Annotated in this window: 55 protein-coding genes and 11 pseudogenes (1 of these 66 running past the window's edge); 28 read left to right on the forward strand and 38 right to left on the reverse strand. The window is 68.5% G+C overall.

Annotated elements, in window-relative coordinates; all coding sequences use genetic code 11:
• Positions 1-506 (reverse strand): FAD-dependent oxidoreductase (locus ACIBN2_RS44165; protein ID WP_399143439.1); only part of this gene is annotated, 506 nt, incomplete at its 3' end.
• 873 nt (positions 507-1,379) lie between these two features.
• On the opposite strand from ACIBN2_RS44165, the gene ACIBN2_RS44170 reads away from it, so the two are divergent.
• Complete coding sequence (locus tag ACIBN2_RS44170) at positions 1,380-1,865, forward strand: sigma-70 family RNA polymerase sigma factor (protein ID WP_399143517.1); 486 nt, start codon at positions 1,380-1,382, stop codon at positions 1,863-1,865.
• A 55-nt stretch (positions 1,866-1,920) separates the two neighbouring features.
• Entirely contained in the window at positions 1,921-2,280 is a 360-nt protein-coding gene (locus tag ACIBN2_RS44175) for a GNAT family N-acetyltransferase (RefSeq protein WP_399143440.1), read from the forward strand.
• Positions 2,281-2,519: 239 nt separating this feature from the next.
• On the opposite strand, the pseudogene ACIBN2_RS44180 reads toward ACIBN2_RS44175, so the two are convergent.
• From ACIBN2_RS44180 to ACIBN2_RS44200, 5 genes and pseudogenes are all read right to left on the reverse strand, one after another.
• Positions 2,520-3,322: pseudogene (locus tag ACIBN2_RS44180) on the reverse strand (NADP-dependent oxidoreductase); the annotation flags it as partial.
• Positions 3,323-3,874: 552 nt separating this feature from the next.
• Complete coding sequence (locus ACIBN2_RS44185) at positions 3,875-5,269, reverse strand: NAD(P)/FAD-dependent oxidoreductase (RefSeq protein ID WP_399143441.1); 1,395 nt, start codon at positions 5,267-5,269, stop codon at positions 3,875-3,877.
• A gap of 179 nt (positions 5,270-5,448) precedes the next feature.
• The gene (locus tag ACIBN2_RS44190) at positions 5,449-5,928 is read right to left on the reverse strand and encodes a peroxiredoxin family protein (protein WP_399143442.1); all 480 of its coding nucleotides are present in this window, start codon (positions 5,926-5,928) and stop codon (positions 5,449-5,451) included.
• A 677-nt stretch (positions 5,929-6,605) separates the two neighbouring features.
• Positions 6,606-6,911: a DUF427 domain-containing protein gene (locus ACIBN2_RS44195; RefSeq protein WP_399143443.1), complete on the reverse strand. Its 306-nt coding sequence runs from the start codon at positions 6,909-6,911 to the stop codon at positions 6,606-6,608.
• Between the two features lie 359 nt (positions 6,912-7,270).
• Complete coding sequence (locus ACIBN2_RS44200) at positions 7,271-7,639, reverse strand: GNAT family N-acetyltransferase (RefSeq protein ID WP_399143444.1); 369 nt, start codon at positions 7,637-7,639, stop codon at positions 7,271-7,273.
• Between the two features lie 195 nt (positions 7,640-7,834).
• Here ACIBN2_RS44200 and ACIBN2_RS44205 point away from each other — a divergent pair, with 195 nt between their 5' ends.
• Both ACIBN2_RS44205 and ACIBN2_RS44210 read left to right on the forward strand, forming a co-directional pair.
• Complete coding sequence (locus ACIBN2_RS44205) at positions 7,835-8,191, forward strand: GNAT family N-acetyltransferase (protein WP_399143445.1); 357 nt, start codon at positions 7,835-7,837, stop codon at positions 8,189-8,191.
• A 105-nt stretch (positions 8,192-8,296) separates the two neighbouring features.
• Complete coding sequence (locus ACIBN2_RS44210; protein ID WP_399143446.1) at positions 8,297-8,527, forward strand: hypothetical protein; 231 nt, start codon at positions 8,297-8,299, stop codon at positions 8,525-8,527.
• Between the two features lie 816 nt (positions 8,528-9,343).
• Here ACIBN2_RS44210 and ACIBN2_RS44215 read toward each other — a convergent pair.
• On the reverse strand, positions 9,344-9,970 hold the full coding sequence (locus ACIBN2_RS44215; RefSeq protein ID WP_399143518.1) for a TetR/AcrR family transcriptional regulator: 627 nt from the start codon (positions 9,968-9,970) through the stop codon (positions 9,344-9,346).
• A gap of 16 nt (positions 9,971-9,986) precedes the next feature.
• Positions 9,987-10,439 carry a hypothetical protein gene (locus tag ACIBN2_RS44220; protein ID WP_399143447.1) on the reverse strand — a complete coding sequence of 151 codons (453 nt, stop codon included), beginning with the start codon at positions 10,437-10,439 and terminating at the stop codon, positions 9,987-9,989.
• Positions 10,440-10,705: 266 nt separating this feature from the next.
• Here ACIBN2_RS44220 and ACIBN2_RS44225 point away from each other — a divergent pair, with 266 nt between their 5' ends.
• The 4 genes from ACIBN2_RS44225 (at position 10,706) to ACIBN2_RS44240 (ending at position 13,439) form a co-directional block, all read left to right on the forward strand.
• Positions 10,706-11,623, forward strand: coding sequence for an NADP-dependent oxidoreductase (locus ACIBN2_RS44225; protein WP_399143519.1), 918 nt, complete (start codon positions 10,706-10,708; stop codon positions 11,621-11,623).
• Between the two features lie 252 nt (positions 11,624-11,875).
• Entirely contained in the window at positions 11,876-12,196 is a 321-nt protein-coding gene (locus tag ACIBN2_RS44230; protein WP_399143520.1) for a hypothetical protein, read from the forward strand.
• Positions 12,139-12,807, forward strand: a complete 669-nt coding sequence (locus tag ACIBN2_RS44235) for a substrate-binding domain-containing protein (protein ID WP_399143521.1) — start codon at positions 12,139-12,141, stop codon at positions 12,805-12,807. The genes ACIBN2_RS44230 and ACIBN2_RS44235 overlap by 58 nt, the downstream gene beginning before the upstream one ends.
• 20 nt (positions 12,808-12,827) lie before the next feature.
• Positions 12,828-13,439: a YceI family protein gene (locus tag ACIBN2_RS44240; RefSeq protein ID WP_399143522.1), complete on the forward strand. Its 612-nt coding sequence runs from the start codon at positions 12,828-12,830 to the stop codon at positions 13,437-13,439.
• Positions 13,440-13,654: 215 nt separating this feature from the next.
• On the opposite strand, the gene ACIBN2_RS44245 is transcribed toward ACIBN2_RS44240, so the two are convergent.
• From ACIBN2_RS44245 to ctaD, 5 genes and pseudogenes are all read right to left on the reverse strand, one after another.
• Positions 13,655-13,951, reverse strand: a complete 297-nt coding sequence (locus tag ACIBN2_RS44245; RefSeq protein ID WP_399143448.1) for a DUF6510 family protein — start codon at positions 13,949-13,951, stop codon at positions 13,655-13,657.
• A 10-nt stretch (positions 13,952-13,961) separates the two neighbouring features.
• Positions 13,962-14,708 (reverse strand): ferredoxin reductase, encoded by a 747-nt coding sequence (locus ACIBN2_RS44250; RefSeq protein WP_399143449.1) that lies wholly within the window; start codon positions 14,706-14,708, stop codon positions 13,962-13,964.
• 154 nt (positions 14,709-14,862) lie between these two features.
• Positions 14,863-15,189, reverse strand: a pseudogene (locus tag ACIBN2_RS44255) (sulfite oxidase-like oxidoreductase); the annotation flags it as partial.
• A 455-nt stretch (positions 15,190-15,644) separates the two neighbouring features.
• Positions 15,645-16,097 (reverse strand): DUF5709 domain-containing protein, encoded by a 453-nt coding sequence (locus ACIBN2_RS44260; protein WP_399143450.1) that lies wholly within the window; start codon positions 16,095-16,097, stop codon positions 15,645-15,647.
• 252 nt (positions 16,098-16,349) lie between these two features.
• Positions 16,350-18,002, reverse strand: a complete 1,653-nt coding sequence (ctaD, locus tag ACIBN2_RS44265) for a cytochrome c oxidase subunit I (protein WP_399143451.1) — start codon at positions 18,000-18,002, stop codon at positions 16,350-16,352.
• 531 nt (positions 18,003-18,533) lie between these two features.
• Between ctaD and ACIBN2_RS44270 the strand changes: the two genes are divergently transcribed.
• Together ACIBN2_RS44270 and ACIBN2_RS44275 are read left to right on the forward strand one after the other, a co-directional pair.
• On the forward strand, positions 18,534-19,214 hold the full coding sequence (locus tag ACIBN2_RS44270; protein ID WP_399143452.1) for a DNA-3-methyladenine glycosylase family protein: 681 nt from the start codon (positions 18,534-18,536) through the stop codon (positions 19,212-19,214).
• Between the two features lie 127 nt (positions 19,215-19,341).
• Positions 19,342-21,261 carry a Na+/H+ antiporter NhaA gene (locus ACIBN2_RS44275; protein ID WP_399143453.1) on the forward strand — a complete coding sequence of 640 codons (1,920 nt, stop codon included), beginning with the start codon at positions 19,342-19,344 and terminating at the stop codon, positions 21,259-21,261.
• Between the two features lie 260 nt (positions 21,262-21,521).
• Here the strand turns inward: ACIBN2_RS44275 and ACIBN2_RS44280 are convergent.
• Positions 21,522-21,818 (reverse strand): annotated as a pseudogene (locus ACIBN2_RS44280) (LLM class flavin-dependent oxidoreductase); the annotation flags it as partial.
• Positions 21,819-21,930: 112 nt separating this feature from the next.
• Here ACIBN2_RS44280 and ACIBN2_RS44285 point away from each other — a divergent pair.
• The 3 genes and pseudogenes from ACIBN2_RS44285 to ACIBN2_RS44295 all read left to right on the forward strand — a co-directional run.
• Positions 21,931-22,452 (forward strand): annotated as a pseudogene (locus ACIBN2_RS44285) (transposase); the annotation flags it as partial.
• 278 nt (positions 22,453-22,730) lie between these two features.
• Positions 22,731-23,168 (forward strand): annotated as a pseudogene (locus tag ACIBN2_RS44290) (GNAT family N-acetyltransferase); the annotation flags it as partial.
• 464 nt (positions 23,169-23,632) lie between these two features.
• Positions 23,633-23,995: a DUF6479 family protein gene (locus tag ACIBN2_RS44295; protein WP_399143523.1), complete on the forward strand. Its 363-nt coding sequence runs from the start codon at positions 23,633-23,635 to the stop codon at positions 23,993-23,995.
• 652 nt (positions 23,996-24,647) lie between these two features.
• Here the strand turns inward: ACIBN2_RS44295 and ACIBN2_RS44300 are convergent.
• Entirely contained in the window at positions 24,648-24,818 is a 171-nt protein-coding gene (locus ACIBN2_RS44300) for a hypothetical protein (RefSeq protein WP_399143454.1), read from the reverse strand.
• A 3-nt stretch (positions 24,819-24,821) separates the two neighbouring features.
• Between ACIBN2_RS44300 and ACIBN2_RS44305 the strand changes: the two genes are divergently transcribed.
• A complete protein-coding gene (locus tag ACIBN2_RS44305) occupies positions 24,822-25,103 on the forward strand; it encodes a transposase (protein ID WP_399143455.1) in 282 nt (93 codons plus the stop codon).
• Here ACIBN2_RS44305 and ACIBN2_RS44310 read toward each other — a convergent pair.
• The 6 genes and pseudogenes from ACIBN2_RS44310 to ACIBN2_RS44335 all read right to left on the reverse strand — a co-directional run.
• Complete coding sequence (locus tag ACIBN2_RS44310) at positions 25,045-25,485, reverse strand: hypothetical protein (RefSeq protein ID WP_399143456.1); 441 nt, start codon at positions 25,483-25,485, stop codon at positions 25,045-25,047. The two genes, ACIBN2_RS44305 and ACIBN2_RS44310, sit on opposite strands and share 59 nt — an antisense overlap.
• Positions 25,486-25,636: 151 nt before the next feature.
• Positions 25,637-26,029, reverse strand: coding sequence for an EamA family transporter (locus tag ACIBN2_RS44315; RefSeq protein ID WP_399143457.1), 393 nt, complete (start codon positions 26,027-26,029; stop codon positions 25,637-25,639).
• Entirely contained in the window at positions 26,022-26,384 is a 363-nt protein-coding gene (locus ACIBN2_RS44320; protein WP_399143458.1) for a BadF/BadG/BcrA/BcrD ATPase family protein, read from the reverse strand. Before ACIBN2_RS44320 ends, ACIBN2_RS44315 begins: the two co-directional genes overlap by 8 nt.
• Positions 26,385-26,538: 154 nt before the next feature.
• Positions 26,539-26,736: pseudogene (locus ACIBN2_RS44325) on the reverse strand (BadF/BadG/BcrA/BcrD ATPase family protein); the annotation flags it as partial.
• A gap of 54 nt (positions 26,737-26,790) precedes the next feature.
• Positions 26,791-26,937, reverse strand: coding sequence for a glycosyl hydrolase family 65 protein (locus tag ACIBN2_RS44330; protein ID WP_399143459.1), 147 nt, complete (start codon positions 26,935-26,937; stop codon positions 26,791-26,793).
• A 44-nt stretch (positions 26,938-26,981) separates the two neighbouring features.
• Positions 26,982-27,293 (reverse strand): annotated as a pseudogene (locus ACIBN2_RS44335) (MGH1-like glycoside hydrolase domain-containing protein); the annotation flags it as partial.
• Between the two features lie 23 nt (positions 27,294-27,316).
• Between ACIBN2_RS44335 and ACIBN2_RS44340 the strand changes: the two are divergent.
• Positions 27,317-27,526 (forward strand): hypothetical protein, encoded by a 210-nt coding sequence (locus tag ACIBN2_RS44340; protein ID WP_399143460.1) that lies wholly within the window; start codon positions 27,317-27,319, stop codon positions 27,524-27,526.
• Here the strand turns inward: ACIBN2_RS44340 and fxsT are convergent.
• Positions 27,500-29,773, reverse strand: coding sequence for an FxSxx-COOH system tetratricopeptide repeat protein (gene fxsT / locus ACIBN2_RS44345; protein ID WP_399143461.1), 2,274 nt, complete (start codon positions 29,771-29,773; stop codon positions 27,500-27,502). The genes ACIBN2_RS44340 and fxsT overlap by 27 nt on opposite strands.
• A gap of 290 nt (positions 29,774-30,063) precedes the next feature.
• On the opposite strand from fxsT, the gene ACIBN2_RS44350 reads away from it, so the two are divergent.
• The 3 genes from ACIBN2_RS44350 (at position 30,064) to ACIBN2_RS44360 (ending at position 32,009) form a co-directional block, all read left to right on the forward strand.
• Entirely contained in the window at positions 30,064-30,213 is a 150-nt protein-coding gene (locus ACIBN2_RS44350; RefSeq protein ID WP_399143462.1) for a hypothetical protein, read from the forward strand.
• 170 nt (positions 30,214-30,383) lie between these two features.
• Positions 30,384-30,839 (forward strand): hypothetical protein, encoded by a 456-nt coding sequence (locus ACIBN2_RS44355; protein WP_399143463.1) that lies wholly within the window; start codon positions 30,384-30,386, stop codon positions 30,837-30,839.
• Between the two features lie 435 nt (positions 30,840-31,274).
• Positions 31,275-32,009, forward strand: a complete 735-nt coding sequence (locus tag ACIBN2_RS44360; RefSeq protein ID WP_399143464.1) for a hypothetical protein — start codon at positions 31,275-31,277, stop codon at positions 32,007-32,009.
• 1,493 nt (positions 32,010-33,502) lie between these two features.
• Here the strand turns inward: ACIBN2_RS44360 and ACIBN2_RS44365 are convergent.
• The 4 genes from ACIBN2_RS44365 to ACIBN2_RS44380 form a co-directional block, all read right to left on the reverse strand.
• Positions 33,503-35,989, reverse strand: a complete 2,487-nt coding sequence (locus ACIBN2_RS44365; protein ID WP_399143465.1) for a transglycosylase domain-containing protein — start codon at positions 35,987-35,989, stop codon at positions 33,503-33,505.
• Positions 35,949-36,500 carry an MFS transporter gene (locus ACIBN2_RS44370; protein ID WP_399143524.1) on the reverse strand — a complete coding sequence of 184 codons (552 nt, stop codon included), beginning with the start codon at positions 36,498-36,500 and terminating at the stop codon, positions 35,949-35,951. Before ACIBN2_RS44370 ends, ACIBN2_RS44365 begins: the two co-directional genes overlap by 41 nt.
• Positions 36,497-36,676, reverse strand: coding sequence for a hypothetical protein (locus tag ACIBN2_RS44375; protein WP_399143527.1), 180 nt, complete (start codon positions 36,674-36,676; stop codon positions 36,497-36,499). The genes ACIBN2_RS44370 and ACIBN2_RS44375 overlap by 4 nt, the downstream gene beginning before the upstream one ends.
• A gap of 262 nt (positions 36,677-36,938) precedes the next feature.
• A complete protein-coding gene (locus ACIBN2_RS44380; RefSeq protein ID WP_399143466.1) occupies positions 36,939-37,667 on the reverse strand; it encodes a nitroreductase in 729 nt (242 codons plus the stop codon).
• Positions 37,668-38,068: 401 nt separating this feature from the next.
• On the opposite strand from ACIBN2_RS44380, the gene ACIBN2_RS44385 reads away from it, so the two are divergent.
• Positions 38,069-38,755 carry a TetR/AcrR family transcriptional regulator gene (locus ACIBN2_RS44385; RefSeq protein ID WP_399143467.1) on the forward strand — a complete coding sequence of 229 codons (687 nt, stop codon included), beginning with the start codon at positions 38,069-38,071 and terminating at the stop codon, positions 38,753-38,755.
• Positions 38,756-38,879: 124 nt separating this feature from the next.
• Complete coding sequence (locus ACIBN2_RS44390) at positions 38,880-39,413, forward strand: DUF4863 family protein (RefSeq protein WP_399143468.1); 534 nt, start codon at positions 38,880-38,882, stop codon at positions 39,411-39,413.
• 247 nt (positions 39,414-39,660) lie between these two features.
• On the opposite strand, the pseudogene ACIBN2_RS44395 reads toward ACIBN2_RS44390, so the two are convergent.
• The 4 genes and pseudogenes from ACIBN2_RS44395 to ACIBN2_RS44410 all read right to left on the reverse strand — a co-directional run.
• Positions 39,661-40,109, reverse strand: a pseudogene (locus ACIBN2_RS44395) (ATP-binding protein); the annotation flags it as partial.
• A gap of 467 nt (positions 40,110-40,576) precedes the next feature.
• Positions 40,577-40,981, reverse strand: a pseudogene (locus ACIBN2_RS44400) (integrase core domain-containing protein); the annotation flags it as partial.
• Positions 40,982-41,241: 260 nt separating this feature from the next.
• Complete coding sequence (locus tag ACIBN2_RS44405) at positions 41,242-42,201, reverse strand: zinc-binding alcohol dehydrogenase family protein (RefSeq protein ID WP_399143469.1); 960 nt, start codon at positions 42,199-42,201, stop codon at positions 41,242-41,244.
• A 176-nt stretch (positions 42,202-42,377) separates the two neighbouring features.
• Positions 42,378-42,836 carry a MarR family winged helix-turn-helix transcriptional regulator gene (locus ACIBN2_RS44410; protein ID WP_399143470.1) on the reverse strand — a complete coding sequence of 153 codons (459 nt, stop codon included), beginning with the start codon at positions 42,834-42,836 and terminating at the stop codon, positions 42,378-42,380.
• A gap of 146 nt (positions 42,837-42,982) precedes the next feature.
• Between ACIBN2_RS44410 and ACIBN2_RS44415 the strand changes: the two are divergent.
• Positions 42,983-43,477: pseudogene (locus ACIBN2_RS44415) on the forward strand (site-specific integrase); the annotation flags it as partial.
• Between the two features lie 153 nt (positions 43,478-43,630).
• Here the strand turns inward: ACIBN2_RS44415 and ACIBN2_RS44420 are convergent.
• From ACIBN2_RS44420 to ACIBN2_RS44440, 5 genes are all read right to left on the reverse strand, one after another.
• Positions 43,631-44,596: an alpha/beta hydrolase gene (locus ACIBN2_RS44420; RefSeq protein WP_399143471.1), complete on the reverse strand. Its 966-nt coding sequence runs from the start codon at positions 44,594-44,596 to the stop codon at positions 43,631-43,633.
• 186 nt (positions 44,597-44,782) lie between these two features.
• The gene (locus ACIBN2_RS44425; protein ID WP_399143472.1) at positions 44,783-45,133 is read right to left on the reverse strand and encodes a hypothetical protein; all 351 of its coding nucleotides are present in this window, start codon (positions 45,131-45,133) and stop codon (positions 44,783-44,785) included.
• Positions 45,130-45,528 (reverse strand): hypothetical protein, encoded by a 399-nt coding sequence (locus tag ACIBN2_RS44430; protein WP_399143473.1) that lies wholly within the window; start codon positions 45,526-45,528, stop codon positions 45,130-45,132. The genes ACIBN2_RS44425 and ACIBN2_RS44430 overlap by 4 nt, the downstream gene beginning before the upstream one ends.
• A 745-nt stretch (positions 45,529-46,273) precedes the next feature.
• On the reverse strand, positions 46,274-46,648 hold the full coding sequence (locus ACIBN2_RS44435) for a fic family toxin-antitoxin system, toxin component (protein WP_399143474.1): 375 nt from the start codon (positions 46,646-46,648) through the stop codon (positions 46,274-46,276).
• Positions 46,648-46,869 (reverse strand): hypothetical protein, encoded by a 222-nt coding sequence (locus ACIBN2_RS44440; RefSeq protein WP_399143475.1) that lies wholly within the window; start codon positions 46,867-46,869, stop codon positions 46,648-46,650. Before ACIBN2_RS44440 ends, ACIBN2_RS44435 begins: the two co-directional genes overlap by 1 nt.
• A gap of 54 nt (positions 46,870-46,923) precedes the next feature.
• Here ACIBN2_RS44440 and ACIBN2_RS44445 point away from each other — a divergent pair, with 54 nt between their 5' ends.
• The 5 genes and pseudogenes from ACIBN2_RS44445 (at position 46,924) to ACIBN2_RS44465 (ending at position 49,194) form a co-directional block, all read left to right on the forward strand.
• Entirely contained in the window at positions 46,924-47,289 is a 366-nt protein-coding gene (locus ACIBN2_RS44445) for a DUF4158 domain-containing protein (RefSeq protein WP_399143476.1), read from the forward strand.
• Positions 47,290-47,314: 25 nt separating this feature from the next.
• Entirely contained in the window at positions 47,315-48,181 is an 867-nt protein-coding gene (locus tag ACIBN2_RS44450) for a hypothetical protein (RefSeq protein WP_399143477.1), read from the forward strand.
• Positions 48,178-48,834, forward strand: a complete 657-nt coding sequence (locus ACIBN2_RS44455) for a hypothetical protein (RefSeq protein WP_399143478.1) — start codon at positions 48,178-48,180, stop codon at positions 48,832-48,834. Before ACIBN2_RS44450 ends, ACIBN2_RS44455 begins: the two co-directional genes overlap by 4 nt.
• A pseudogene (locus tag ACIBN2_RS44460) lies at positions 48,831-48,891 on the forward strand (hypothetical protein); the annotation flags it as partial. The gene ACIBN2_RS44455 and the pseudogene ACIBN2_RS44460, both read left to right, overlap by 4 nt.
• 27 nt (positions 48,892-48,918) lie before the next feature.
• The gene (locus ACIBN2_RS44465; RefSeq protein ID WP_399143479.1) at positions 48,919-49,194 is read left to right on the forward strand and encodes a Tn3 family transposase; all 276 of its coding nucleotides are present in this window, start codon (positions 48,919-48,921) and stop codon (positions 49,192-49,194) included.
• A gap of 317 nt (positions 49,195-49,511) precedes the next feature.
• Here the strand turns inward: ACIBN2_RS44465 and ACIBN2_RS44470 are convergent, their stop codons facing one another.
• Together ACIBN2_RS44470 and ACIBN2_RS44475 are read right to left on the reverse strand one after the other, a co-directional pair.
• Entirely contained in the window at positions 49,512-50,633 is a 1,122-nt protein-coding gene (locus ACIBN2_RS44470) for an epoxide hydrolase family protein (protein WP_399143480.1), read from the reverse strand.
• A 52-nt stretch (positions 50,634-50,685) separates the two neighbouring features.
• Positions 50,686-52,131: an MFS transporter gene (locus ACIBN2_RS44475; RefSeq protein ID WP_399143481.1), complete on the reverse strand. Its 1,446-nt coding sequence runs from the start codon at positions 52,129-52,131 to the stop codon at positions 50,686-50,688.
• Between the two features lie 51 nt (positions 52,132-52,182).
• Here ACIBN2_RS44475 and ACIBN2_RS44480 point away from each other — a divergent pair, with 51 nt between their 5' ends.
• A complete protein-coding gene (locus tag ACIBN2_RS44480; RefSeq protein WP_399143482.1) occupies positions 52,183-52,767 on the forward strand; it encodes a CGNR zinc finger domain-containing protein in 585 nt (194 codons plus the stop codon).
• Between the two features lie 332 nt (positions 52,768-53,099).
• On the opposite strand, the gene ACIBN2_RS44485 is transcribed toward ACIBN2_RS44480, so the two are convergent.
• Complete coding sequence (locus ACIBN2_RS44485) at positions 53,100-54,383, reverse strand: MFS transporter (protein WP_399143483.1); 1,284 nt, start codon at positions 54,381-54,383, stop codon at positions 53,100-53,102.
• 76 nt (positions 54,384-54,459) lie between these two features.
• On the opposite strand from ACIBN2_RS44485, the gene ACIBN2_RS44490 reads away from it, so the two are divergent.
• Positions 54,460-54,539 carry the beginning of a TetR-like C-terminal domain-containing protein gene (locus tag ACIBN2_RS44490; protein WP_399143484.1) on the forward strand. 487 nt of this gene lie beyond the right edge of the window, so only the first 80 of its 567 coding nucleotides appear in the window; it begins with the start codon at positions 54,460-54,462; its stop codon lies beyond the right edge, outside the window.

Raw genomic sequence — 54,539 nt, forward strand, 5'->3', positions numbered from 1 at the left:
CGGTCCAGGACGAGGGCGTGGTCCGAGGAGATGATGCGGTTGCCGTCGATCTCCAGGCCCGGCAGCGACTTCGGCACGGAGCCGGTCGCCAGCAGCACGTGGCGGCCCTCGACACGCCGGCCGTTCACGTCGACCGAGGTGGGCGACGACAGCCGGCCCTCACCCTCGATGTACGTGATGTCGCGTGCCTTCACCAGGCCGGTCAGACCTCGACAGAGTCCCGAGACCGTGTCGTCCTTGTAGCGCTGTACAGACGCCATGTCGATGCTCTCGAAGGAGGCCCTGACCCCGAACAACTCCGCGTCGCGCATCCGGTCGGCGATCTCGCCCGCGTGCAGCAGGGCCTTGGTGGGGATGCACCCGTTGTGCAGACAGGTGCCCCCCAGCTTGTACTTCTCGACCATTGCCGTGCGCAGGCCGAGTTGGGCACCGCGCAATGCCGCCGCGTACCCCGCACTGCCACCACCGAGCACTACAAGATCGAAGGTTTCGGAGGCATCCGTCATGTGGGGCCCCTGCCTTTCACGTTGTCTGTTTGCATGTAGAAGCCCCGCCTGCGAGGTTTCACGGCGAGGTGCGGCGACGCGGCCGGTGGGGTGCCCGTGCCATCGCGGCGGGCGGGCCGCGGCGATTCGTCCGGCGCAGTCGAAAGCGGCCCGGCAGGGCCGCGACTTCTCCACGGAGAACTTGGTCCGCGCCGTAACGGCCATGCGCTCCGAAAGGATCACCACCCTCCTCGGCACAGGACCTCAGCGTCGGGACAGAAGTTATGCCGAGCCGCCCTGCAACGGCGCGGGCCGAGAATCAGCCCGGAAAGCAACCGCGCCGTAAGGCTCCCGCGGCGCACGGCAAGCAGGCGCCGTCCTGCCGTACCGCCTGTGAGAAACCCGCACGATCGTGACTCCGTCCCATTTCGGCCCGAGCGATGCGCACACCCTCTCACCACCTGGCTTCAAGAAAGACCGATCAGGATCGATTCTGCGTCTACTCGCCGTCGCGGATCGCCACCAGACCCCCTGGCCCACGAAGGCCGTCTGCCACATCGCAGGGACGTCACCCCCGCCGGGAGCCGACCCTCGTCCTGCTGGTGCCGCTGCGTGCGCACCACCCTCGGTGACGCCGAGCTCCCGGCCAGTAAGAACCGACCCGAGTGGAGCCGCCAACCCAGTAATGCCGCAACAGACGGCGACCGGCGTCCAATACGCCACTACGCATGAACGGACGTATCAGCCAGACGCAGAGAGGAGGGGCCAGTGAAGACGCCTCCCCCTCAACACCCCTCACCTGGGGGCCAGAACGAAAGCTGTACGGAACGCCGCGCTCGGTTCGAGCAGGACGCGCTGGCACATCGGCGATCCCTGCTTGCTGCCGCCCGGAGGATGGCGCGAAATCCGGCCGATGCAGAGGACCTCGTACAGGACGCCTTCACGCGAGCGTATGCATCGTTCGATCAGTACCGCCCTGGAACGAATTTCGGCGCGTGGATGCGGAGAATACTCGTGAACCAGTACATCAACACGTACCGAAAGGAACAGCGCCGGCCGCGCCAGTACCTCGTGGCAGATGCCGAGGAACAGCAACTGCCACACCATGACCCATACGGCCACATGGCGAACGGCTCCGCAGAATCCGCCGCCTTGGCTCACATGCCCAGCCCAGACCTCAAGGCGGCCCTCAGCATGGTCCCACCGGTTCGCCGGACGGCCGTGTACTTGGCGGACGTCGAGGGATTCAGTTACCGGGAGATCGCAGACTTCATGGGGACCCCCGTGGGCACGGTCATGTCCCGCATCCACCGGGGCCGCAAGCAGCTGCGCAGCCTGCTGCTGCCTCAAAGCGGGAATGGAGGGTCCCAGGCATCGTGACGGTCGCGCGTCTTGGGGACGGGGGATCACGTGGGTTCGTGCGAAGGGAGATGTCATGGCCGAGGTGTTGTTCGACGACAGCGTGAAGCGTGTCCGGGTCGTCGACGAACCGGAGAATCATCAATACACGCTCTACGCGGACGGAGCGCAGGTGGGAACGCTGTCGTACCAAATGGTCGAGCAGCGGCGGGTCCTGGGCCACACCGAGGTCGACGAGACCTGTCGTGGCCGGGGGTTGTCGCAGATCCTCATTCAGGTGGTCCTTGACGACCTGCGAGAGAGACAGCAGAAGGCCACGGTCCACTGTCCTGCCGTCGCTCAGTTCATGACGCGGAGCGTCAAGTATGCCGACGTCATTGAACCCAGCCACCCGGGCATCTGGGTCCTCGGGTTCGGTGGAGGCCCCCCGGCCTGACCTCCGGCGGCTGGAAGGTGACGGACCGACGTCGCACCTCAACCGTCCAGAGTTGGCCGTCTTCCCGCCGGCCTACGCCGAAGCGCCACCGGCAGGCGACCGGTCCATCCAACGGCTGACTCTTCGACCGCCGCCCTGATGGACGGCAGCGCAGCACCTCAGTCGGCCAGAGTGCCCTGGTGGAAATACACCCGCCAACCCGTCTTCGTCAGTCGCCACAAGGAACTCCGCCAGACCCGGCGACCCTGATTCGGCTCTACAACGAAGTCGATCGCGAGGCCGTTGGCGGGCCGGGCCTCCGGCGGCCCGGCGATCGTCACCAGTGTTCCTCCGGCTCGAATCACGCTCACGGACCGCTTTCCGAGGTCTCCGCCGAAGACATCGAAGACCAGATCGACCCCGCCGACGTCTTCCAGCGTGTCCTTTTGAAGGTCGACGTACTCCTGCGCGCCGAAGTCGAGCGCCGTCTCACGGCCGGCAGCCCGCCCGGTGCCGATGACATAGGCACCGGCCTCTCGCGCGAGCTGGCTTGCCATCGATCCGACTACGCCGGCCGCACCGTGCACGAGGACGCTCTGCCCGGCTTGCAGGCGGCCGTGCTCGAACAGGCCCTGCCACGCGGTCAGGCCCGGCATCACCGTGGCGGCGCCGGTCGTAAAGTCGACGTCGCCCGGAGCGGCGCGAAGTTACGTGCCTCGACGACCACGTACTCCGCCAGTGTGCCGTCGCGAGTCCAGTCCGTGAGGCCGAACACCCGCTGCCCCACTGACAGTCCCGCCGTTCCATAGCTGAGGGCGGTGACCACTCCGGCCACCTCGTGTCCAGGGATCGACGGCGTCCGGTCACGGCCGAGGCGATCGATCCAGGTCGAAGGCCACTCCAGCTCATCCCAGGTGAATCCCGACGCATGTACCTGAAGGACGACATCGCCGTAGTTCGCACCCTCGAGGCTGGCGAGCCTCGATGTCTGCGGCTCTGGCCGCTCCGCCAGCTTCATTCCGGCCGTTCCCGCGGCCTGGTCCGTCACCACGATCGCCTTCATCCGGCACCCCTCATGTTCCAGTCCATGCCCGTACGGTGTTCTCGGCTCATCCTTGATAGTGGCGCCAGACTTCAGCGTCTTACCACGCCAATAGGTACAGGACGGCACAAAAGGGCGCCGGAAAACAGCGCCACAGAGACTTTGCCGGTGAGGGAAAGCGTCGGGAGGAAGGCTCGAAGGATCAACGCCGAATGGAACACGACCCGCCGTCCGACGATCCGGCCGGTGTCGTAACCGCTCCGTCGGTCCGAAACGGGAGCGCCTGGTCCCCACGGGGTCTGTCTCGGCTCCTGCTGATGATTCATCGGTCATGACGGAGTGCTGCCGGCAAGCTCCACGCGCTCTCCGCCTGTGAGCCGGCGCCCGAGGGTTGCCATCACGTTCGAGCAGTTGCTCAGCTCTCACCGGCCGGGGGCTTGGTCAAAACTGGTGTCCCGCACTGGCGGCACTGCGGTCACCGCACGCTGGGACACGGGCACCGTCCTGCGCGTCGTGGCCCGGCTCGCCGGCGAGGACCTCATCCGGTCGTAGCCTCGCCCAACTTCTCTCCACCTACGCCCTGTTGCTCGGTGGCGCCGAGCTTACGGCCGCCCGGCGCGAAGTCTGGGGGCGCGCCTGACTCGCCTCGGAACGGTCCGTTTCACCGCCGTTGGCGAATGCCTTGCGCGGATGCTGCACGGAAAGCAGCGAGACCAGGTCCCTGCCGAACAATGCCGCCGTGAGCCAGACCGACAGAACACGGATCTTCCGCTCCCAGGTGGGCACGGCCAGGACGTGATAGCCGCGGTGCATCAGCCAGGCCGGGAATCCCTTGATCACGATGCGTTTGTACTGGAAGATGCCCCGCCCCAGTCCCAGCGTCGCCACCACACCGAGACTGCCGTGGCGGTAGTTCCGGATTCTGCCTCCCCGCAGGCTCACCACGATGTTCTTCGCGAGACGCTTACCCTGCCGCACGGCGTGCTGGGCGTTCGGCACCGTGTGGGCCCCCGGCACAGCGGAGGCCAGGTCGGGTACGGCCGCGTCGTCTCCGGCCGCCCACACACCGGGCAGGGGTTCGCTGTCGGTGCCCACACGCAGATCGGGGCGGACCATGAGCAGGCCACGCTCGTCGACCGGCAGGTCCGTGTGGTTGTGTACAACCGGGTTGGAGGCGTTGCCGGCCGTCCAGACGATGAGCGCCGAGTCGAACTCCTCTCCGTCGGAGAGGACGACGTGTCCGTGCTCGGCGGACACGAGCTGGGTGTTCAGATGCACGCGTGCGCCACGCCGCTCCAGGGAGTCCACCACCCAGGCACCGGCCTTGTTCCCCACTTCCGGGAGAATGCGGCCTCGTGCCTCGACCAGATGGAAGTGCAGATCGTCGATGCTCAGCTCGGGGTAGGACTTGAGCATCGCGGTCGCGAGCGACAGCAGCTCGCCGAAGCCCTCGACACCGGAGAATCCTCCGCCCACGAACGTGACGGTGAGCAGCTTGCGCCGCTGAGGACCTGGTGGCAGCGACCCCGCCTGGTCGAACGCGGTCATTAGCCGGTCGCGAATGGCGACCGCCTCCTCCACGTGCTTCAGGCCGATCGCTTGCTCTGCAATGCCGGGAATGGGGAACGTGCGGGTGACAGCGCCGGCGGTGACCACGAGGACGTCGTAGCGCAGCTGTTGGTCGGCGCCGTTCGCGAGCCGCACGGTGACCGTCCGGCCGGCATTGCGGATCTCGGTCACCGAACCTGCGATCAGCCGGGTACGACGCAGATGGCGCCGCAACGAGACGGCGGCGTGACGTGCCTCGACGGATCCGGCCGTCACCTCGGGCAGGAAGGGCTGGTAGGTCATGTAGGGGCGTGGGTCGATGACCGTGACCCGCGCCTCGCTCCTACGGAGCGTCTTCTCGAGGCGCCAGGCAGTGTAGAAGCCCGCATAGCCTCCGCCGACGATCACAATCTCCCGCATGATGCTCTCCGCTCATAGGTCCACACCGGATAGGGCCGGCACGGATCGGCCCCCATCGCCGCGCAGTTGGGCGTGCCCCCTCCCTCGCGCCGGTGTTCGGAGTCCGGCGCGAGGCCGTCAGCCGCCTGACCGCGTACCGCCACCGCGAGTCAACCGGCTGACGCCCCGAGCCCGTGCGATCAGCCCGTGTGCTCCTTGAGATAGGAGACCAGGCCGAGGACGTCCTCCGGCACGAGCCGGCCGATGGCCCCGGTGGAGTAGACGGCGGTGATGACGGTGCCGTTGGGAGCCAGGACGAAGCCCGTGGACTGCAGGTGCACCGGGTCGTCGTTGAGGAAGGCACCGGTCGCCTCGGCGATCGCGTGGGCGTCCGCGCTCTGCGCCACGGGAAAGGTGAGCTTGTGCTTCTCCACAAGCTCCTTCGTCGTGGCCTCGTCGTCGACGGAGAGCGCGACGACCTTGATCCCCACCTGCGTGAATCGGTCGCTCGCCCGTTGGAAGGCCCTCAGTTGCGCGGTGCAGTAGGGGCACCACGAACCGCGGTAGAAGAGGACGACGCCGAAGCTACCGGCGAGCTCCTCACGGATGTCGAAGGTGCCGCCTCCGACGGAACTGACCTTCAGGGCGGGAAATTCCGCTCCGGAGTTCAACAGGCCCATGAATTCTCCTTGATGACCAGGCATGTCAATGTGAAAGGGGACACTCGGCAGTTCGGGCCGCGTCAGCGCGCGCCGACGCTCGGACGGCACGCAGCCCCTACCCATACGCGCACCTGGAGGGCTCGGTTCTTACGGCGAAGCGCGTTTCAGCGTCGGAGAGGCGTGCGTGGACGGCTCCCAACAGGTCCCCGAAGGCGCCGAGACCACCCGGTGCCATGTAGGCGACGAACACGAGACCGAGAACGAGCGGACTGCCTGTGTGCAGTTGATCTCCGACGGGGGCAGGCGGCCCGGTACGCGGATCCGAGGCATCAGCGATCGCCAAGCAGCCGGAGTCGGTTCCACTGTTTCTGGGCTGATGGCGATGAGTGCGGCAGACGGTACGAGGAGATCGGCGCACACCAGGTGCATGAGTTCGCGCGGCCGGGGCCGAACCGGACCAAGGCGCCGCAGGTGATGGCGCTCAAGGTGAGGCCGAGCATGGGCCCCTGACTGGAAGCCACCGCGGCCGGCGGAGTGCCGACGTCGTGCACGTTCAGCAGCACACAGCCCAGCAGGGCAGGCCGGGACCGGCGAGCGCGGTGAGCCGCCGGCCCAGGTTGTTTGGACAGTCATCCTGGCGTCAACAGTGAGGCGATAGTGCCGACGGAGCAGGTGACGACGGCCGGCGAGACGCATCAGTTCTCGATTCTGACCTCGCGCGCGTCGAAGGCGACGTAACCGCTGAAGTCGCGCCCGGCACGGGTCACCGCCGACTCCTTGATGTTCGGGTAGGACCAGGCGCCGTCCCTGAGCACCGTCTCGCCGGCCACGACATCGTGGTACTGCGCCTTACCCTTCCAGGGACAGGTGTAGGGGGTCGGACTGTCGCGGAGCGCATCGACCGCGACGGAGTCCGGTGGGAAGTAGGTATTTCCCTCAATGCGAACTACTGCGTTGCTCGCAGCCTCCGCCACGACAGTTTCGCCGATCAGTGCCTTCATGACGCCTTCCCCTCGTGATTCCCGTTGCTCGGTCCCAACCGCCTTCACAGCCAACTGCGTTGGCCCAGAGCCACCAATGCCTCTGCGCGATGGCGCTCCGGGTCGCGCGTCGCCCGTTTGGACATCGGGTCTGAGCCGCGCGACCAGTTGGCAGCCAAGTCTCATTTGTGCGTCGAGCAGAGGGTTGGTGTCGAGTGGGGTTCCGCTTCTTACCTGTGTTTTGACACCACCGGGGCAATGGGGAAGGTGTGGGCTCGTCGGCGGTATGGCCAGCGGCACCGACAGCGCGGCAAGGCGCGCTCCGGTGGGGCAGAAGCAGCCTCAGGAGCTGGAGGCGGAGTGATCGCGGCTCGGTGCTGTCAGCCACTGGCCTCCGCCAGCGCCGACTCGGCGGACGCGCGATCGGAGTAGCCCGGGTGCCGGGTGTCGACCAGATCGGCATAAGTGGTGGTTCGCGAGAGGTAGTCGACCACAAACGGGCAGATCGCGGTGATGGTGCCCTCGCGGGAGCGGATCTCGTCGCACACTCGCCCTACCAGCGCGCCCCCGACCCCCTGGTGGTGATGACTCGACTCCACTTCAGTGTGCCGAAGGGCGTACCGGTTGGGCTTCAGGCGGGTGTAGTAGAGCCAGCCGACCAGGTCATGGTCTCGGTAGAGCTCAAAGCGGCCTCGATCGACGTTGTCGATCAGTTGCTCGGTCACCGGCACCTGATCCTGGCTGCTCATCGAGCCGCTCCTCTCCCTGCCTTCACTCACACTGAGACCCTTTCTGCTTCGGACTCTATAGTCCAAGTAAGAAGCCTGCCAACCAGTACAGCAAAGAATGTGTACCGCATATTGGACTAGGTAGTCCGTTCACGCGGCCCCAGGTCAGAGCTACACAGGGCCACCGACTGGAGACGAGCGATGCCAGGAGAGAACATGGAGCCATCACCGGCCGCCATCGAGGTACGCAAGGACGAGACCGCCCGTCTCTACGAGGCATTGATCAATGGCCAGGTCGTCGGCACCCTGGCTTACGAGACCACGGGCGGACGTTTCTCGCTCACGCACTCGTACGTGGACCAGGATCAACGACACCGCGGCATCGCGTCGGCCTTGGCGCGCTACGCCCTCGAAGACCTGAGCCGGAGTCAAGGCCAGGCCAAGATTGGTATCTTCTGCGGTTTCGTCGCCGACTACGTCCAGGCTCACCCCGGCTGGAAGGAAACCGTCGACATCAACCGTTCGGCTTTCATCGCCACTCACACCGCACGCGACACCACCAGCGGGCACTGAAGCTGCGGGCTGCGCCTGGCCGCACTTGGCCGGGCGCACCGAGGCCATGCAGCCTTGGCGCGAGGAAATCAGTCACAAACAGAGTGCCGCGGCTGTCTCGAGTACATGGCCTCCGAGCTGGTGAACCCGTCCACGGCCATGAGCCCGCCCTGGCCGACGGAATCGACGATCACGCTCGCTGACGGCCTCGGTCTGAGCCTGCGGATCGCGGGAGAAGGTGATGTGCCGGCCGGTGTTGACCGCGTCCGACTCCACCAGGACTCGCCTCGTCCTCATGACGACCCGAAGTCGTGCCTGCCGATGCCGATCGCCGCCTGGCATGGTCGGCCGCTCTGAAAGATCGTCTGACATCCGACAGCCGACCCCTGGGTCCCCGCCTCGCCGAGGACTGTCTCGCGTGGACTCTTGTACACCTCTTCCCTGGACGTGACCGTGGTCTGCCCGCCAGCCGGGTCGGCGGTACAGAGTCCGTCAGCCGGTATGAATCCTGTGGGGGAAGTGCCGAGGCTTCGACCGCTCCCCCTTCTACCGGTCGTTTTTCTGACTGGGCGTGGCTCATCATGCGGGTTCTTAGGCAGAGTTCGACTCTGCCCATGATCCCGGGTAACGGTCTCGGCGGGCTCGCCGTGTCTGTGGCGTTCGTCGTCTGCTCTGGTACGTCCGCGAAGCGGAGCGTGCCGGGGCACGCGCCCAGCAGCGCGTCGCATTCCGCACCTGCATGTTGACCGGACCCTCGGCGCGGTACTACATGGCGAGCCCGACGCGTTGGAGCGATCGGTTCGCGTGCCGGCGAAGGTGCGGTCGGGACTGCACAAGGGCCTGATGGGAGTTGGCATCACCGTGTCCGGCGTCCTGATCGTTGCGGGCGCACTTGACCAGAGCGCCGCGGCGGCAGCCAGGGCGACCGCCTTCCTGAGGCCGTGCCACTGCTGTTCTCCACTCATCGGTTGAGGCGGGAGCCCGATCGGCCCTGGCAATCATCGGCGCTGCCGGCCCGCGGCCCAATCCGCAGCCTTAAAGGACACCGTTGCGGGCGGTCCAGGATCTGCCACGCGGCCGAGCCGATTCGCGGCTCGCACAGACTCACCACGAGCGGTGAGCCGAGTCTCGGGCCGAAGACGCGGTCCCCGTCTGTGGCTTGGCTGCGGGAACTCAACCAGCAGACAGGCTCTCGATGTGTGCAAGCGCCATGTCGAGCGAGGTTGCCATCGGTGTGACGTCGCGCGCCGTCTGGGCCAGCAAGTACCCGCCCTGGAGGGCTGCCATGAGCCCGGTCGCGAGCTGGTCGATCGACGCCACGGGCGGGAGTACGCCACGGTCCTGCATCCGTCGCAGCACGCCCGCCAGGAGTCCCTGCCATTCCGTGAACAACTGCGACAGGGCTCGGCGGGCGAGCGCGTCGTGATCGGAGACCTCGGTGGCCAGCGAACCGAGCGCACAGCCGTAGGCGCCATGCTGCAGGGCGCTGTTCTGCACCAACGCATCACGCCATCGTCGCAGACCCCGGATCGTCGAGACGTTACCGAGCGATCTGCGCTCGCGTTCGATGATGCGCTCCCCCACGTGGTCAACGACGGCTCGCACGAGCGCATCCTTGCCCTCGAAGTGGTGATACAACTGCGACTTGCTCACCCCGCTCGCCGCCAGCACATCATCAAGCGTGGTGGTGCCGACTCCCTTGACGTACATCAGGTCGGCCGCTGCGGCGACGATCCTTGCCCGTGTCTTTGCGCCGCGCGCCGTCAGGCGTCTGCCGTTGTGAGAATCAGCGGTCGTCATCACGGGTTCATGTTACTTATCGGTCCTCTCGCTCCCCGTCCAGGAAGTCGTCCCTGGTTGCCGCCAAAGGCACGAGCGCGAGGTCGAGCGCCGCGTTGAGCGGCCGAGGATCTCGTGCAATCCGACTCAAGGTGCTGCCCCCCTGAAGCGCCGCAAGGATCAGCACCGCGATCTTCTGGGCGTCGACATCGACATGTCGAGTCTGGTGCGACCCACGGTGCCTGCCCTCTGGGGCACCGGACTTCAGCACCCGGTCGACCGCCTCTGCGATGAGCTCGCGCCACTGATCGAGGAAGTCGACTCGAACGCGCATGTCACCTGTTTGGCGCAGCGCCAACACGTACGGCGACGACGGGGTCATGAGTTCCTCGACCACCCGGCGTTTCCAGTCCGCCAACTTCGCCCTGTCGGTGACCATGGCCAGACAAGCACTCTCGCGCGCCAGGACTTTCGCGATGTGCGTCCTCATCGTTGCCTCCCAACCAGTCGACACCACTCCCCCACCCTGGCAGTGACTGGACCATTTCGTCCATTTCTTGATCTCAGAGCGTGGCGGGACAGGCAGGTGGACAGCCGTACGGACCATACGGTCCACTAGCGTTGGCGGCACTGGTCGCAGGTCGTCTGCTGCACGTATGTCGGTTGCGCAGGGTAAGAAGCCGGGCGCTGATGCCGCTAAGTGCTCACCGGGCGAAGATGCTAGGCAGACGAAGAGCCGGCAGGGAAAGGTGCGCGATGAAGGCGATTGTGGTGACAGATCAGAGCGCGGGAACGGCCGGGATGACGCTGACCGAGTTGCCCAAGCCGACCCCTGCGGGCAACGACGTCCTCGTCGAGGTTTTTGCGTCGGGATTCACCCCGGACGAGCTCACGTGGCCTTCCTCGTGGACCGACCGCCTCGGCCGTGACCGGACACCGTCGGTCCCCGGACACGAGCTGGCCGGAGTGGTCGCCGCGCTCGGCTACGGCACGACCGGACTGTCGGTGGGGCAGCGAGTGTTCGGCCTCACGGACTGGACTCGTGACGGCACCCTGGCCGAGTACGCGGCCGTCGAGGCGCGCAACCTTGCGCCGCTGCCTGGAGACGTCGATTTCACGGTGGGCGCCAGCCTGCCGATCTCGGGCCTGACCGCGTGGCAGGGGCTGTTCCAGCACGGCCGCCTGCAGGTGGGGCAGAGCGTTCTCGTACACGGCGCGGCCGGCGGGGTTGGTTCGATGGTGACGCAGCTGGCACGTGAGGCGGGTGCCCATGTCATCGGTACGGGACGTGCTGCCCACCGTCAGGCGGCACTCGACTTCGGCGCGCAGGAGTTCGTCGACCTCGAAAAGGACACTCTGGAAGACGTCGGCGGAGTAGATCTGGTCTTCGATGTCTTCGGCGGAGACATCGGGACGCGGTCCGCAGGCCTGGTTCAGGCCGGAGGAACGCTGGTGACCATCGCAGGGCCGCCCGAGGCCCGGCCCGCCAACGGCCTCGCGATCGACTTCGTTGTCGAGTCCGACCGCGCTCAACTGGGTGAGATCGTCCAGCGCGTGCGGGACGGACGACTGCGGACGAACATCGGCACCACACCGACTCTCGACGACGCTGTCGCCGCGTTCAACCCGACCGAGCGGGTCAAGGGGAAGACCGTCATCCGCGTTCGTCCGTAAGGTCACGCACCGTCGATCGACCTGCCCTCTCGTTGGCCGGCACCGGGCGCGTGGGCAGGACGGCGATGCCCTGGTTGGTGACAGCCCGGGCGGTGCACACGGCGGGCCCCGTCCGGCGCCCGTTGGCGGACCTCGCCACCAGGGTGGGCGACGCGTGGCCGCCGTCCTGTCGCGGCCGGCGGATCGGCCGAGACGGGTGCAGCCCGATCGGTCGCCCGCGCCCCGGCCGGCACCGGGTACGGGAGCATAGGCCTGGCCACGTCCGCCTTGTCCAACCCGTACTTCGGCGACGTCGTGCACGGCGTCGACCGTCACGCCTCGGCCGCCGGCTACTCGGTGTTGCCGGCGGACACCCACGACGAGGCCGACATGGAAGTGAAGGCGGTCAGTGAACTGCTGCGCCGCAGGGTCAGCGCGATCATCCTGGCTGCCTCGTCCGGCGGACCTCAGGCCATCCGCTACGCCCACAGGTCGAGATCCCCGTCATCGCCATCGACCGTTTCGTTCCCGCCGACATCGACCAAGTCGGCGTCGACAACACCGAATCCATCGCAGTACTTGTGGATCACCTGACGTCCATCGGGCACACCCGCAGCGCCATGCCCACCGGACGGGTCGGCCTCACCACCACCGTCGAGCGCCACGCCGGCTATCGGCTGGGGCTGCGCCGCAACGGCATCGAAGTCCGCCCGGACTACGAAGCGAACGGCGACCCCAGCGAGGACGGGGCGGAGACCGCCCTCCGGCAGCTTCTGTCCCTCTCGAACCACCCACTGCTCTGGTCGCGGGCAACAACCGCATGCCCTTCGGCGCCATGCGCGCTCTGTTGCAACGCCGGCCTGAAGGTCCCGGGCGACATGGCCCTCGCGTCGTTCGGCGACTTCGAGTGGGCAGACCTCTTCCACCTCCGGCTGACCGCCATGGCCCAGCCGGCACTGTCCATCGGCGAACAGGCCGTCTCCATGGCCCTGTCCCGGATCGCCTCCCCTTCGCTGCCCCCCGCGCAAGGTCACCATCAATCCCACTTTCATGCACCGAGAATCCTGCGGCTGTCCCCCTCCCGACGGCACCCCCTGGCCAGAGCACACAGGGCTCCCGGGCCTCGCCACTCCCGCATGCGGCTTCCATGCCTCCAGACCTCCAGGCCGACGGCCGGTAAGGGCTCCGGAGGCGTGCGCCGCTAATCATCAACGACGTGGGAGAGATGACGGAGGCCGATATGACCAGCGGACCAGGAACCCAGTCGCGCGCCGTGGAGCCCGCAGCGGGTGTCGCGACCTACCTCATCGATCCGGACGACAGCAGCGTCAGTCTCCACGCCCGTAACCGTGCGTCCGCCGGCTTTCGCGGCGTGTTCCGGCACGTTGCGGGCACGCTCACACTGGACCGCGAGCAACCTGAGCGGACAGCGTTCGCGTTGTACGCGACGGCGTCGAGTCTCGACACGGGTTCGGAGGAACGGGACGCACGCATGTGCGGAGCCGCCTTCCTCGACGCGGAGCGGCATCCGCTCGTGTCGTTCTGGTCCTCTTCGGCCGAAGTCCAGGACGCGGGTCTGTTCCGCCTCGTGGGGAACCTGTCGCTCAGGGGTGTCACGCAGCCGCTCGTAGTCGACGCAGTGCGCCGCGAGCGCGCACCGGGACCACAGGATCCAGAGCGGGTGACGGTGGCAGGGCGCTCCGTACTGAAGCGTTCAGAATGGAGCCCGCTGCGGACCCCGGGCATTGAGGCGGCCGGCTGGTTCGCGGGCGATGACGTCGAGCTGCTCTTCGAGGTCTGCGCAGTGAAGCAGGAACCCATCGGATGGTGGCCCTGAGTGCTGGCGACCCTGTTCCGAGTGGTCGGGGTCGCACCCGTGCCCGCGGCGCCAGCGAACTCTCTCCGGTCCACACCGACACACCGGCTTCGGACAGGCCCAGGACGAACGGCCGTGCGTGTGTGGCCGCGCGCAGCAGCGGTGCAGTAGATGCGTGACGGCGGACCGTCCCCCGGACATGGGCGGTACATGCCGGGGGGCGCGGCGCCTGTAAGTCAGCCGCCCGTGGGGATACACACTACGGTGACGCCGCGCATGTCGAGCCAGCTCGTTCCCACTGTGCTCACCAAGCGGATCATCACCTGTCCGCAGCTTTGGCACCGGGCGACCAGTCCCGGGGCCTGCGCGTACACACGCAGGCCGGCGACCGGCCCGGTGCGACCGCAGTGGGCGCACCGGCTGGTCGCCGCGGTAAGGTCCACGGCGAAGATTTCAGCGAGTGGCCCGGCCAGAGCGTTGCCGTCCACGTAGGTCTCGTTTACGCCGGGGGGCGCCTTGTCCTGCGATGTCATCTCGGCCTCCTCAGCCGCCGAAGCGCTCGGTTCGCACGCGCTCGGGAGCATGCCCGAGCAGCACCAGGTAGGCGGCCGCCTTCTCGACGAAGCCCGTGGGGCCGCACACGTAGACGAGCGGCTCGAAGTCCGGCGGCCAGCCATGGCGCGCCAGGTCCTCCGGAGTGATGCGACCCGCGGGGCGCACGGCCTCCTGTGGGGCCTCCCGTGTGTAGATGCGTGTCACGTCCAGCCCGGGCGCGCCCCGCTGCATCTCAGGGCCGTAGAGCTGCTCCTGTGGTGAGCGAAGCGAGTAGATCAGCCGGAACGGGACCCGGCTGCCGACGGCATGCCGGGCTCGGATCATGCACATCAGGGGTACCAGCCCGGAACCTCCGGCCACCAGAAGGACCGGCTCATGCTGCTCCGGCCGCCACACGAACCAGCCGCCGACCGGGCCCCTCAGCTCCAGCCGGTCGCCGGGAACCAGCTCGTCGACCAGGTAGGGCGAGACCTCGCCGTCGGCGATTCGCTGGACCGTCAGCTCCACGCGTGTGCCGTCCTGGGCCGATGCGATGGAGTAGCTGCGCTGCGTGCTGTACCCGTCCTCCGCAGTCAAGCGGACGTCCACGTGCTGGCCTGCGAGATGGCCGGGCCATCCCGGCACATCCAGGGTCAGGGTGACGGCCGTCGGCGACTCGACGTGCCGTCCCGTCACCTCGGCGACCCTCCAGCGCAGTCGGTCGCCCAGTCTCCCCATTGCCGCTGCTCTCGCCATGGGTCTCCCTAGTTGTGATAGCCGGCGCTCTCCCAGAACCCCGGTGTGTCGTCGAACCCCGGTGTGTCGTCGTCGCGCACGTGGGTGGCGTGGACCACGTGGCGGACTTCCACAGATACAGGTGCGGGACCTGCAGCCGAACGGGGCCTCCGTGCCCGGGGGCGAGATCCTCGCCGTCGTGCCCGGCCACGAGCCACGCCTTGCCGTCCAGGAGGCCCTCGAGTGGCAGGTTCGTCGTGTATCCGCCGCAGGAGGCGACGAGGGCGTACTCGGCCACGGTCTCGACGTCGGCGAGCGCGACGTCCTGGGACACCCCTTGCCAACGAGTTTTGAACTTCGACCACTTGATGACGAAGTGGAGGTCCACGCTCGGGGTGTCCGACGACAGCACCGTCAGAGCGAACCAGTCCCAGACGTGGCGCTTCCCGACTTCCGTGGTGATGATTGCCAGCTCGCACGTGTCTCGGGCCACGCGGGGCATGGGACCGGCCGACAGCACGGAAAAGCCGATGTTCTCGCACTGGCCTGGCGCAAGCTTTTCCCGGGAGCAGCTCTACGCCCGTGGAACCTGTGAGAGATGATCGTCATTTCTGGGCGTCCTCAACGGTCGGGCAGGAGGTGTGCGGGGTCTGTGGTGGGTTTGGCGTCGCAAGGTGCGGTCGTCTTACCTGTCGTCTCATGCAGGATGTCGGCGGCGTGCCGGGCAGGGCCCGCTTCAGCCCACCCGGTGGCTTCGCGCGACCAGTTGGGCGCGCAGCACTTCCGCGTGCCAGTCTCTGACCGGGGTCCGTGCAGCAACGGGCGTCGGGGATCCGGCGCGTTGGCGGCGTGAGCGCGGTGCGTGTGAAGGGGGCTCGTGCGGGCGGTCGGCCGGAGCCGGCGGTCGCGCGCCACACGGCCCGACATCGCCTCCGGCCGTCCGTCACGGGACTGGTGTCATCCGCCGTCGCGGTCGGGGACGACGTGGATGGCTGCCTCCTCCGCTGAGGCCGCACCGCCATCGATGCCGACGTCCCGGGCCGTGTAGTCGTCGTCGAAGCCTACGTCGCCGTCCGTGTCCCAGCCGACCAGGCGGCCTGCGCGCTCGTCGCCGACCTGGTCATCGAGGAGTTCTCCGTCGGTGCCGACGGTGTCGCCCAATCCGTCGCCTTCGTCCCGCGCGCTCAATTCGGGGACCTCGCGCCTCAGACGGTGGGTCAAGTCTTCGTGGGAAGCCCCCTCTCTGGCGGTCAGCCCCCACTCGGACACGCCGAGGGGCCGCTCGGGAGGCGAGTACCCCTCATCGAGGATGTCCTCGCCGAATTCGTCCTCGTCGTACTCCTCTTCGGGGCGCAAGGGGTTGAAGTCTGCTGGATCGCTCGACGCCGAAGCGCCATCTGCTGCCGTCATCAGGGTCTCCCTGCCGTCTCGTCTTCTCCGGCGCCGCCCTGCTGCAGTGGCCCGGGTCCCTCATCCAAGCGTCCCGGAATGGACGCGGCATCTACGCGACGTCGCCGAACCGGCGCGGCACCTCGTCCAGGCGGCGGTCACCCCGCGCGAGCCGCCCACGGTGCCCCGGCCGGTCCGGGTGCGCCGACGGCCTGTGCGCACACCCGTGCGCTGCCGTGTCCGCAGACCGATGGGGCGCCTGTCCAGCAACTGTCAGCGCGCGCTGCGCTCCAGGGCCGCAACCTCGGGGTGGCGCAGGTCGAACGCCGGGGACTCCGAGCGGATCGTGGGCAGGGACAGGAAGTTGTGTCGTGGCGGCGGGCAGGAGGTGGCCCATTCAAGGGAGCGGCCGTATCCCCAGGGGTCGTCGTGGGCCACACGCGGCGCGTAGTGCGAGGTCTTCCACACGTTGTAGAGGAACGGAAGCATGGAGGCGCCTAGCAGGAAGGACCCGATCGTCGAGACGGTGTTCAAGGCGGTGAACCCGTCGGCCGCCAGGTAGTCGGCATAGCGCCGTGGCATTCCCTCTGCGCCCAGCCAGTGCTGAACGAGGAACGTGCAGTGGAACCCGACGAAGAGGGTCCAGAAGTGGATCTTCCCGATCCGCTCGTCGAGCATCTTGCCCGTGAACTTCGGCCACCAGAAGTAGAAGCCTGCGAACATGGCGAACACCACGGTGCCGAAGAGGGTGTAGTGGAAATGCGCCACGACGAAGTACGAGTCGGAGACGTGGAAGTCCAGGGGCGGGGAAGCGAGCAGAACACCGGTCAGGCCGCCGAAGAGGAACGTGACGAGGAAGCCCATGGACCAGAGCATGGGTGTCTCGAAGGACAGGGATCCCTTCCACATCGTTCCGGTCCAGTTGAAGAACTTCACGCCCGTGGGGACGGCGATCAGGAAAGACATGAACGAGAAGAAGGGCAGCAGGACCCCGCCGGTGACGAACATGTGGTGCGCCCAGACGGTCACCGAAAGGCCGGCGATGGCGATCGTGGCCCCGACCAGGCCCATGTAGCCGAAGACCGGCTTCCTGCTGAATACGGGCAGGATCTCGGTGACGATGCCGAAGAACGGCAGGGCGATGATGTACACCTCGGGATGACCGAAGAACCAGAAGAGATGCTGCCACAGCAGTGGCCCGCCATTGACGGCGTCGTACACGTGCGCGCCGAACTTCCGGTCCGCCTCCAGGGCGAGGAGAGCTGCCGCCAGCGTCGGGAAGGCGATGAGGACCAGAACTGCGGTGAGCAGGATGTTCCACGTGAAGATCGGCATGCGGAACATGGTCATGCCGGGCGCGCGCATGCAGATGATGGTCGTGATGAAGTTGACCGAGCCGAGAATGGTCCCGAAGCCCGACAGGGCCAGACCCATGATCCAGAGGTCGCCGCCCACGCCGGGTGACCGCAGCGCACTCGACAGGGGCGCGTAGCCGGTCCACCCCCAGTGGGCGGAACCGCCGGGGGTGAGAAATCCCGACAGTACGATCAGGGAACCCAGGAGGTAGAGCCAGTACGCGAACATGTTCAGCCGGGGGAAGGCCACGTCCGGGGCACCGATCTGCAACGGCATGATCCAGTTCGCGAAGCCAGCGAACAGGGGGGTGGCGAAGACCAGGAGCATGATGGTGCCGTGCGCGGTGAAGGCCTGGTTGAACTGTTCGTTGGAGAGGAACTGCAGGCCAGGGCGCGCGAGTTCAGCACGCATGACGAGGGCGAAAGCGCCGCCGACCAGGAAGAACACGAATGAGGTCGTCAGGTAGAGGGTCCCGATCCTCTTGTGGTCGGTGGTGGTCAGCCACTCCACCACCCTGCCCGCGCCCTGTCGGCGCCCTACGGCCGCGTCGGCCACCTGTACTTTCGCCACCGTCGCCTCCGTGGGTTTGATCGATCGGCCTCGGCCACGTGCCCGCCGTGCCGTGAGCGCAAATCAAGCACCGCGGCATACATGTGCGATCTACCGTGGGTGAAGGACCCGGCGGGGACGGCTCTTCGAAGGGGGGCGGACGCCGTTGCCGTTCTTCGCCCATGCGGCCGGGTGAACCGCTCTTGCGGAGCGCCACCTCGATCACTTCGATCCAGGTGATCGAACGTGAGGATCACACGCGGTCTCGGTACACGTAGGTACGGACCGACCCGAAGGCCGATGCCGGGCAATCGTCGCCCCACACGTCCCGACCAGGGCGACAGGGCTCACCCGGCTGACGGATCGTCCGGCTCCGGACCGCATACATACGGGAGCGGGGCAGGCGGAGCCGCACGGCTGGGAGCCTGCCGTAGACGCGGCGTAGATGGGCGCTAGGCGCCCGGGCGACACCCGTCCGGTAGCCAGGAGGAACGGCGACCGCGCCGACGGCGGACCCGCCGCCCCTCCACCACGACAGCGCATGGAGCAGCCATGGCCCTCGCAACCGCCTACGGACACCTGACCGCCGCGGACCCCGTCCTGAAGCAGCTGGTGGGGAGCGTCGGCCAGCCCGACCCTTTCACCCGGGAGGGGCGCGGCTACCCCGCGTCGTCCAACTTCGCCGCGATGGCCCTCCACATCGTCTGCCAGCAAATCTCCACCGCGGCAGCCCTGACGATCTTCGGGCGGATCTCGGCGTCTATGGGCGGCGACGTCACCCCGGCCGGGCTTCTCGCCCTTCCCGAGGACCGGCTGCGAGCCTGCGGGCTGTCCCAAGCCAAGGCGTCCTACCTCCACGACCTGGCCAGGCGGCAGGCGGAGGGCGCCATCGACCTGGAGAACATGGCCGGCGTCGACGACGCCACCGCGCTCGCCGACCTCACCGCCGTGCGGGGGGTGGGTCTGTGGTCCGCCCAGATGTTCCTCATCCACCAGCTGAAACGGAGCGACGTCCTGCCCGCGGAGGACATCGGCATCCGCCGGGCGATCGAGCGCGCCTGGCAGCTCGACACCATGCCAGAGATCGAGGACACCCGGCGCCGCGCCCTTCCCTGGGCTCCCTACCGCACCTATGCCGCTGCCCTGCTGTGGTCCTCGCTCTCCTCGCCCGCCCCCTTCGAGGAGGAACCGGGCAGCGGCGTGCGCGCCGACGCCCCAGAGACGACGCAGTGAGCCGGCCCGCGCCCGCCGGCGGCAGTGCCGCCGGGCTGCAGAAGGCCGGGCGCGCGGCACGGCGTGCCGGACGGTCCCCTTGCGGGACGCGACCTCCCTTCGCCCCTCCTCTCCCCCAGACGGTGCCATGAACCTCCCGCCCAGTCCCCCCACGTTCTCTGGCCAGTCGAGGTGCGACGACGCCGCCCGCTCCCCACTGCGCGCCTTCCTGCACACTGAGGCAGCCAGTGCCGTCGTCCTCCTGGCGGCCGCCGTCGCCGCCCTGGCGTGGGCGAACGCCGCCCCCACGCAGTACTCATCGTTCTGGAGCACGCACGTCGCCCTGCAGGCCGGCCCCCACCGCGCTTCGCTGTCGCTGCACGAGCTCGTCAACAACGGCCTCATGACCGTGTTCTTCTTCGTCGTCGGCCTGGAGGCCCGTCGCGAGTTCGACATGGGCGAGCTGCGGGAGCGCAAGCGAGTGGCGCTCCCGCTCGCCGCAGGAGTGAGCGGAATGCTCATCCCGATCGGGATCTACCTCGCCCTCAATGCGGGGCACCCGTCGGCGCACGGCTGGGGGGCGGCGATGTCGACGGATACCGCCTTCGCCCTCGGCATGCTGGCCACGTTCGGCGCCCGCGTGCCGGCCGGCCTGCGGGTTTTCATCCTGACCATCGCAGTCGTCGACGACCTGCTGGCCCTCGTCGTCATCGCAAGCGCCTACAGCAGCCGCGTCAGGGCCGCGCCCCTGCTGGCGGCGGCGGGCCTGTTCGGCGCCGTGCTGCTCGCGCGGGCCCTGAGGGTGCGGCGAGGGCCGGTGTACGGGCTCCTCGCGGTCGCTGCGTGGGTCGCGCTGGCCCGCTCCGGCGTGGACCCGGTCATCATCGGGCTCGCGATGGGGCTGCTCACTTACGCGGGCCCGCCCTCGCGCGGGGACCTGGAGCGCACCAGCGGGCTCTTTCGCCGCTTCCGCGAGCAGCCCACTCCCGAGGCCGCGCGCGTGGTACGGGAGGGCCTCGCCTCGGCACTCTCGCCCAACGAGCGCATGCAGCGGCTCTTCCACCCCTGGGCGAGCTACGTGGTGGTCCCGTTGTTCGCGCTGGCGAACGCGGGGATCGTTGTCGACTCCGGCCTGCTGTCCCGGGCGGCCACGTCCCCTATCACCCTCGGCATCTTCTTCGCGTACGTGGTCGGCAAACCTCTCGCGATCGTGGGCGCGTCGGCCGCGGCGACGGGCCTGAGCCGCGGGCGCGTCCGGCCCCCGGCCGGGTGGGGTGCGGTCGCCTCCGGTGGCGCCCTGGCGGGTGTCGGCTTCACCGTCTCGCTGCTCATCGCCTCACGCGCCTTCAGCGGCGCCGAGCTCGACGAGGCCACGGCAGGTGTGCTGGGCGCCGTCGTCGTCTCGTTCGCCCTCAGTTGGGTCATCAACGGGGCCGTCAACCTGCTTCCGCAGCCCACGCGGCTTCGTGCGCGCGTCGGCAGGGCCGAGGCCATCGTGGACCTGGCCGTGCCGGTCGACCCGGCACGCGACCACGTGCGGGGGCCGCAGTCGGCGGCCGTGACCGTCGTCGAGTACGGCGACTACGAGTGCCGTTACTGCGGCCTGGCCGAACCGGTGATCCGGGATCTGCTCAGCGGTTCCGAAGACGTGTGCTACGTGTGGCGGCATCTCCCTCTCGCCGACATCCACCCGCACGCGCGGCTCGCCGCCGAGGCGGCCGAGGCCGCCGCGCGCCAGGGGAACTACTGGCAGATGCACGACCTCCTCCTCACCCACCAGGGCAGCCTCATGCTCGCCGACCTGTCGGCCCACGCCGCGGCGATCGGGCTGGATGTGGACCGCTTCCAGGCGGACGTGGTGGCCAGGGTCGGCGCCGGCCGCATCGCCGAGGACGTGGAGAGCGCCGACCTCAGCGGGGTCGCGGGGACACCCACGTTCTTCATCAACGGCCGCCGCCACCACGGCGCCTACGACATCGCGAGTCTGACGACGGCCGTGCGCGCGGCGCGCGAGCGGGCCGCCGTGGCACGAGACCGCCGCCACGGACGCCTGTGGAGCGCGCGATAAGACCGAAGTCCCGGGCCGGCCACACCTTCCCGCGGGCGCCGTTCCAGCACGGTGTGCGACGGCCGGCTCCGTGCGGTGTCCGCCAGGCGGCAGGCCCAGCGTGGCCATCGAACGCATAGGGGACCGGGGCAGCGCGGCAGCTGCTCAAGGACCGTTGGAATCCGGGCGACTTCGAATTCCCGAACAGTCAGACGGCCGGTCACGGCGGCCACCGGGACTGCAGCGACGGGTTGCCTGGCTCACCTCGCAGCGCCAGCTGTGCGCTGCAGGGTAATCCGCGGCAAGCCGAGCATGTGCTCGAAGGTCAAGCGCGATGGGACAAGCAGGTAGTTCGGTGTCCGGCCGTCCACAACGGGCGTCGCGGTCGACGGTGCGGTGGTCTGGGTTCCTGGCGGCCGGCCGCCCGAGCGGCCCAGGCCCAGGTCGATGCGGCCCGGATGCAGGGCGTCAATCAGCACCGTGGACAGCGCGATGCGGTGCCCGAGTTGGACGGCACCGGAGCCGCGCCTGATCGTGGAGGTCGCGGCGGCCGTCAGGGCGAGGAGGACTGCCGGCGACGCGCTGCCACCGCGGGCACCCCGGAAACCACCGTCCTCGACCCCGCCGCCTACGCCGACACGACCTGGCGCGGTCAGCCCGCCGCCGAGACCCCCGCCCAAGTCGTCGACATATCCCGGCGAAGCCAAAACGACGCGAGGGACGCGTTCATCATCGCTGACGCCGCACGCGCGATGCCTCACACGCTGCGGGCGATCGACGGCGAGGACGAGACGATCGCCGAGCTGGAGATGATCGTCGGATTCGACGACGACCTCGCAGGCGAAGCCACCCGGGTCGCCAACCGGCTCCACGGCCTGCTGACTCAGATCCATCCCTCGCTGGAGCGGGTGCTGGGGCCACCGTTTGCAACACCCGGCCGTCCTTACCCTGCTGGAACGGTTCGGCTCCCCGGCCCAGATACGCAAGGCCGGCAGGCGCCGCCTGGTCACCCTGCTGCGGCCGAAGGCACCGAGGATGGCCGAGCGTCTGGTCGAGGAGATCTTCGCCGCCCTGGACGAGCAGACCGTTACGGTCCCAGGCACCGACGCCGCCTCGCTGATCGTCCCGAGCCTGGCCACATCGCTCACAGCCGTGCTTGACCAGCGGACGCTGCTGGCCGGGCGGATCGAGGAACTGCTGGAGGCTCACCCTCCAATGCAGTGCGTACGCGGTTCCGGACTCGCTAGTTGAGGCGAGTCCGGGCCTCGTGGAGCGGATGCCTCAGTTCCTTCTGACCTGTGAGGTCTCAAAGAAGACAGGCGCCGACATCCTGTCAGCCAGGATTCGGGGCGTCAGCACCTGTTCTTCGGCGTTTCATACAAGTAAGAATCGCCTCCTCTTGGGCGCGGTCATGGCATGGATAGGAATGAGTACACAGACATCGATGTCCGTGTGGCGAGGATGCGGAGTCAAAAGCGTACGACGCATGGCTCGGATCGGACCGCATCGGGACCCTGGCCCACCAGTCGGCGGGCGGCAGGGTTGCGATGATCTCGATCGCAGTGGAACCGGGGTATCAGCATCATGGGGTGGCCGGAGAGCTGATCGCGGGCGCACTCGATGACGTCGCCGATTCCAGACGGACGGTGACGATCATCTGCCCGGTCGTGCATTCCTTTATCGACGAGCATCCGGAGTACGCCCGTCTCGTGACGCCAACCGTCCCGGTATTCGAAGCCGACCTGTGCATTGACGCCAGCGTCGAACCGCGCGTAATCCGAGCCAGGGATATCGCTGGACCAACCTCATCCGCTACAGGCTTTCCGCGTCGTGAAGAGAGGGTTCGCCGATCATTGTGGTGCGGTGCACGGCGGTCTCGGTCGTGCTGTCCGCCGGTGTCAGGGGCACCGGTGTCCCTCCCCTCGTGACGTAGAGACCGCAACTGCAGGAGAAGTTGGGAGGCATGGCAGACAGGGGATGGACATGGTGTGTTCGGCGCTCCGACGACGGACTGCGACCGCCTGCTCGTCAAGCCTGCGACGCAAGTCCTCCGTATCGACAGGAAATTCCGCATCGGCCAGTCCATCGTCGCTCATGTGCCTTGCCCTTCTCGCGCTCGTGTCGCCTCCGTGTGGGTGGTGGGAGCCGTTGGGTCCGTCACCGCCGGGATGCTATCGGGCTCCTCTCGTAGGTCGCTTGGCCCTGGTCTCCCGGGCGTCGCCTTTCCTCGCCATTAAAGACGTTGAGGCGGAGCCCTGGTCGCCAGATCGAAGGGGCGGAGACGGCGAAGCGGAAGGTCTGACAAACCGACAAGCCGCAATCCACATCCCATCAACCCGCCTATATTTATAGCGCTTTATTCTATTCGAAGGGAAATAATCAGTTCATGACTATGGCAACGCACGAACTGTTGGCTGCGTCTTCGCAGGCGCTCCACTCAACGATCGCCCTCATCGGGGTGGTCGTCGCAGGCGCACTGGTATGGGCCGTGTGTATGGGCGTGAGAGTGATGGAGAACGAGCCTCCCCGCCCCCATGCTGATGAGCACGGCATGCTTCCCGCCACCGGCGCCGTTCATGAGGTGTTCGAGGAACGAGAGCCCGATGAGATCCCACTGGCGGCGGAGGGAAGCCCGCGGCTCAGGCCGTACCAGCTCCATCACTCGGGCAGCCGTCGCAGTGAAGACCAGAGCCGTCGCCGCTGGATGCCAGGATCGAGCGGCGCTTTCGGCAGCGGTGGGCCTGGACGCGTGTGACGGACGTCGCGTCGTGGGAGGAATCCGCGCTGATCCGCCGTGAGGTCCCGCTGGCGACAACACGCAAAGCGCGGTGTCCAAAGACGGGTCTGGCGCAGGTCCGGGTGACATCTTGACCTGCCCCACCTCTCAGGTTCCAGTTCTGGTGGCTAACTGACAGCCCTTCACGGAAAGCTGGCAGTCACGCCTCGCCCCTGTCCGCCGGAGTTCCGGGCGCGTGCCATCGCGCTGGTCTGTCCGCGCCGGCAGGCAGGCCAAGCAGACCGCGGTCGAGCTTGGTATCCATCCCGTCACGTTGGCGAAGTGGTTGCGGCAAGACCACATCGACATGGGCGGCGACCGGGCACGCCGTCGAGCGAGTCTGCTGAGTTGCGGGCTGCACGTCGGCGGATCCGCGAGCTGGAAACCGAGCTGGGGATCGTCCGGCAGGCGGCGAAGTTCCTCGGCGAGGACAAGCCCCGCCCAAAAGGCTCTACCCGGTGATCGACCGACTCGTCGATGCCGGGGCACCGATCGACCGATGCTGCCGGGCCCTTGGAGTCGCCCGGCAGAACTACTACAAGCACAAGCGCACACCGGCCACCCCTCGGCAGCTACGGCGAGACTGGCTGACCGGGCTAATCCGGGAGGTCCACGTCGTCTCCCGTGGCACCTACCGCCACCGCCGTGTCCACGCCGAACTCACCATGGGCATCCGGGTCTGCTCCAGAACCGTGTCGGTACTCATGACGCAGGCCAGAATCCACGGCGTGCCCGGACCAGTGCGCGTGAAGGACTGCGTGGCGTCGTCACCGCCGAGGACCTGGTCAATCGCAAGTTCCATCGGTTGCGTCCCGATGAGCTGTGGGTCACCGACATCACGCAACACCGCACCAGGGAAGGGTGGGTCTACTGCGCGGCGGTCCTGGACGCGTTCAGCCGCAGGATCGTGGGCTGGTCCATCGACTCAAAGCAGGACTCCACCCTCGTGGTCAACGCCTTGGACATGGCCATCCGCAACCGCCGCCCTGAGCCGGGCGTGATCGTTCACGCCGATCACGGCACCCAGTTCAGGCGATCGACAGCAACATGTTCGTCTCGGCGAGAGCGAGCACGATCCCGACGATGAGGAACAGTCCCTGGACCGTGGCGGCGATCGGCATCCGCAGTCTTGCGTGGACGAACGTGGAGACTGCGAGCGCGGCGGGAATCGCCCAGGCAAGGGCGAGTCCCGAGAACGAGACTCCGGGATGAGGCCGTTGAGCCCCCGACAAGCCGTCGCCCGTGCTTGCCAGACCGGCCAGGACCATGATCAGAGCGATACCCGCCAGTGCCAGGGCATCGGCCACCGCCAGCAGCAGCGCGACCACGACGTCCGTCAGCCGAGAGGGCCCGGCCGCCCTGGCGGAGGTTTCGTCCTCGCCGTATCTCCAGCGATTTCCGGTGTTCTTCCGAATTCCTTCGAATCGGGCCACCGCTCGACTACACCATGGAGGGCGCCATTCCGTCATCGCCGGTACGTAACGAACCGCACCCTGAAAAGGCTTGAATCCGTATCCAGCTGATATGACTGGCCGTGACGTTGTTGAGCGGCCCTGGCGTGTTGGCTTCGAGCAATTCCACTTGGCGGATACTCAGGTTGAATCGGCGATGTCCGGGCGGTTATGACAAGTGGTGATCCCTGCGGGACGACGTCGTCATGCGCTCCCGGAGCAGGGCCACGACCATCAGGACGGTGACCACCGGGGAGAGTGAGACCACCGGGAAGATCAGGTAGGCGGGACCGTTGGACAGCGCCTGGAACAGCAGGAGTTGACCGCCCGCGCCGGTGAGTCCGGCCACAGGTCCGTACAGCGCGGCGATGGGGCGGCGATCGAACTTCTCCCGGCGCAGCGCGACCGCGGCCGGGACGAGCATGGTGAAGGCCCAGATGACGTAGATCATCTCGTCCGGATAGCCGTACCGCTCGGTCGGCTGACTGGAGAACGCTCCCCAGACTCCCCAGAACAGCACCAACAGGCCCGCGTAGAGGATCCAGGTTCGCTTTTCACGCATCGCCCTCACCGCTCTCCGTCGTGGTGACGTCCGAGTCGGCGCGCAGAGCCGCCAGGGCCTCGGTGCCGAGAGGGGTACCGGCGAGCTTGGCCGCGTAGGGCGCGGCACCCACCACCGGTTCGAACAAGGGCTGCCGCAGCTTGTACCTGGCCTCGCCGGCATAGAGCGCGGCAGTGAACCCGTCGAGCACACGGGCTGAGCGGAAGACCCCGCCGGAGTAGGAGACGAGGACCACGTCCCCGATGGAGAAACCCAGTTGGCGTCGGGTGCTGTCCACGAGCAGGGCGAGTTCCCTGCCGGCCTCGGCAAGGATGGCGTCGGCCTCCGTGTCGCCCGCACGAGTCGCCTCGACCACCAGGGGTCAGTGACGCGATCTCACTGCGGTGTCCCTGCCAGCGGTTGAGTAAGACGTCGATCACCTCGAGGTCCGAGGTCAACTGCAAGTGCTCACGCAACAGTTGCGCAAGAGGACCTTCGGGCAGACGACCGTCGCTCATCCGGGAGAAGACGTTGAGCGCCCGTGCGGCGATCCACTGTGCCGAACCCTCGCCGCTGAAGAGTTCGCTCCAGCCGCCGGTGCGCACGCCACGGCCCTGGCGTTCGCCGTAGGCCATGGAGCCAGCGCCACTGATGACGTTGATGCCGTCCACCGCACCGAGCGAGCCCGCCCACCGGCGACCGCGAGCCGGGGGTCTGCTGTCCGCCATGACTGCCAGACGGAGACCCCACGGCGCCGCCCGACGCGTGTAGGGCCGTGAGTCTCAGCGAGGTCCGCCGCCACGGTCCCAGAGCACGCTGAGGTTGTGGCCGTGGTAGGCGAGATTCTCCACGGCGAAGTAGTCCCATTCGGGCGGCACGAGGGGCGCGATGGCAACCGTGTCGTCGGGCTGGGATCGGATGCCGAGCATCCCGGAAAGGACCAGGTCGTTGAAGGTGGAGGGTTGTAGTCCTCGCTGTGACCACGGCTGTCGTATATCCAGCGGTCCTCATCGGGGTGGTGCGCCTCGGCAACGTACGGCTCGCCGATCTTCCGCTGCGTCAGAGCGTAGGAGCGCAGTGTGGCGTAGTAGTCGGCGCGGCCGACATGGGACTGTGCGGGGTAGTCGATGAGCAGGTTGGCCAGGGCGGTGAGTGTCTGGCTCGTGGCGTACGGCCAGCTCGGACCGTCCCACCGGCGACAGCCCCTCCCGCGCCTGGTACATGAACCACGGGCTGCGACACTCGACCGTCGTCGGTCCGAACGGCGCCAAAAGCCCTTGCGGATCGCGCAGTTGGGCCCGTGCTGCCGTGTTCTTCGCCGGCACCACCACCGATGACAACGTGTGGGTCACCGGCGTCCTCGTCGTCATCACCCCGATCGCGGTCGCACTCGTACTGCTGCCGTTTGCCCTCGCCCCGATGGGCGTCCTGCTCGCGCGCCTGCACGAGCGCCTTGACGGCGACATGGGAAGGGCCCAGCTCTGCGACGGCTCAGATCACGGCCCTCGGCATCCGTGACTGACGCGCGCCCACGATGGGTGCGTTCTTCGTGTCGAAAGCCTCGCCCGCCGCAAGGGCTTCGCCGGGTGCTTCGCCGCTGTCGCGTTGCAGCAGGCAACTGGCCAGTGCGAAGGCGTCCTCTGTTTTGGGGTGGGCCCTGCCCAACCGGGCGCTCAGGATCAGCGCGCCTCTGCGCGCGAGCGCCGCAGCGGTCGGGTCGTTCACCGCGTGTACGGCGCGGGCCTTGAGCAGCAGGGCGTACCCGATGTACAGGTGGTCCGGCGCATAGCTGGCCTCACGGATCCGTAGTGCCCGGGAGATCAGTGGCACCGCCACGGCGTGATCGCCGCGGTCGAGGTGGACACTCGCCAGTGCCACCAGGTCGAAGCTCACATACGGGTCGTCCGGCCCGTACGCCCGCTCGTCGATCCGCAGCGCCCGCTCGGCCAAGGGCACCGCCGCCTCGTTATCACCGAGAAGGTGTCGGATGCGTGCCAGCGTGGCCAAGTCGGTCGCGATGGCGGGACTGTCCGCCGGCAGGCAGGACTCGTGCAGGCTCAGAGCACGTTCCGCCGCCGAACGCGCTCGCTCGGGCGCGCCGCGGTCCCGGTGGATCTGCGCCAGGGTGATCAGGTCGAAGCCGATGTCCGCATTGCTCTCGAGCGACTCGTGGATCGCCAAGGCACGCTGACACAGGGGCAGTGCCACCGAATGGTCCCCGATCGAAATGAGGAACGCCGACGCCAGCCTCAGCAGGGTCGCCACCTGCGCAGCGCACTCGGCCGGGGGTTCGTCCTTGGTCACCACGAGCACGTGCGGGAGCAGCCGTTGCCACTGTGATCGCGCATCCGGGTCACCGTGGATGTCGTGTGGTACGGCGGCGATCAGCGCCCGGCACAGTCGTACGCGAGCGTCGGTGCGCACGTCGTCCGGCATCGCTGCGCGGATGGCGGCCTGGACCAGCCGGTGCAGCACCAGGGAGGAAGCCCCGCGCCTCGCCAGCCCCAGGCCGGCCAGGGCACCGACCGTCATGTCCCACGTCACCGGGTCGGCCGCGGCGGCAACCAGTGTTTCCGTACTGCCGGTGAAGAGGTCCAGCGGGATCGGCTCCGGCGCGAGCAGGGCACACAGCTCCAGCAGCCGCATCGCCTGCGGACGCTCTGCCTCAAGCCTTCGCACGCTGAGCTGCCACAGGGTCGCGACCACGACCTCCGGCCGGTCCGCCAGTTCACCCAGCGCGATCATGTCCTCCAACCGCGATCTGAGCAGAGCCAGGTACTCCTCGGGCGCCGTCTGGTTGTAGTCCATGTACCCGGCCGCCTGCTCCACGGCCAACGGCAGGTCCCCCAGGTGCTCGGCAATCCGGTCCGCCACCTCCGTGGTCATGCCGCACACCTGCCGGGCCAGCAGATCCACCGCTTCCCGCCTGGTGAACACGTCCAGCTCGATGACGCCGGCTCTGCTCGACCAACCCCGCACCCTGGTCGTGACGATGACGTGGCCATTGCTCAGCAGGTCACCGGACGGCAAGGCGCCCATCAGCGGTCCGGGCCTCTCCCCGTTGTCGAAGATGATCAGCCAGGGTCCGCGGTCCAGCAACTCGCCGTACACACGTGAGATGACCTGCTCGGATCTCACCTCCGCCAGTCCCAACTCCCTGGCCAGCGACGCGAACTGCGACGCCACCAGAGCGGGATCCTCGGCGTCCACGAACGCCACGAACCGGTATTCGGACCGGTACCGGTAGGCGTACTCCACAGCAAGCTGCGTTTTGCCGACACCGCCCAGCCCGTGCACGACGTGCATCGCGCCCTCGTTGCCCGACGTCAGACGCTGCCGTAGCTCCCGCAGTGCGGCGTCGCGGCCGGTGAAGTTGGTGTTGCGCGGCGGCAGCCGGTACGTCGACTGACGGGGCGGCGGGCTCGAAGCAGGTGCCGCGGATTGGCCGGCTTCCCGGACACTGGTCTCGAACAGGTCGGTGAGCGTGGCATGTTCACCTCGTAGCCGCGCAAGCTCTTCCTCGAGGGAAAGCTGGATTCGACTGGCGTGCGCGGCGCGGACACACGCGGTGGCGTAGGCCGCGATCCGCTCCCACGGGGGCGGTTTTGTGAACTTGCCTCCCAGCAGGTCCGACAGCGACGACCGAGTGAGGACCTTGTTGTCGTCGTAGGCCAGCAGCTGCGCCTGGGTGGGTGAACCCGCGGACGTCCGCAACCGCTGCAACCGGCCGATGAACCAGCTTTGTGGCGAGCCCGGTCCCCTCATGTACGCCGCTTTCCCCCGTGTCGTTCTCGTCTCGTTCTCGTCCGCTCTCCGGAATCGTCCGGACTTCGGAGCCAAAAGAATGTAGCTCATCCAGCAGGGGAGCCCAACGAATCCGGACTCCTCCGGGTGCGCCGCACTCGGGCGGCGCCACGCCTCAACATGGTCGGCGGCACAACGACCACAGCGCTTGCCGGCCATCGAAGGAGTAGGGCTCACGTCTTGCCGCTCACCTCTCGGAGGACGTCATCCGTCTGCGCCCAACTCACCGCCTACCTCACGGAAACGAGTCCATGCCCCAGCTTCAGGACGCCTCCGTGGTCGCCGCCCGTACCAAAGACGGCCGGGAAGAGGCCGGGGCCGAGGCCACCCGGTGGCAGACTCTCGGCACCTACGCGATCACCCTCGGAAACAACGCCCGCCTGTCGCTGTTCCTCGCCTGACACCTCACGCTCGGACCACAGGAACGCTACGACACCGAAGAGGACTTAGGGCTGTCCTGGTGGCCGATGAACGAGGCGATCCAGGCCGCGCAGGACGACCGGTTCCACCTCCCCGGTGGGCCCCTCGCCCTGCTGCTCGCCGACCGCACCCAATCCAAAGGAGTACCTGAATGCTGAAACGTACGGGAACCGTCGTGGCTGCTGCTGCCGTTGCCGCACTTGCCCTCCCCGCCGACGCCCACGCCACCGCCATCGCCTGCGGCGGATCCGTCTCGACCCAGGGCATCTCCGGTAACGGCTGTATCAGCGCGGAGCGGTGGAAGGACGGCCACGTCTTCTTCCGCAACATCACCGCGCACACGATGCTGACGAATACGCGCGCGCACGCCGCCTGGGTCGAGTACGAGGCGTACTTCCGCGTCGTCTCGGGCGGTCACTGGGTGAAGATCGGCAACGGGCGTACCGTCGTCCAGCGACGGTCCACGGTCGGCCCCGTCGAGATCGGCTCCACGGACCGCGTCTGCGGCCCGGTTAACGTCAAGGTCGAGATCCGCGTCCATGTCAGGCCCGCAGGGGGCGCCTGGTCCAACTGGAGCAGCGCCGCGACCTCCCAGTGCCAGACCTGATGCTGCTGATTCTGTGAGTGCGGCGGGCCGGCCCTTCCGGCGGCCCGCCCATCGAATGACTCGCGGCCGTGGGCAGAAACAAGAACGAGTGCACCTTGACGAGTGCGCCTCGTAGTGCGACGGCCTCGAACATCAAGTGTGTCCGGCACCGGACACCCGTAAGGTCCGCCACGCTCAACCGGACAGAAGCTATGGGGGAATTCCGTGAACGCGCACGGAGGAAACGGCTACGGCAGCCCGCAATTCGGCCCCAACGGGCAGCCGACAGGCCCTGGTTCCTGGGGCCCCTCCCCCGCCCCGCCCTACCCACCACAAGGCGGCCCCTACCCCCCGCAGCCACCGGCCGGCTGGGGGCCCCAACCCCCGCACCCCTACGGCGCACCGCGGCCGCCCGGCATGCCGCCCATCCCGGAACCGACGCGACGCCAGAGGGCCTTGCGCTGCGTCCGCAATCCCTTCTACGCCGCCCAGAGGGCCTTCCGCCCCTCACGCCCGGACCGCGTCGAAGACCCCACCGTCGGCCGGCTCCAGTTGTGGCGAAGCGTCCTGGGCATCGCCGCCTGGCTATGGCTCACCATCACCTACGGCCTGATCAGCGACACCGCCGATGTCGGCAGCGCCCTCTCCGACCGGTTCAGCCAGAGCTGGACCAGCGTCCTGGTCCTCATCTGCACCTACCCCGTGGTCCTCGGCGTCTTCGTGGCCGCCGCCCAACAACCGCTCAGACGCCTGTACCTGCGCCGCGCCCTGCGCTCCCTGGCCTCCATCGGCGCCCTGTTGGGTGCCATGGCCACCTTCCCCCTGGCCATGGCCCCCGACCCGGTCACCAAAGGATTCCGCGACCTCATCGGCCTGCCCGGCAAAATCCTCCTCATCCTCGCCTGCGCCTGGTCCGTCGGCTTCGCCCTCTACGGCATCGGCCTGTCCCTCGTCCACGTCCTGCGCACCGCCGACATCCACGAACTCGTACCGCCGAGCCTCGCCATCGTCCTGTCCTGGGAACTGGCTCTGCTGGACGTGATCACCGGCGCTTATGCCGGAGTCCCCCTGCTCGCCCGAGTCGTCTTCATGATGGGCGCCCCCATCACCGTCACCGCTCTGTCCCTCTGGGAGATCCGCCGACTCCGCGAGCGCCACGGCCTGACCCTGCGCCAGGCACTGCACCCGTAAACACTCCTGGCCCCCTTCTCACCGGACTTGGCAAGGGTTGTCTCGCAGCGGGAGACAAACGGACAAGTGGTTCATGCCGAAGCATGCGGATCCCGCACCTTCGCTCTGGCCTCCGCACCCGCATGCCTCCGTGGTCCGATGTCGGAGCTGACCCTGGGATCCATCCTGCCTCGCTCTGCCTGGCCTTGACGGGCATCACCCACGCGCTCAAAGCCCTGGGACCGCACCAGGCGCAGTTGGACTGTGAAAGGGGGCGGCGAGAACCGCCTTTGTCCGGTTCCAGAGAGCGAATGCCGGCGAGATCGTCGGGCATGGTGTCCTCGTGGACGACGAGCATGTAGTCGCCTGCGAGCACGTCATCAAGCGCCCCGCCGGGGGGCGACCTGCAGCGCCGAGGGGCGGTTGAAGGGCAGCTGATGCGGCTGCGGTTCGGACTACCGGCGGAGCTGTCTGCGTACGCTCCTGAGCGCCGGACTCGCGTGAATGCCTGGACGCGGCCTTTGCCGACGTGGGTGAGGCCGTCCCATCGCGCCCGTCGAAGACGTCCCCGCGCCCGGAACAGGAGACGGGCCCGAGGTAGTGGTGCCCTGTCATGTGGCAGCAGGCGGGCAGGGCGAGCGGTGCGGCCAGACCAGTGGTGACGACCTGGACGACGGTGCGCGGTCCGGTTCCGGCGCCGGGGACGGGGTCGGAACCGTTGCCTCGCGGCGCCGGGAGAGGCCCGGCGGGCGCAGCAACCCCTTACCGACGCGGAAACCGTGCTCGAGCCGGCCGAAGGCCTCGTCGCGATGGAGGTGCTGCCTGTTCCCACTGAACGGCACCCTCGGTGGCGGCTCCCATGCCAAGCGGCTCTGACCCACTTCCTGTGGTCTCAGTTCCCCGATACCAGCATGAGCTGTTCACCGAGGGCCACGGCCGGGCCACCGCTTGCCTCCCCGCCGAAGTGCCGCTGCCGCCGGGAGCCCCGGCCGCCGTACGAGAGATCCAGCTGCCCCGGCACAGGCCGTCGTCGCCTCCCATTCCGGTCCGCACGACGACCTCGACCTCACCTGCGCCGGCCTCGGATCCTCCGTCTCCCGCGACGGCCTGCGCTCCCAGGGCCTCGCCGAGGAGACTTGTCTCGTCGGGCCGAGCGATACCGACCAGGCCGATCACCGGCGCACCGTCGTCGTATGGCCGGTCGCCTCAGACCCGGCCGCACAAGGGGTCACAGGGCGCGGGTCGGCTGATCCGTCCGCACAGCCTTCTGCAAGAGTGCGCGGATTGCCGGGACACCGGCGGGCACGCCGTGCGTCGAACCGCGAGCTACGCATTCACGATCTGGAGAATGCGACGCACGGTTACCACCGGATGCGAGCCAGCGCCGAACGAACGGTGTATTCAGGGCGGTTGAGGTTACTGACGTGCTGGCGAGAGACGGCCGTCGAAGGCGATGTCGAAGACGTTCACCACTGTCTCCCAGCGGCTGGTCCAGCATCCCGATGCCCGCACGATCAGTGGCATTTGCGGCCGTGGCACGTGGGCCTGGTCGCTATCGGGGTGTGCTGGGTGGTGGTGGACTTCCTCTTTCCTGTGGTGTCGCCCTTCTGGCGGGGAGGCGTGGACGGAGACGGAGAAGCGCCGGGTTCGTCGGTGCCCCGGCCGAGGGGGGCGGCGGTGGGAAAGGCAGCGTCGGGCAGGCCTGCGAGCGCTGCGCGCATGTACCGGGTCCAGATCTCGGTGGGGATGTCGCCGCCGAACACCTTTTGCAGGCCACCGACGCCTATCAGGGATTGCAATTGCGGGTGTTTCGGGTCCTCTCGGAAGAGGACGACGGAGGTGGCCAGTTGAGGGGTGTAGCCGACGAACCAGGCCGATCGGTAGTCGTCGGTGGTGCCCGTCTTGCCTGCCGCGGTCCGGCCAAGAGCCTGGGCCTTGGTGCCGGTGCCCCGGGCGATGACGTCTCTCAGCACGTCGGTCACGTTGTCGGCGACCGCCGCCGGCAGGGCCCGCACGGGGGCGGGGGCGGTGAAGCCGGGCCGTGCCGAACCGTTGTGGGTCACCTTGACCACCGAGTACGGCGTGGTCTGCATCCCGCTGACGGCGAATGTCGCGTAGACACCTGCCATCCGAATCGCACTCGGCGTCGAGGTACCGATGTAGAAGCCGGCGCTCGGGGCAGCGAGGCTTCCCGAGCGGAGGCCGAGCTCCTGCGCCGTCTTCGCCACCTTCCCGTAGCCGACGTACTCCCCCAACTGCACGTAAGGCGTGTTGACCGACTGCTCCATCGCCTTGCGCAGGGAGATGTAACCCCAGCGGACGTCTGTGTCGTTGTGCTGGTGGAGGAGTCCGGTGGGGTCCTTGTCATCCGTGACGAAGTCGCCCTGCTGGTCCTTGATCTTGATGCCGTCGTCACCGTTGAACTTGCTGGCCGGGGTGATCGGCTGCGCAGGCGCGCCGGGTTTGAGTACGGCGCCGTGCTGGAGCGCGGCCGCCAGGACGATCGGTTTGAAGGTCGATCCCACCGGGACGCCTGAGGTGTCGGCGTTGTCCGAGTAGTGGGCGTGACCGTAACCGGGACCACCGTAGACAGCAAGGATTCTGCCGGTTTCGGGATCCACCGAGGCGCCTCCGACCTGGACGTCACGGTCGACCAATCGGTGTGCGGGGTCGAGGCGTTCCTTGCGGACCCGTTCGACGGCCCGCGTCAGTGCCGCGGTCTTCTTCCTGTCGAAGGTGGTGTGGATCTGGTAACCGCCTCGGCTCAGGCTGCTGTCGGTGATGCTCGGATCGTGCGCTTCGGCATACGACTTCGCCAGTTGCACCAGGTAGCCGACCTGGCCGGTGAATGCCGAACCGGGGGCCCACGCCCTCGGCGTGGGGAAGCCGGCCGCCGCATATCGAGCGCGCTGGCCCGGCGTCAGCCTGCCCGTCGTCACCATCCGGTCGAGCACCCAGGACCAGCGCGCCTCCGCCGTCGCCCTGGCCGTGGGGTCGGAGTTCGCAGCCTGAAAGAGGCTCGGCTGGTTGACCGCTGCGGCAAGAAAGGCCCCCTGGCTCACATTGAGCTTCTGCACCGGGAGGTCGTAGTACATGCGGGCCGCGGCCTGGATGCCGTTGGCCTGACGGCCGAAGAAGCACGTATTGAGATACCCCTGGAGGATCTCCTGCTTCGACATGACGGCACCGATCTTGGATGAGATCAGCAGTTCCTTGAACTTACGCGAGACCGTCTGCGACTGATCGAGGTAGGTGTTCTTGACGAACTGCTGGGTGATCGTCGATCCGGACTGGACTTCATCGCCCTCGGCCATGTGGAGGAGGGCGCGGGCGATGCCTTGCGGATCGATGCCCGGGTCTGTGTAGAAGGACGCGTTCTCCGCGGCGATGAAGTCCCACTGCACGTCCTTGGGCACCTGCGCGAGAGGCACGTTCTGCCGGTTGACGCTGCCGTCCGTCGCCAAGACGGTGCCGTCGGACCAGTAGTAGACGTTGTTCTGCAGCAGCGTCGAAGGGTTGGGTTCGGGGATGGTGACCGTGGCGTAGGCATAGCCGACGGCCGCTGCCGCGCCGGCGAAGCAGAGCAGGAACAGCGACAGCAACTGACGCAGCGACGGCAGCCAGCGGCGCGGGCCCGTCATGCCGTGCCGCGGGTAGTCGATCCACTGCTTCTTCTGCGGCGGTCTCCGGGCACGGCGTGCCGTGGCCGCTTTGGCAGCCGGAGCACCATGCCGCGAGGCCTGTGGGCCCCTGGTCTGTTCGCCGGCACGGTTGCCGACTCTGGAGCGTTGCGGCGGTCGGCGCCGGTGTCCACTCATGTGCTCGGATCCCTCTCCTGTCCTGGGCGACTGGCACAGTCCGCCAGGAATAAGAGAGCCAACTCGGCCGAAAGTGTCACACCTACGCCCCTGAGAAACGGAACAACTCAGGCAAAGGCGAGATTGCGCCGGTCCGAAGCGGTCAGGACACGGGCCGGTGGAGGGTCGCAGGACCGATGACACGCGCACCGAAGGTGCTTCGGAGGCGGTCGACGGCCTGCTCCGCCACCAGGCGGTCCTCGCGAGCGTCACGGCCGGTGTTGGCCCAGCAGTCGTTGCCGGCGTACCTCACGGTGACGGTCACGGCGCTGGGTGCCTGGCCCCGCCGGCGCAGCCAGATGCCGAGCTGAACGGCCAGCTCGGGCAGCGCGGCGCGCACCACGCCGCCGTCCAGGGCGCGCCGCAGGAGCCCAAAGGTGGAACGGCGTCTCGCCGGCGCGTACTCACTGGCCAGAGCGACCGCGCTCGAGATCGCGGCACCGAGTCCGCCGCCGGTCAAGAACCGCAGGACGAGCAGTTGTGGCGCACTGTTCGCGATGGCGCACAGCAGCGTCAGGACGCCGAACCAGGCGACGGAACAGATGATGAGCCTGCGGTGGCCGGTTCGGCCGGACAGGGGCGCCAGCAGGAGATAGCCGGCCATGAGACCGCCGACCGAAGCCGAGAAGATCGAGCCGAGGGCGGAGGCGGTCAGGTGCCATTCCCGGGCGACGACCGGGCGGCGTAGCTCATCGCCTGGGTGTCCAGGCCGTCGAGGAACATCACCGAGCCGGTCATGGCCAGGAGCAGGTAATGGAACCTGCCGACGGATCGCTGCTCGATCAGAGCGCCGAGACGCACCGAGGCGTCGCGTGGAACCTGTGGGGACACGGTGAATCCCACCTTTCACTAGTAGCGGAGGGCCGGGTCGGCCAGGCGCGCGGGGACTGCGCGAAGGGGGAAGGGGAGAAGGAGGAACGACAAGAGGGCCGTGGGCGCACCGGGGCGGGCGTGGGGCGGCCCGCGGTGTGGTCCGGGGCACGGGTGCGGCCGGTGGCCGCCAGGCGGTCGGCCGATGTGTGCCGTCACGGGTACGGGGAGGGGATGGCACGCAGACGATCACGTGGACGATAACGACGGGGCCTGAAGCCCCTTACTCTGCGTCGTCTCCGTGGAAGGTCGCGAAGGACGCGACGGACTCGCGCGGCATGCGCAGCTGGTTCAGGGGGTGCTCGGGGTCGGCGTACCCGAGGGCGAGTCCGCAGACGATCAGCTGGTCGTCGGGGATCAGCAGGTGCCGGCGCAGGACCGGCGAGAAGTCGATGAGCGATGCCTGGGGACAGCTGTCCAGACCGTCGCCGCGCGCCGCGAGCATCAGGGCCTGCAGGAACAGGCCCGCGTCGACGAGGGCGCTCTGCTGCGGATGACGGCTGGTCGTGAGGACGATACCGACCGGCGCACCGAAGAAGTCGTAGTTGCGCCGGTGATGGACGAGACGTGCGGTGGTGTCTTCGGCGCTGATCCCGAGCACGTCGCGGTAGAGGCTTTCTCCGAACCGGCGTCGGCGTGACCGGAACGGCTCGCGCCACCCGTCCTGCGGGGGCTGGTAGGTGTAGTCCCGACCCCGTCCCTCGTCCTCGCCGGCATGGGCATGCAGGAGGGCCGCGGTGAGTGAGCGTTTCGCCTCTCCGGTCACCACGTGGACCTGCCAGGGCTGGCAGTTGGAGTTGCTGGCGGACCGGGCGGCCAGTGCCAGGAGCCGCTCGACTGTGGACCGGGGCACGGGTGCCGGCAGGAACGCGCGCACGCTGCGGCGGCTGAGCAGAGCGTCCTCCACCGTGGCTGGTGCCGTCGTCGAGGCCGGTGCCGGGGGACGGTTCATGGTCGCTTCCATGGTCAGGCTGTAAGGAGGGCGGGGCCGGAGAAGGGGCGGGCGGCCGGCTGGGGAAGCGACGCGTTCGTCGTCCGGTGCCCGGCGGCTGGGCGGTGGATGGCTCCGGGCCACGGCGTCGTCCAGGTCACGCCGCGGCGAATCGGTTGCTGAGCGATCACCATCGCGAGCTCCTCGTGTTTGATCACATCACCACGCTCTGTGGTTCGCGTCACGCTAGAGGCCTGTTCCGTTACAGTCAAGCATTGTAAAGAAAGTGCTTCGGTGTCGTGCGCGCGGCGGCATCCCGGGGCGCCGGAAGGGACGGCGTGACTTCGCATAGGGTGCTGGTGCGGTGAGGGAGCCGATGCGCAACCCGGCTCCGGCTGGCCCGTATGTCGGGAAGGGATGAGATGGCGAGGGCGAAAGCGACGCATTCCGAGAGGCGGGCCGGGGAGAGCCGGGGGCGCCCGGCCACGGAGCCGACGGCGTCCGCCGGCGGACGGCCCCGGGACCCGGCGATCGAGGAGGCGATCATCCAGGCCACGCGCATGCGGCTGGCCCGCGATGGCTACGCGTCCATGACGATCGGAGACATCGTCGCGGACGCCGGCGTCACCCGGCCGACGCTGTACCGGCGCTGGGCGAACAAGTACGACCTCGTCATCGATGCCCTGGAGTACGGACTGCGCAAGCAGCGCGAGGCCTACCCTCCGCTGGACATGGACCAGCTGGATCCGCGCGAGGCACTCGTCGAGGCGGTCCGCCGCCTGGACCCCCGCTATCACAACGAGCAGGCCATGGCCTTGCACGGCAACTTCATGGCCGAGGTGGAGCGGGCCCCGGGCCTGCTGGAGCAGCTGCGGGAACACGGGGTGCAGCCCCGCTGCGATGAGCTGCTGATGACGCTCGTCTCGCTGCAGGCTCGCGGCGCGGTGCGTGAGGACGTGGACCTGGACATGATCGTCACCCTGTGCTTTGGCAGCTATTTCGCCGACTACCTCAGGACCGGGCGGCTCGTGCCGGCCGACCTCGCCGAGCGCGTCGTCGGGGCGATCTGGCCCGCGCTCGCCGTGAACGGCGAAGACGGCACCACCTGAAAGACCTTCGGTGCCGATCTACCGATCGGCACCTACTCACCTTTCGTTACAGCTATTGACTGTAATGAAAGCGCGAGGCAAGGTTCTCGAGTCAGACCCTGTGGCGACACGAGAGGACCCGCGCATGAGCAACGACAGCCGCAAGGCATTGATCGAGCGCAGCATCCCGTTCCTGTCCGAGGTGAGGAACCGTACGGCGGGCAAGGACCTGGAGAGCTGGCTGAACACAACCTACGGCCCCGGCAGCGAGCTGTACCGGGACTTGGCCCGCCTGATCAAGATCGGTGTCCTGGATGAGGGCTGGGCAGCGAACATCGAGGTCGACGGCCCCCGTTACCGCCGCAGCCTCATCGCCGAACCGACGGACGAGAGCCACTACTTCAGCATCACCGCGGTCTACATGGACAGCGTCGAGCGCTACCGGGGCCAGTACCATGCCCACCCCTATGGCGAACTGAACCTGGTGGTCCCCGTCGACGCCGACGCCGAACTGGCCGGCCCGAACGGCTGGCAGGGGCCGGGCTGGACGGCACCCGCCCCAGGAAGCCACCACTACCCCGAGGTCCGCGGAGGAGCGCTGATCGCTCTCTTCTACCTTCCCGCCGGACGGATCTCCTACGACATTCGTCCCTCCCGCTCTGCCCGTGTGACCGCATAGGACGATCCAGGAAGACGTCCTACGGCCCTGGGGCCGGTCGCGACGCGATGAGCAGAGGAGCCCACGCCAGGTGCACGACGCCGGTGTGGCAGAGGGCGATTGAGGACCGACCGAACAGTCCGAGGTGCAGCGCGGAGCAGCCGCATCGACCTCCGCACCACCAACCCGGTACTCAGGTGGTACGCCCGGCTCACCGAGCACGACAAAACGGCCTCGGAAGGCTGCGGGACGCCGCACCGGCAGGTGTTCATAGGTCGGTCGCCACGACGTCGAAATCAGGCAAGCGCGACGTCGTGGGCGTGTCGAGACTCTGCGCCGCCCAAATGACCTTGCCGTTCCTTGTGTATCGATTGCCCCACCGGCCGGAGAGCCGTGCGACCAGGAGCAGTCCACGACCCCCTTCGACGGTGGTACGTGCGTGACGTAGGTGGGGCGAGGTGCTGCTGGCGTCCCCGTCCGCAGATCAGGACGCCCTGCCGGATCAGTCGCAAGCGGATGGGATCGGAGCCGTATCGGATGGCGTTGGTGACCAGCTCGTTGACAGTCAGCTCCGTGGTGAACGCAAGGTCGTCCAGCCGCCAGCCCTGGAGCCGACGGGTCGTCAGCTCGCGGGCCATGGCCACGAAAGCCGGGTCACCCGGTACGTCCCAGGAAGCGACCTGGTCGTAAACCCAAGGCCTGGGTCCGCGCCAATACCCCGGCGCATAGACACTGCCGCCCGGCGCCCGCCCATCCGTGCCCCATCCGGTCGGGTCGGAGGCGTTGGTGGATCCCGGCGTGGCAGCCGCATTACGCAGCCCTGCCTGACGGCGGACACGCTTCCATCAGCGATCAACAGGTGCCGCCGGGACTGGCGACAGCACCTCCGGATCACGAAAGACTGCGTACGAAGAGTTCGTAGTTCCCCTCGCGTTGTGCTGTCTCCAATCACTCGGCAACCGCCGCCTCAGCCCCGGTAATGCGGATCCGCAACCGTCCAGCCCTGCAGCTGCCATTCGCACCGGCGTCCCGCCCTTCACCAAGGTTCTCAGCGGCGCTGCCTGCAGTCCCGCGTCGGCCCGGGACGAGAGGTCGCCGCGCGAGGACCCGTGGCAGTCCGTTCCTTGAGGGTCCTATGGCGAACCAAGATCATTGAGGAGATCTTGTGTCTGGACATCGAGGACCTAGATGTACTGACCCGTGAGGTTGGGGACGCGGCTAGCTGGTGGTAGCCCCGTCAGGGCGGTGTGTCTCCGATGATGGTTGTAGTGGTGCAGCCAGATGGGGAATGCGCCGCTCCTGCTCGCTGAAGTAGGGCTTGGTGTAGGCCCATTCGTCGAGGAGGGTGCGGTTGGAGCGTTCGACCTTCCCATTGGTCTGCGGGCGGTATGGGCGGGTGCGCTGTGGGCGATCCCGGCATCAGCCAAGATGTTGGCCCAGACGCGGGAGCGGTAGCAGGAGCCGTTGTCGGTCAGGACGCGTTTGACGGTGATCCCGGCCTGACCGAAGAAGCTCTGTGCGCGCGTCCAGAACGCGGCGGCGGTCCCCTTCTTCTCGTCGGCGAGGATTTCGCTGTAGGCCAGGCGCGAAGCGGTCGGCCCACCGTTTCGCTGTGGTGGGTGAGACTTGGAAGCGTTCGGCGGCGCGGCGTAGTGGCCAATGGGCGTCGACCACGCACTGCGCCAGGCGCAGGCGGCCGGTTTCGGTCAGGGGTGCGTTGCGGTGGACCATGTAGGTCTTTCTGGCTCGGAGGATGACAATGGCCGGGTGCACGAGTGATGTCTCGTGCACCCGGCCATGAGCGGACGTGTCCGCGTGACCTCGGGCAAGGGCAGTCTGCGGCGGCTCCTCAGTTGTTGGTCAGGACGATGCGCTGACTGGGCGAGACGTTCATGCCCCAGGCTTCGTCGACCTGCCGCAGCGGCAGGGCCACCGACTCACCGGTCAGCGCGCCGGTACTGATCTCGTGGGCGAGCGCGGGCAGTTCGGCCAGGATGACGTGGGTGCCTACGGAACCCTGGCCGCTCCCGAGAAGGTTGAGATTGCCTGCGCGCAGGAAGGCGGAGGGCAGGTTGATCTCCTGGCCGGCCATGGAACCAATCTGGACCCAGTGCAGTGCCTTTGATCGGTCGGTGCGGGCCTTGAGGATCGCCGGGATGGCCTGTTCGGTGGGCTGGCCCCACAGGTAGTCGAGGACGACGTCGATGTCTCCGGCTTCGCGGCCGAGCGTGGTCGCGGTCTCGTCGTCGCCGTTGAGCGGGATGACCGCGTCGGCGCCGAGGTCCTTGAGGAGTTGCAGGCGCTCGTGGGAGCGGCCCGCTCCCACGACGCGGTCGGCGCCGAGGAGTTTGGCGATCTGCACGGCGAGGCGACCGGCGTTGCCGGTGGCGCCCATCACCAGCACGCTGGCGCCGGGCTGGAAGTTCAGCCGTCTGCGCAGCGCCACCCAGGACGACATGCCGGGGTTCATTGCCGCCGCGACCGCGAGGAAATCGGTGTCCGCGGGCAGCGTGATGGCACGTCGGCGGTCGACGACGGCCTTCTCGGCCATGGTGCCCACGGCGCCGTCGGGGGCGACGAAGTACAGGAGCTCTCCGTCGTTGGTGCGGCCCACGGCATCGATGCCGGGGACCATGGGCAGCGAGCCGTCGGAGGTGTAGTGGGAGCCGTCGGCGGCGGACCGCACACGCGGGTGCAGCCCGGCGGCCACCAGTTCGACGAGGATCTCGTGCTCGCCCTGCGGGGAGGGGGTCTGGAACGTCTCGAAGCGAGGCGGGGCGTCGAAGGATCGGACAACGGCCGCATACATACGCGTCTCCCATCGGGGCCGGCATGGTGAGCCGGCCACGGGTCCGACACACCTCTTTAGTTTGCGCCACGTACTAAAATTGAAGATAGTACGTGCCGCACACTAAGTCAAATGGGTGTTTTGCCTGACCAGCGCGGCTGCGGCGGTTGCGCGACGCCGCACGTCGCGCGCCCGAGTCAGGAGGCGTCGTGGGAGGTGAGGATCTCGGAGATGCTGCTCACCAGCCGCTGGCGGGTGCGGTCCGACAGGGGGGCGACGAGCCCGTTGATCTCCCGCTCGATGTCGCGCGCGCAGAAGTTGACGATGGCTCGGCCGTGGGCGGTGAGGCTGACGGTAACGGACCGCCCGTCGCGAAGGTCCCTGGCTCGCTGGACAAGGTCGCGCTTTTCCGCGCGGGAAACGAGCCCGGTGGTGGATGACTTGTCCAGCCCGAGGTGGCCGGCCAGGGCGAGCATGCTTGGTTCGCGGTCGCGCAGCACACCCAGCATCCGGATCTGCACCACGGACAGGTCGTGCTCCGCGCCGATTCTGCCGAGGATTTGGTGCACGCGGAAGGACAGCTGAACGAGCGCGTCGACTGTGGCGTTCGCGGGGATGACCTCGGTTTCGTGCGCCGCCGGTTGTGTGCTGTTCATGCAGTCATTGTATCGAGTAGTGCGTGGCGCAAACTACTTCGCGGCGAGCCCGACGCCGCCCCAATCCGTCTCGGGATAGCGGCGAGCGACACCGCCGTTCCGTCAGGACGCCTGTCGACTGAGCCCATCGCCAACCTCCGTCGACAGAACACCTAGACCTGACCGGTCGGCGCACGTTGGTGAAGGCGAAGGACGCTCGGCCAAAACCCGCCGCCGGGGCCAGTCGCGAGGACTTCGTACTGGAGACCGTCTACTGGGATGCCGGTACTGCGCGCCTGCTTCCCCGCCTGCTCAAGGGCCGCACTCGCGGGCCGGTGTTGTCACACACCTGCGCGCGGGCCCCGGCAAGGTCGCCAGCGCCCACGACGTCTGCCCGACACCGGACTGGCCCGCCCCTCGTACGGCCAGGCGCGTGCCCCACTGGACGAGCACACCACGCTGCGCGGACCGGGAACGGGCTGGGACCTGCACGGGTACCGCCTTTCACCCTGACCCACCTCGGTGAGCATGGTGTCTCGCTACTCATGCTGATGGCGAAGTCCCAGCACAGGAAGCCGGAGAACGTCCGCCGCTACATCAAGCCGTCCCCGGAGGCGATGGCCGAGATCACCAGCGTGCTCGCGCCCGGGAACGCCCGCCGCCGATGCGCAACTGCGCCGGGTCGACTGCTCAATGGCTTCCGATTCCATCGTCAGCCCTGCTGGCCTGGCATCGTGTTCGGGGACACACGGGCACTCGAAGGTCGCGCGCCCGCGTCGGCTTGTTAAGCGGGCGCGGGCGCAGGACGGGGCTGGTCAGGCGTTGAACGCCTTCGCCAGGAAGTCGAACGCCTGGGTGATGGCGGCCTCGGCGGCGCTGGTGCCGCGCAGGGCGTTGAGCATGACGAAGTCGTGGATGATGGCTTGGTAGCGGGCGGCGGTCACCAGAACGCCGGCCTGGCGGAGCTTGTTGGCGTATGCCTCGCCCTCATCACGCAGGACGTCGGCTTCACCGGTGATGACCAGCGCCTGGGGAAGGCCGGCGAGCTGCTCGGTGGTGGCGCGCAGCGGGGAAGCGGTGATCTCGGCGCGCTGGGTGGGGTCGGTTGTGTACTGGTCCCAGAACCACTGCATGGCATCGCGGCGCAAGTAGTAGCCCTCGGCGAACTGGCGGTACGACGGAGTGTCGAAGCTGGCGTCGGTGACCGGGTAGAAGAGCACCTGGGCGAGGAGCGGGACGCCGCCACGCTCCTTGGCCATGAGGGTGAGGGCAGCGGTCATGTTGCCGCCGGCGCTGTCGCCGGCGACGGCGATGCGGGAGGCGTCGAGCCCCTTGCTCGCGCCGTCGGTGACGACCCAGCGGGCGACGGTGAAGTTCTGCTCGATCGCGACCGGGTAGCGGGCCTCCGGAGAGAGGTCGTACTCGGGGAAGACCACGGCGGCGTTGGCGCCGACGGCAAGCTCGCGCACCAGGCGGTCGTGGGTGTGGGCGTTGCCGAAGACCCAGCCGCCGCCGTGGATGTAGACGATGACGGGCAGCGGGCCGGCAGTACCGGTCGGCTTGACGATCCGGGTCCGGACCGAGCCGGTCGGCCCGCCGGCCACCTCGATCCACTCCTCATCGACCGCCGCCTTGGCGATCTCGGCCGATTGGACCTCGTCGAGCGTCTTGCGGCCCTCCACCGGGCCGAGGTCGAACGGATACGGCGGATTGGTGGTCGCGGCGGCGAACTCGGCCGCGGCCTGCTCCAACACCGGCGTGGTCGGGACGTATTCGGACATGGCAGATCTCCTCGGGTGAATCCTGTTCGATGACTGTTGTGGGCTGTGCGGCGCTGTGGGCGTGGCTGTCAGGTGCCTGGTGCGCTGGCCGTTGGAAGTGGCGGCCTTGCGGCCGTCCGGCTGCGTCGAACACCGCGACGGGGTCGAGGTAGTCGCGCCAGTGGATCACCTTGCGATCCTCGACGGTCACGACCGAGACGAAGCAGTTGTCGTAGAGCCAGCCTGTCTGACCGACGTGCCGTGCACTTCGTACTCCAGAACCACAACGGAGATCCCAGGGTCACGGTGGACAGGAAGGTAGTCCGCGCTGTGGAGCTTCACGTGGTCGTCGTAGTCGCTGTAGAGGTCGATGATTCCCTGCCGTCCCCCGACCTGCTTGGGGTACCCCGGAACGGAGATCACGTATTGGAATCCCACGTCCTCGGCGAGGTCGAAGTAGTCATCGCCGTCGACCATGCCGTCCAGGCCCTCCTTGAGGATGCGGAAGAAGGGGCTGTTCGCCCCGAAGGGGGCATTGTCGCCAACGGTCTTGCTCATGACGCCTCCAGCGTCCAGGCGCGGGCGTTGCGCTCGGCGAACTTGCGGAAGGTGGTGGCCGCGCGGCCGGTGACCGTCTCGATGTCGCCGGTGGGCGTGGAGCCGTTGCCGGTGACGATGGCGCCGGTGAACCAGAGCAGCATGATCGTGTAGTCGGCGGGGACGCCCGCTGCGAGCGCGCCGTTGATCCATGCCTCCTGGTCAATGTCGTTGTCAAAGCCGGGGCGGCCGCTTACCGAGGCGATGGTGTCGGCGACCTCGCGGAAGGCGAGGGCCTGCGGGCCGGTGAGCGAGTAGGTGGCCCCAGAGTGGGCTTCGGGATCCAGCAGCGTCGGGGAGCGTGCCGCAGCGGCTCGTTGCGCGCGGCACGTGGTCGACGACCCACTCGCGGCCACGGCCTTGCAAGGCCGCTCCCCTTGGCGCGGGCGCCGATCCCGCAGGGCGAGGGTAGTCCCGGCGGTAGCGTGATCGGCGCCCTCACCTGATCCAATGATCAGTCGGTCAAGATGTGCGCATGAGGGGCGGTGGGGCCGTTCTTGATGCCGGTGGGGGCCTTGTGTCGTGCGCCGTCACGTGATCTGGGATCGGGGCTCCCGCTCCCCGTCGCCCAGCCGGAGGGACCCGGTGAGGTTGAAGGCTCGTCTCACCGGGACGCCGGTGTCAGGAGACAGGCTGAACCCCCGGGAACGGCGTGGCCCTGGCGGAGGGCTCCGACCGTGTCCCGGGCATCACCGCCTCGGACTGGGTGAGCGGCTCCGACGCCGTGGTAGTCGTGTGGTCGTGACCCCGCTGAGGTTGATCGTCGCCGTCGGTGTGGTGGATGTGCGTGCGTGGACGGGGAAGCGCCGGTGCCCGAGCCGACGGCGTCCGACAGCGACCCGAGCGAGGATTGTTCGAGCTTGTGCAGCTCACGTCCTGCCACGGAGACGCTTCGGCGAGGAGCCGGCGCCGCCACGTCATGGTGTTCGACCAGGCACCGGCGATCCTCCTCGTGCACGCCCTCCTTCGGGCGCTGAGACAGGACCTCGATCACCGGGACGACGAAGAGGGTGGGCTGTCGCCATTCCTGAACGCGAATACCACTTCAGGCGCGGCCTCCCAACGCCCGGGCAGGTGAGCGGCGCGAGTCGATCCGGCCGGTCAGCCCCAGCTCTTCAGCGTCTCGGCGACCTGGCGTACGTCGCGGCGTCCCTCGACGACGTCGATGACCAACGCGATCGCCTCCTGGCTGCCGGCCTTGATCTGGATGCCGCTGGCGTGGAGATAGGCGTAGGCGACCTGGGCGGCGAACAGCTCGTTCGAGTGCTCGAGGGCAGGAATCCGGGCGAGGGCGTGCAGGAGCGCGGCGGCTCGATGGTGTGCGGCTGGGTAGACCAGAGTGCCCATGACCTCGTGGCGGTGGCGGGCGACGGCGGCGGCCAACGCGCCGTAGTCCGTGATGTCGGGATCGCCGGGCACGAGGTTCTGCGCGACATCCAGCAGCCAGCGCTCGTCGATGAGCACCACAGGGGGCATCAGGCGGCGTGGCTGCTGGGGCCGGTCCCGAAGCGGTCGGCGAAGGCCTGCCCATGCTCCTGAGCGAAAGCCCGGGCACCCTCAAGGAACCGGGTGTGCGCAAGGTCGTCGGTCAGCCGCCGGCTCGCGTACTGGTCCGGGTCCTCGTGACCCTCGGCCGCGCGACGCTGCAGCTCCTCGTACGTCTCATCATCAATTTCGATGCGGATCTCCTTGCCCATGCACCCACGGTAGCGGGCCCCGGCCACCGGTGGGAAGGAATCTCATTTTGGGCCATGCTGGCGAGCGAGCACGAGGTCCCGGACACGGTCGTCGATTTCGTGCGTCGCGCGGCGGACCTGCCGGAGGGCACGGTGCCGAGGGCCGCCAACCGTACGGCGGAGCGGCAGCGCACCGCCGTACGGCAGCGGACGGGCCTGTCGTACGACAAGGCGAAGGCCCGGAAGGTCGCCGAGGCGGTGATACGGAGCGAGGCGGTGCCGAAGAACCGTCCGGCGGACCTGATCAACATCGCGCTGGAGAAGGTCGTGGAGGCCGGGCTGGAGCTGCCGGGCTTCACCACGCTGGACGCGCTCGCGGCGAAGGTCCGCACCGAGGTGAACGCCTCGATCTGCGCGGGCACTTGCGGAGCAGCTCAGTGAGGCCCACCGGGAGCGGCTGCTGGCGTTGCTGTCGGAGAAGGACACCTCGGGTACCACGAAGTACAACCGGCTGAAGCAGTCGGCGAAGGCCCCGACGTGTTCGCACTTCCGTGCCCAGGCCGAGCACCTGGGGTGGGTGGACGGGCTGGGCGAGACCGGGGCGTGGCTGTCCGGCGTGGCCTCGGGGAAAGTCACGGACTTCGCCGGGGAGGCGGACGCCGCGGACGCGCCGGGGCTGCGGGACTACGGCCTGGTCAAGCGGCTCGCGCCGCTGGTGTGTCTCGTGCACAAGGCGCGGATGCGGGCTCGGGACGAGCTGGCGACGATGTTCTGCAAGCGGGTCGCGTTGCAGGTCAAGCGGGCCAAGGCGGAGCTGGAGAGCATCCGCGAGCGGCAGCAGGCCATCGTTGAGGCGTTGATCGGGAACTACCGCACGGTGCTTCAGTACATCGACGCCGACGGCCCCGTCCAGGCCGCGCGGGAGAAGGCGGCCGCGTTGACGGCGGAGATCCTGGGGGTGGTCACCGAGCTCGACCAGGACGCGGAGGCCGGCGCTGTGGCCATGCGGCTCGGCGACCAGCTCGCGCCCGCCCTGCACACGATGGCGAAGGCCCTGCGGGTGCAGGCCGGCGCCCTGGGGGCCGCGGCGGTGGCGGTGGGCGGTTTCGGCGGGTTCGAGCAGCAGTACGAGCAGATCGAGAAGGTCGCCGCTCATCACGGCAACTACTGGGAGGTGCTGCTGTACGGGCACCTGCTCAAGGACCGCTCCGCGATGTACGACCTGACCAGCCGTCTGGAACTGACCGCCACCTCGAAGGACAACCGGGTCCTGGACGCTCGCGCACGCCCGCCGCCACGAGCACCTGCGCGACTACATCCCGGGACGGTATGAGGACGGCCGCTCGGTCGACATCGTTCGCCACGCTGAACTGGCAGAAGGCCGTCCGCGACAAGAACCGGCCCGGCGCCTTCGTCCGCAAGCACTTCGAGGCGATGGTCTTCGCCGCGCTCGCCGAGGAACTGCGCACCGGTGATGTCAAGGTGGCCGGGTCCGAGGAGCACGCCGACTGGAGTCAGCAGCTGCTGCCCTGGGACGCGGTCGAGGAGAAGCTGGGCGACTACCTGGTGGAGGTCGGCCTCGCCGAGCCCGGCGACGATACGCCGTACGACGCGGTGTCGTTCCGCCGGCAGCTGGAGGACAAGCTCACCGCGGCCGCCACGGCGGCGGATGCCGGGTACCCGGACAGCGAGGGTCTGGTCATCGACTCGGAGACCGGCATCCCCTCCCTCAAGACCCACCGCGCCGAGGGCCAGCGGGCCTCGGCGAAGGCCCTGGAGCAGGAGATCAAAGCCCGGATGCCGGAGCGCTCCCTGCTCGGGGTTGTCTCCCGCACCGCGTACTGGGTGGAGTGGTGGCGCCGCTTCGGCCCCGCGTCCGGCACCGAGCCGAAGCTGAAAGACCCCTTCGGCCGGTACGTGATCACCACCTTCGCGAAGGGCACCAACCTGGGCCCTACGAGGCCGCTCGCCATATCCCCGGCGTGAGCGGGCACGAGCTGTCGCTGGCCGCAAACCGGCACTTCTCCATCCCGACGCTGAACGAGGCCATCGCCGACCTGGTCAACGCGCATGCCCGCCTGGACATCTCCCAGGCATGGGGCGACGGCTCAAGAGGAGGGTTGGGAGATCGACCCCGAGGACCTGGCCCACATCTCGCCGTACCTGACCGAGCACATCCGCCGCTTCGGCGAATACTCCACCCACGAACTCGGCATCCAGCCCGAGGCGTACGACCGGCACCTGGACGTCGACTTCAGCCCGCTGCGCGGCGACGACCCCGGCACGGACGGATCCGGCCAAGCGGCCTGGCTCCGCTCCTGCCGGGGACCCACAGCCCGCCCCTAAAACGTAGGACAGCTTCTCAGCTTGTCCTTTGACCTCCGTCAGCGCCGTGAGTGCCGGGCCGTTGGATCTATTCCATCTGGTTGAACCAGTGGCTGTTTGCCCTGGTTGGCGCCGCCCCTGACGCCATGATGGGCCGCTATGAGTACCGACATGTCTCGCGCAGTAGTGCTATTCCGCCATTCGAAGGCAGACACCTCGTTCGAGGGCGATGATCACCAGCGTCCGCTCGCCGAGCGCGGCCGTCGTTTTGCCGGTAACCCGGGGGACGGACAGGACCATCCCCTGGGCGCGGGCTTCCCAGGGGGTGGCACGGACAGTCAGCGGCACAGGCGGAAGAACCCGCGCACCTGCTTGACCAGCGACTCCGGCTGCTCCAGCGCGGCGAAGTGGCCACCATGCGGCAGCTCCTCGAACCAGCGCAGGTCGGTGAACCGCAGCTCGGCCTCCCGCCTCGACGGGCGGGTTATGTCGCGCGGGTAGACCGACAGCCCGGATGGCGCGGTCACCTTGTCCCGGAAGTTGGCGAAGCTCTCCCAGTACAGGCGCGCCGACGACGTGGCCGACGCGGTGAACCAATAGACCGAGATCTCGTCGAGGATCGTCTGCCGCGACAACGCGTCCTCGGGATGGCCGTCGTTGTCCGTCCACGCCCAGAACTTCTCGGCGATCCAGGCGGCCTGCCCCGCCGGGGAGTCGGTGAGGCCGTAGCCGAGCGTCTGCGGCCGGGTCGCCTGGATCGCCGAGTACCCCCGGCCGGTGCGCTGCATCTCCTTCTCGGCCTTGAGATTCGCCAGCTCTGCGGGCGTCGGGTCGTCGAACGTGCCCGCCGCCACGGATCCCAGGTTCAGGTGCACACCGGCGACCCGCTCGGGCGCCACCTCGCCCAGCACCGCGGACACCGCCGAACCCCAGTCACCGCCCTGCGCGCCGTACCGTTCGTAACCCAGCGAGACCATCAACGTGTCCCAGGCGCGCGCGGTGCGAGTGATGCCCCACCCGGTCGTCAACGGCTTGTCACTCCAGCCGTACCCGGGCAACGACGGCGCGACCACGTGGAACGCGTCCGCCGGGTCACCGCCGTGCGCGCGCGGGTCGGTCAGCGGGCCGAGGACCTCCAGGAACTCGAGCACCGAACCCGGCCACCCGTGCGTGAGCACGAGCGGGAACGCGTCCGGCTCCGGCGAGCGGACGTGCAGGAAGTGGATGCCCAGCCCGTCGATCGTGTCGCGGTACTGCGGGAACACGTTCAGCCGCTCGGCGAACCCGAAGTCGTAGTCCTCGGCCCAGCTGCGGCACAGCTCCTGCGCATACGCCAGCGGCAAACCCTGTGACCAGTCGTCCACCGGCTCGCGCTCGGGCCATCGTGTCCGTCGCAATCGTTCACGCAGGTCCGCAATCTCGGCTTCGGTGATGCTGACCTCGAATGGCTCGGCGGACATGGCAAGGCTCCTAACTGGTCAAGGCGTCATCGGATCAGATGCAGATGGACCGTCATCGCGGGCTCCCACGCGTGGCGTCGGGTTCGGGGCGGCGGTCGGCGGTAGGGCGCCGGGTCAGGCTGAGGACGAGTCCCGCCAGGGGGAGTGCCGCGAGCACGGCGAGGGCCACCGGCACCGGCACGATGCCGGACAGACCCGCGACAGCGGCCGGACCGATCCCGCCACCCAGGGCGTTCATGAAGTTGAGCAGGCCCTGTGCGGTGTCGCGGTCGTCCGCGGCGACCAGGTCCGGCGCAAGGCTCACCAGTACGGCTTGGGCGCCGGCGAACCCGCACACGGTCAACGCCGTGCCGACGACAATCGGGATCGGCCCGGTGAAGATCGCGACCACGAGCACGCCGACGACGGTGAGTGCCGCAAGCCCGGCCGACACCTGCCAGCCGGCGAACCGGTCGGTCAAGGCGCCGACCAGCCGCCCGGCCAGCACCGAGCAGGCGGCGGCCGGGACCAAGAGCACGCCGGCTTCCTGGGGGCCACCGCCCGTGGCCTGCTCGATCAGGGACGGGGCGCGGAACAGCACCCCGTAGTAGCCGGCGAAGACGGTCCCGCCGATGAGCCCGGCCGCCAGGAAGCCGCGGGATGCGATCACCCGCCGAGGCACGAACCCGTCGGGCGTGCTTCGCACGCGCCACCACAATCCCACGGCGGCGAGCGCCCCGGCGGCAGCCACGACGAGCGTGACCGGAGCGGGCAGGCCGACCGAGTGTGCCTGCAGCAACGTGATCAAGGAGCCGGCGAGTACCGACAGCACGGCCGCGCCGACGATATCGAGTCGCCCGGTCGAGCCGTTCCCCTCCCCGCTACCGCTCCGCGTCGGCGCGCGCCTAGTCGGCAATGCGGCCAGCAGGAGGGGCAGCGCGAGGACCGGGATCGCGAGCACGGCACGCCACCCGAGCCATGCGGTCACCGCCCCGCCCAACAGCGTCCCGCACCCCGACGCCGTCGCGCTGGCGGCCGCGATGATTCCCAGGGCGCGGATCCGTTGCCGCCCGGGAAGGGCGGTGGCCGCGGCAAAGACGGCGATCACGGTCGCTCCCGCCCCGGCGCCGCCGATCAGTCGGCCGACGATCACGACGGACAGTGTCGGCCCGGCTCCGGCGAGCGCGGAGCCCGCGGCGAGCGCCACGACCCCGGCGACGAGGACCTGGAAGGGGCTCCAGCGGACCAGCAGCCGACCCGCGACCGGCATCGCGAGCGCGGAGGTCAGCGACCACGCGGCGAGAATCCATGCGGTGGCCCCGAACGGCACCGCGAGTGCGCGGCCGATGGCCGGCAGGGCCACCGACGGCGCTCCCAGTGCCACGTACATCGGCAGCACCAGCATCCCCAAAGTCAGCCCCAGCCGACGCCCGTCCGGGGCGTCGGTTCGCTCCGGTGCCGGGGCCCCTCCAGACGGGATCGTCTGCGGCGTCGTCCCCTGCCGGGTATGTTGTGACATGCGAAAGCTCCTTTGCGTGTAACATTACGGAGCAGTGAGGAGACACGTCAAATGCAGGATGCGTATCACAGCCCATTGGTGGTGCAGACGGCCGTCGACCTGGCCAACACCTTGAGGCCGATCAAGGGAGAGGACGCGCTCGAGACCGTGGAGCAGCTCCGGGACTTCCTTGACGACCATCCCGCGGCTGAGCCTCCGAGTTCGGCCGCGAACCAAGGGGCCGGTCCGCGGCATCTCACCCGCGCCGACCTGGCGGAAGTCCGCGCGTTGCGCGAGACGGTGCGTGAGGTGCTCGAACGGGCGAACGCGGACGCGGTCGAAGCTGCGGCTCTGATCAACGACGGTCTGCGTCGCAGCCGCGCCACCCCGGTACTGCGCCACGAGGACGACCGCTGGTGGACCGAGGTGACCTCCGACACCGACCGCTGCTCGGCGCACCTTGCCGCGACTACGCTCAGCGCACTGGCCTCCGTGATCGCCACGCTCGGTCCCGCTCGTCTCGGCGTATGTGCCGGGCCGACCTGCCGGGCCACTTTCGTGGACCTCTCGCGCAACGGCTCGAAGCAGTACTGCACCCGAACCTGCGCACATCGGGCCAGCGTCGCGGCCTACCGGAGCCGGCGCAGCCCGCGTTGAGCGCCGGCACCTGACCCTGCCAGGCCGGCGCCGGGGTTTCGTCCGAGCGGTGGAGCAGGGCGTCGGGCTGCCGGGGAGGACCGCGGTACGTTCGGCGGTGTCGCCGGCTTCCGTCTGGGTCTGGGTGTGCCTCCCTCGCCGATGCTGCCAAGCGCCTCGACCTGTCCGCTCCGCTGCTGAACGCCGCCGTGGTCCGCCTCCGGGTGCACAACTAGCGCGTGGCGCACGCCTCCCGGCCGAGCTGAGACCGGGCGGAGGGCAACCGAACGTCCGACGCACCGCGGTCGCCGCGGCCTCGAGCGGGCCGCGGCGACAGGTTCCCGGGCGGCTCCTCACGCCTGGGGAATGCCTCCGGTGGCGGGAGTGCGGGTCGCGCGCAGGCGCTGGGCGAGCAGGGCGAGGGCGCAGAGGGCGGCGACCGTCGCCGCGTAGGTGACAAACGTGTCCTGCAGACCGGCGTGCGTGGCGGCGATGCCGGCGATCACGGCCGGGATGCTGAAGGCCAGGTAGGAGATGACGAAGGCGACGGAGAGCAGCTCGCTGCGTTCGGCCGGGCGGGCTATCCGGGCCAGGGTGCCGAAGCTGGCGAGGGCGGAGCCGCCGAAGCCGATGCCCGCGATGACGGTTCCGAGCGCGGCCGCGGTCAGGGAGTGCTCCTCCACGCCGGTCAGGGCGACGGCCGTGCCGACGAGGAGCAGGGTCGCGCTGACGGCGAGGGTCCGTCCGACGGGCCAGCCGCGCAGGGCGAGGGCGGTGAGGAAGGCCGGGCCGGTGAGCAGGGTGACCACGAGTCCGCCGACGACGTGGCTGGAGAGGCCGAACAGGCCGACGGCGACGGACGGGCCGAGCGAGAGGTAGAGGCCTCCAAGAGCCCAGCTCGCGATGAGGATCGGGACCAGGCTCAGCAGGTCGGCCCGCAGGTGGGGGGCGATCCGCAGGCGGGGCTGGAGCGAGCGGGCGGCGCCGGGGCGGCGCACCGAGGTCTCGGGCAGGGCCGACAGGAGGGCGCCGGCCACCACGAGGGCGAGGAGCAGCAGCACATAGACGAGGCGGGTGGGGTGCGGCCCGTACTCGATGAGGAGCCCGCATCCGAGCGAGCCCAGTCCGAGTCCGAAAGTGGGCGCGGTGCCCGTGACGAGGCCCGCCCGGTGCGGGGCGTGCGCGGGGTTGAGGTCGGACAGGGCGGCACCGAGCGTGGTCATGGCGGCCCCGGTGGCGATGCCCTGGATGAAGCGTGCCGTCAGCAGCAGACCGACGTTGCCCGCGGTGAGGAACAGGACCATCGAGACCACTTCGAGGGCGATCGCGGAGAGCAGGACCGGACGGCGGCCGAGGTGGTCGGAGAGGGCGCCGAGGACAAGCAGCGCCCCGATCATGCCGAGCACGTAGACGGCGAAGACCGTGGTAAGGGTGGTGGCGGAGAAGTGCCATTCCTGCTGGTAGACGACATAGAGCGGGGAGGGCGCGCTGGAGGCGGCCATGAACAGCACGAAGACGACCGCGAGGGAGGCGAAGGCGACGGGACGGCTCAGCCGTCGTCGCCTCTCATCCGGTGGCGCCACCCGGTCGGTGGGCGGCGGGGAGGGCTGGAGCTGGGACGGGGCGGGACCGGACACGACGAGACTCCAAAAGCAGTGATCGATGCGTTTAGGACGATACCGCTAACGCAACGATCAGTGCGATAATTTCCCCATGGCTGACTCGTCGACCCAGGTACGTCCCGGCGGCCGCTCCGCGAAGGTGCGGGCGGCCGTCCACCGCGCCGTAGCAGA

Source organism: Streptomyces sp. NPDC050534, from assembly GCF_044457745.1.
GTDB lineage: Bacteria > Actinomycetota > Actinomycetes > Streptomycetales > Streptomycetaceae > Streptomyces.

Bases quoted from the DNA above. Each gene is read 5' to 3' on its own strand.
- ACIBN2_RS44170 (WP_399143517.1), top strand. From the start codon at position 1,380: ATGGCGCGAAATCCGGCCGATGCAGAGGACCTCGTACAGGACGCCTTC.
- ACIBN2_RS44175 (WP_399143440.1), top strand. From the start codon at position 1,921: ATGGCCGAGGTGTTGTTCGACGACAGCGTGAAGCGTGTCCGGGTCGTC.
- ACIBN2_RS44185 (WP_399143441.1), bottom strand. From the start codon at position 5,269: ATGCGGGAGATTGTGATCGTCGGCGGAGGCTATGCGGGCTTCTACACT.
- ACIBN2_RS44190 (WP_399143442.1), bottom strand. From the start codon at position 5,928: ATGGGCCTGTTGAACTCCGGAGCGGAATTTCCCGCCCTGAAGGTCAGT.
- ACIBN2_RS44195 (WP_399143443.1), bottom strand. From the start codon at position 6,911: ATGAAGGCACTGATCGGCGAAACTGTCGTGGCGGAGGCTGCGAGCAAC.
- ACIBN2_RS44200 (WP_399143444.1), bottom strand. From the start codon at position 7,639: ATGAGCAGCCAGGATCAGGTGCCGGTGACCGAGCAACTGATCGACAAC.
- ACIBN2_RS44205 (WP_399143445.1), top strand. From the start codon at position 7,835: ATGGAGCCATCACCGGCCGCCATCGAGGTACGCAAGGACGAGACCGCC.
- ACIBN2_RS44210 (WP_399143446.1), top strand. From the start codon at position 8,297: ATGGCCTCCGAGCTGGTGAACCCGTCCACGGCCATGAGCCCGCCCTGG.
- ACIBN2_RS44215 (WP_399143518.1), bottom strand. From the start codon at position 9,970: ATGACGACCGCTGATTCTCACAACGGCAGACGCCTGACGGCGCGCGGC.
- ACIBN2_RS44220 (WP_399143447.1), bottom strand. From the start codon at position 10,439: ATGAGGACGCACATCGCGAAAGTCCTGGCGCGCGAGAGTGCTTGTCTG.
- ACIBN2_RS44225 (WP_399143519.1), top strand. From the start codon at position 10,706: ATGAAGGCGATTGTGGTGACAGATCAGAGCGCGGGAACGGCCGGGATG.
- ACIBN2_RS44240 (WP_399143522.1), top strand. From the start codon at position 12,828: ATGACGGAGGCCGATATGACCAGCGGACCAGGAACCCAGTCGCGCGCC.
- ACIBN2_RS44245 (WP_399143448.1), bottom strand. From the start codon at position 13,951: ATGACATCGCAGGACAAGGCGCCCCCCGGCGTAAACGAGACCTACGTG.
- ACIBN2_RS44250 (WP_399143449.1), bottom strand. From the start codon at position 14,708: ATGGCGAGAGCAGCGGCAATGGGGAGACTGGGCGACCGACTGCGCTGG.
- ACIBN2_RS44260 (WP_399143450.1), bottom strand. From the start codon at position 16,097: ATGACGGCAGCAGATGGCGCTTCGGCGTCGAGCGATCCAGCAGACTTC.
- ACIBN2_RS44270 (WP_399143452.1), top strand. From the start codon at position 18,534: ATGGCCCTCGCAACCGCCTACGGACACCTGACCGCCGCGGACCCCGTC.
- ACIBN2_RS44275 (WP_399143453.1), top strand. From the start codon at position 19,342: ATGAACCTCCCGCCCAGTCCCCCCACGTTCTCTGGCCAGTCGAGGTGC.
- ACIBN2_RS44295 (WP_399143523.1), top strand. From the start codon at position 23,633: ATGGCAACGCACGAACTGTTGGCTGCGTCTTCGCAGGCGCTCCACTCA.
- ACIBN2_RS44300 (WP_399143454.1), bottom strand. From the start codon at position 24,818: ATGGAACTTGCGATTGACCAGGTCCTCGGCGGTGACGACGCCACGCAG.
- ACIBN2_RS44310 (WP_399143456.1), bottom strand. From the start codon at position 25,485: ATGACGGAATGGCGCCCTCCATGGTGTAGTCGAGCGGTGGCCCGATTC.
- ACIBN2_RS44315 (WP_399143457.1), bottom strand. From the start codon at position 26,029: ATGCGTGAAAAGCGAACCTGGATCCTCTACGCGGGCCTGTTGGTGCTG.
- ACIBN2_RS44330 (WP_399143459.1), bottom strand. From the start codon at position 26,937: ATGCTCGGCATCCGATCCCAGCCCGACGACACGGTTGCCATCGCGCCC.
- fxsT (WP_399143461.1), bottom strand. From the start codon at position 29,773: ATGAGGGGACCGGGCTCGCCACAAAGCTGGTTCATCGGCCGGTTGCAG.
- ACIBN2_RS44350 (WP_399143462.1), top strand. From the start codon at position 30,064: ATGCCCCAGCTTCAGGACGCCTCCGTGGTCGCCGCCCGTACCAAAGAC.
- ACIBN2_RS44355 (WP_399143463.1), top strand. From the start codon at position 30,384: ATGCTGAAACGTACGGGAACCGTCGTGGCTGCTGCTGCCGTTGCCGCA.
- ACIBN2_RS44380 (WP_399143466.1), bottom strand. From the start codon at position 37,667: ATGAACCGTCCCCCGGCACCGGCCTCGACGACGGCACCAGCCACGGTG.
- ACIBN2_RS44385 (WP_399143467.1), top strand. From the start codon at position 38,069: ATGGCGAGGGCGAAAGCGACGCATTCCGAGAGGCGGGCCGGGGAGAGC.
- ACIBN2_RS44390 (WP_399143468.1), top strand. From the start codon at position 38,880: ATGAGCAACGACAGCCGCAAGGCATTGATCGAGCGCAGCATCCCGTTC.
- ACIBN2_RS44405 (WP_399143469.1), bottom strand. From the start codon at position 42,201: ATGTATGCGGCCGTTGTCCGATCCTTCGACGCCCCGCCTCGCTTCGAG.
- ACIBN2_RS44410 (WP_399143470.1), bottom strand. From the start codon at position 42,836: ATGAACAGCACACAACCGGCGGCGCACGAAACCGAGGTCATCCCCGCG.
- ACIBN2_RS44420 (WP_399143471.1), bottom strand. From the start codon at position 44,596: ATGTCCGAATACGTCCCGACCACGCCGGTGTTGGAGCAGGCCGCGGCC.
- ACIBN2_RS44425 (WP_399143472.1), bottom strand. From the start codon at position 45,133: ATGAGCAAGACCGTTGGCGACAATGCCCCCTTCGGGGCGAACAGCCCC.
- ACIBN2_RS44435 (WP_399143474.1), bottom strand. From the start codon at position 46,648: ATGCCCCCTGTGGTGCTCATCGACGAGCGCTGGCTGCTGGATGTCGCG.
- ACIBN2_RS44440 (WP_399143475.1), bottom strand. From the start codon at position 46,869: ATGGGCAAGGAGATCCGCATCGAAATTGATGATGAGACGTACGAGGAG.
- ACIBN2_RS44445 (WP_399143476.1), top strand. From the start codon at position 46,924: ATGCTGGCGAGCGAGCACGAGGTCCCGGACACGGTCGTCGATTTCGTG.
- ACIBN2_RS44455 (WP_399143478.1), top strand. From the start codon at position 48,178: ATGAGGACGGCCGCTCGGTCGACATCGTTCGCCACGCTGAACTGGCAG.
- ACIBN2_RS44465 (WP_399143479.1), top strand. From the start codon at position 48,919: ATGCCCGCCTGGACATCTCCCAGGCATGGGGCGACGGCTCAAGAGGAG.
- ACIBN2_RS44470 (WP_399143480.1), bottom strand. From the start codon at position 50,633: ATGTCCGCCGAGCCATTCGAGGTCAGCATCACCGAAGCCGAGATTGCG.
- ACIBN2_RS44475 (WP_399143481.1), bottom strand. From the start codon at position 52,131: ATGTCACAACATACCCGGCAGGGGACGACGCCGCAGACGATCCCGTCT.
- ACIBN2_RS44480 (WP_399143482.1), top strand. From the start codon at position 52,183: ATGCAGGATGCGTATCACAGCCCATTGGTGGTGCAGACGGCCGTCGAC.